The following is a 57,321-nucleotide window of genomic DNA, read 5'->3' as shown; positions in this document are numbered from 1 at the left end:
CGGCGGACGGCTGTGGGCCTCGATGCTGACCGGTGCCCCCGGCTTCGTACGGGCCACCGGGCCGGACCGGATCGCCGTCGCCGGAGGGGTGCCCGTCGGCGATCCGCTGGCCGAGGCGCTGGCCACCGGCGGCACCCGGGTCGGGACCATCTCCCTCGACCCGCGCACCCGGCGCCGGATGAGGCTCAACGGAACCCTGGAGGCGGCCCCGGGCGGGTTCGCGGTGGCGGCCGAGCAGGTCTTCGCCAATTGCCCCAAGTACCTCCAGAAGCGGCAGCCGGTATCGCTCGCCGCCGAAGGAGCCGGTGTCGTGCGGCGCAGGGACGCGCTCACCCCCGACCAGGAGCGGGCCGTCCGCGCCGCCGACACCTTCTTCGTCGCCACCACCGCCGAGGCGGACGGGGCGGACGCGAGCCACCGGGGCGGGATGCCGGGCTTCGTCGAGGTGCTGTCGCCGACCGAGCTGGTCTGGCCGGACTACGCGGGCAACACGATGTTCCTGACGCTGGGGAACCTGATGGCGGACCCGCGGGCCGGGCTGCTGTTCCCGGACTGGGAGAGCGGGGGGCTGCTGCAGCTCAGCGGGCGGGCCGAGCCCGAGTTCGGGGCCGACGGGGGGCGGTGGGTCCGCTTCCGGGTCGACGCGGTCGTCGAGAGCGCGCACCCGGGGCGGCTGCGGTGGAGCGCTCCGGAGTACTCGCCCGCCAATCCGTCGCATCCGGCGCTGTCGGCGCCGCCTTCGTCGTCGGGGCCTCACCTGGGCAGGACGACGAGGTAGGCGGCGGGCTCGCGGTCCCCGGAGGCCGTCAGGGCGGTCCGCACGACCGCCGCCTGCTGCTCGGGCCAGTCGCGGAGCTTGCGCGGGGTGACGTGCAGGACGGTCACCCCGCACCGCTCCAGCGTCTCGCGCTTGCGGACCGACTCCGACCACTCCTCGTCCTCGCCCTGGCGCGGGGCACGCGTGTCGATCTCCACGGCGACCGCGTGCTCGGGCCAGTACGCGTCGACCCCGCCCAGGTGCGGGCCGCCGGGCAGCCGCAGGTCCACGTTCCAGACCGGCTCGGGGAGCTCGAAGCCCCGTACGAGCTGGTACAGCCGGTCCTCGGCGATGGCCCGGCCCTCCGCGAGCAGCGACTCGACGGCGTCCACGACGTGCGGCCGGTTCAGCAGCCGGGCCACCGTCAGCTCCCGCACCACGGCGGCCGGTTCGCAGTGCCCGCCGCGGACGGCCTCGCTGAGCAGGCGGCGGACCGTGCCGGCGTCGGAGAGCTGGGCCACGGCGTCGGCGACGGCGCGGGCCACCGGCGCGACGGGGAGCCCGGTGACCTCCATCGGGCGGGGCGGGGTGTGCGTCCGGACGATGCGGACCTGCCCGGCGGACCGCAGCCGGCGGGTGTTCGGCACGAGGACGTCGATGTGGGGGAGACCGAGCAGGGCGGGGGCGGAGGAGAACCGGTACAGCGCGAGGGCGGCCAGCCCGGTGATCATGACTTCGTCGCCGCGCCGCCCCGCGTAGAGGAGCGCCGCGTGCAGCCGCTCCTCGCTGGTCGCGGGGCCGGAGTGGAGCAGGAACACCCCCGGCAGGATCTGCTGCCAGGGTCGCTCGGCGGCGTCGGAGGCGGAGACGCCGTGCTCGCGGAGCTGGGCCAGCGTGAGCACGCGGGGGCGGCTGCCGGTGAGGTGGGCGAGGGGGAGGGGCGCGTTGTGGTTCATGACGCCGTGATTCCCTCAGGCCACGGCCTCGCTAACCCCTGTTACACATCCGTCGGCAAATCGGGACAAGACAGGGCTAAAGTACGGGCGTTCGACTGCCGATGGGATGCGCCGGTGCGGGCTCCCGGAGCTCTGCCCCGGGAGCCCGCCCAGGACTACCTGGCTTCGCCCGCCGTCGCGTCACAGTGCTGGGCGCGCAGCGCGCGGGCCAGGTCGTCGCGGGACTCCAGGACCAGGCGGCGCAGGGCCGGCGGGGCCGACTCGTGCGCGGCCAGCCATGCGTCGGTGGCGTCCACCGTCGCCTGGGAGTCCTGGAGCGACGGGTACAGGCCCCGCACCACGTCCATGCCGATCTGGATCGACCGGTCCGCCCACAGCCCCTCGATGGCCGCGAAGTACGGCTGCGCGAACCCGGCCAGCAGGTCCCGCTGAGAGGGCTGCTGCATACCCGCGATCGTGGCCTCGACCAGCGCGTTCGACAGCGCGTCCGACTCCACCACCGCCGCCCACGCCTGGTCCTTGACCGCGGCCGACGGCCGCGCCGCCAGGCACCGCACCTGGTGCCGCTTGCCCGAGGCCGTGTCGTCGCGCGCCAGTTCGGCGGCGAGGACGTCGTCGCCGATCGCCCCGTGCGCGGCCAGCGGCAGCAGGAAGTCCCAGCGCAGCTCCTGGTCCACTTCCAGCCCGTCGATCCGGGCCGAGCCCTCGAGCAGCCCCAGCAGCAGCTGGAAGTCACCCTCGGTCGCGGCACCCGCCGCGAAGAAACGGGCCCACGTGAGCTGGTGCTCCGACCCCGGCTCGGCGAAGCGCAGTTCCTGGAGCGCGCACGCGGCGAGCACCTTGCCGCCCTGCTCCCGCCACTGGGGATCCGCGTAGTGGTCGACCGCCGTCAGCACCTGCGCGTGCAGCATCTGGAGCACGCCGACGTCCGTCTCCCGGCCCGCGTGGGCCAGTACGAGCGAGACGAAGTCCCGCGCCGGCATCAGCGCGTCGCGCGTCAGGTTCCACAGCGCCGACCAGCACAGCGCGCGGGTCAGCGGGTCCGCCACCGAGCCCAGGTGCGTGCGCAGCGTGGCCAGCGACACCGAGTCGAAGCGGATCTTGCAGTAGGTGAGGTCCTCGTCGTTGACGAGCACGAGGGCGGGCTTCTCCTGCCCGGCCAGCTCGCCGACGACCGTCCGCGCCCCGGCCACGTCCGCCTCGGCCCGCGCGTAGCGGACCAGGGAGCCGTCCGGGTCCAGCCGGTACAGGCCCACCGCGACCCGGTGCGGGCGCAGCTCGTCGCCGTCCTGGAGCACCGCCAGCTCGGTCACCCGGCCGCCCGCGTCGCAAGTGACGACCGGGGTCAGCGCGTTCACGCCGGCCGTCTGCAGCCACGCCCGCGACCATTCGGCCATATCGCGCCCGGAGACCTCCGCGAGCACGGACAGCAGGTCGTCCAGCGTGGTGTTCCCGTAGGCGTTGGCCTTGAAGTAGCGCCGCGCGCCGTCCAGGAAGGCGTCCCGGCCCACATACGCCACGAGCTGCTTCAGCACCGCCGCGCCCTTGGCGTAGGTGATGCCGTCGAAGTTGAGCTTGGCGTCCTCCAGGTCACGGATGTCGGCCGTGATCGGGTGGGTGGACGGCAGCTGGTCGGCCCGGTAGGCCCACGCCTTGCGGCTGTTGGCGAAGGTGACCCACGCCTGGTCGAAGCGGGTGGCCTCGACCAGTCCGAAGGAGCCCATGAAGTCCGCGAAGGACTCCTTCAGCCACAGGTCGTCCCACCACTTCATGGTGACCAGGTCGCCGAACCACATGTGCGCCATCTCGTGCAGGATGACGTTCGCGCGCCGCTCGTAGGAGGCCTGCGTGACCTTCCCGCGGAAGATGTACTCCTCGCGGAAGGTCACCATCCCCGGGTTCTCCATGGCGCCCAGGTTGTACTCCGGCACGAAGGCCTGGTCGTACTTCCCGAAGGGGTACGGGTAGTCGAAGATCTCGTGGAACAGGTCGAAGCCCTGCTTCGTGACGAGGAAGACGTCGTCCGCGTCGAAGTGCTTGGCCAGCCCCTTGCGGCACATCGCGCCGAGCGGGATCGTCAGGTCCCCGCGCGTGTAGGTGTCCGTCACGTAGTGGTACGGGCCCGCGACCACGCACGTGATGTACGTGGAGATCGGCGCGGTCTCGGCGAAGCGGCGGGTCAGGCCCTCGCGGGACTCCTCGGCGCCGTTGCTCCAGACCTGCCAGCCCTCGGGCGCGGTCACCTCGAAGCGGTACGGGGCCTTGAGGTCGGGCTGCTCGAAGTTCGCGTACACCCGCCGGGCGTCGGCCGGCTCGTACTGGGTGTAGAGGTAGACCTCGCCGTCCTCCGGGTCGACGAAGCGGTGCATGCCCTCGCCGGTCCGGCTGTACGCGCAGTTCGCGTCCACCACCAGGACGTTCTCCGGGGCGAGCCCGTCCAGGGCGATCCGCGAGCCGTCGAAGACGGCGGCCGGGTCCAGCTCGCGCCCGTTGAGGGTGACGGAGTTCACCGACGGGGCGATGAGGTCCGCGAAGGTGGCGGCCCCCGCGGCGGCGGCCCGGAAACGGACGGTGGTCACCGAGCGGAAGGTCCGGGGGCCCTCGGCCGGTTCGGCCTCGTTCACCGCGGACCTCAAGTCGAGGACCACCTCGTACCCGTCGACGGACAGCAGCTCGGCCCGCTCGCGGGCCTCGTCACGGGACAGATTCTCTCCGGGCACGTGCACTCCTTCGTGCGTGATCGCGATACCTGACCGAATCCTCCCATGGGGGAATGCGTGTGCGGTCAGGGCGGTTGGGCAGGGAGGAACGTTCCGATCTGAGGAGAGACATGGCTGATACCCAGGTGCGCGAGAAGACTCCTGTCGACTTCTGGTTCGATCCGCTCTGCCCCTGGGCCTGGATGACGTCCCGCTGGATGCTGGAGGTCGAGAAGGTCCGTGACGTCGAGGTCCGCTGGCACGTCATGAGCCTCGCCGTCCTGAACGAGAACAAGCTCGACCAGCTGCCCGACCACTACCGCGAGCTGCTCGGCCCCAAGGGCTGGGCCCCCGTGCGCGTGGTCGTCGCCGCCCAGCAGAAGTTCGGCGACGAGGTCACCGGCAAGCTCTACACCGCGCTCGGCACCCGCTTCCACAACGGGGGTACGGGGCCGACCCGCGAGGCGATCGCCGAGGCGCTGGCCGAGGCCGAACTGCCCGCCGAGCTGATCCACTACGCCGACTCCGACGAGTACGACGAGGTGCTGCGCGCCTCGCACAACGACGGCATCGACCGGGTCGGCCAGGAAGTCGGCACCCCGGTGATCTCGGTGCCCGGCGCCGACGGCGAGGACATCGCCTTCTTCGGCCCGGTCGTCACCCCCGCCCCGCGCGGCGAGGCCGCGGCCCGCCTCTGGGACGGCACCCTGATGGTCGCCTCCATCCCCGGCTTCTACGAGATCAAGCGCACCCGCACCCAGGGTCCGATCTTCGACTAGTCCGCAGGCTCTCCCCGTAGGCGGGGACAGCACAGAAGGCCCCCGCGAGTCATGTCCTCGCGGGGGCCTTCTGGTGGACACGCCCGCACGCGAAGGTTGAGAAGACGATCACGAGGCGGACGGGCTGGGGTGGCGCCGATCAGCCCTTGACGGGGATCAGCAGCGGGGTGTTCGCCTTGGCGTCGGCGTAGCGCTTGGCGACGTCCTGCCAGTTGACGACGTTCCACATCGCCTCGATGAAGTCCACCTTCTGGTTCTTGTACTGCAGGTAGAAGGCGTGCTCCCAGGCGTCGAACACGAGGACCGGTACGGAGGCCTGGCCGACGTTGCCCTGGTGGTCGTAGATCTGCTCGACGATCAGGCGGCCGCTGATGGGCTCGTACGCGAGCACGCCCCAGCCGGAGCCCTGCGTCGCGGAGGACGCGAAGGTCAGCTGCTTCCTGAACTTGGCGAAGGAGCCGAAGGACTCGGTGATCGCGTCCGCCAGGTCGCCCAGGCCGTCGGCCGCGGTGGGCTCGCCGCCGCCCTCGCCGGTCTTCGGGCTGGCCATGTTGTGCCAGTAGATGCTGTGCAGGATGTGGCCGGAGAGGTGGAAGGCCAGGTTCTTCTCCAGGCCGTTCAGCGCGCCCCAGTTCTCCTTCTCGCGCGCCTCCTCCAGCTGCTCCAGCGTGGTGTTGGCGCCCGCGACGTAGGCCGCGTGGTGCTTGTCGTGGTGCAGCTCGATGATCTGCGGGTTGATCACCGGCTCGAGAGCCGCGTAGTCGTAAGGAAGCTCAGGAAGCGTGTAGATGGCCATTGCGTGTGATCCGGTCCCCTCGGCGTGCCAACTGCTTATTGCAATCAATGCGCAACTGCACGCTAGCAGTATCTATTCCAGGAGTCGCATAAGGGTCACCTCTCCTGACCGGTACCTCCGCGACGCGGAAGGCCGGGCCCGCGCGATCGCGCGAGCCCGGCCTCCGGCCGGATTTCCGTGAGGTGCTACGCCGCTTCGCGCGCCGCCGCCCGGCGCTGCATCGCGTAGCCCGTGGCGGCCAGTGCGAGCGTCAGGCCGCCGGTGAAGACGACCTGGACCCGGGTGTCCTCGCCCATGGCCATCAGGACCAGGACGCCGGCCAGGCCGGCGATGGCGACCCACGTCAGGTACGGGAAGCCCCACATCTTCACGGCCAGCTTCTCGGGGGCCTCACGTTCCATCCGGCGCCGCAGCACGAACTGCGAGACGGCGATGAAGCCCCAGACGACGAGGATGACGCCGCCGACCATGTTCAGCAGCCAGGCGAAGAGGGTGTCCGGGTACCAGTACGACAGCAGCACGGTGACGAAGCCGAAGCCGCAGGAGGCGAGCACCGCGCGGCGCGGCACCCGGCCGGTGACCTTGCCCAGCGCCTTGGGGCCCTGGCCACGGGCCACCAGGGAGTAGGCCATGCGCGAAGAGCCGTAGATGTTCGCGTTCATCGCGGACAGTAGGGCGATCAGGATGACCACGTTCATGACCTGGCCGGCGTGCGGGATGCCCAGGTGGTCCAGGGTGGCCGCGTACGGGCCGTCGGCGGTGACCGCCGGGTCGTTCCACGGCAGCAGCGTGACGATGACCAGCATCGAGCCGACGTAGACGATCGCGATCCGCCACATGGTGGTCTTCACGGCCTTGGCAACGCCCTTGACCGGATTATCGGACTCGGCGGCGGCGATGGTCACCGTCTCCAGGCCGCCGTAGGCGACGACGGAGGCGAGCAGGCCGACCAGCAGTCCGTCCACGCCGTTGGGCAGGAAGCCGCCGTCGTGGAGCAGGTTGGCGGAGCCGGGGGAGTCGGCGCCGGGCAGCACACCCATGACGGCCAGCACGCCCAGGCCCAGGAAGAGCCCGATCGCGCCGATCTTGAGGGCGGCGAACCAGAACTCGAACTCGCCGAAGTTGGAGACGGCGGCCAGGTTGGAGCCGCAGAACAGCGCCATGAAGAGCAGCACCCACATCCACGAGGGGGTGCCCGGGAACCAGCCCGTCATGATGTGCGCCGCGCCGATGGCCTCGATGGCCACGCCCACGCACAGCAGCGTCCAGAACATCCATCCGGCGGTGAAGCCCGCCCACGGGCCGATGGCCCGGTCCGCGTGCACCGAGAAGGAGCCGGAGGCCGGGTTGGCCGCGGACATCTCGCCGAGCATCCGCATCACGAACATCACGAGCAGGCCGGACGCGGCGTACGCGAGCACGATCGAGGGGCCGGCGGCCGCGATGCCGGCGCCGGAGCCCACGAAGAGGCCCGCGCCGATGACGCCGCCGAGGGCGATCATCGAGAGGTGGCGCTGCTTGAGTCCGTTGCCGAGGGGGGACCCGGCGTCGCCGGCGGGCGGCGCGTCCTGTTCGCGGGGGGCGGCGGTCGTGTGGCTCATGCGTGGTGCCTGTCCGTTGTGCGGGGGGACGGGATGGAGTGCCCCAGTCTCACCCGTGTCCGATCAGCGGACGCTCTTCGTCCGTTATTCGGACGGTCGGATGACCGGCCGTGATCATCCCCGTACGCTGGTGAACCGGACTGGAGCGTGCGACGGAGGCTCGAATGGACCACGGCATACGGGAATTGACCGCGACGGGCCGGGGGGTGCTGGTCACCGGAGCCTCCCAGGGCATCGGACGGGCGATCGCCACCGCGTTCGCCGAGCAGGGCGACCGGGTCGCGGTGCACTGCACGGTCCGCGGGCCCGACGCCGAGCGGACCCTCGCGGACCTGCCGGGCGAGGGCCACGTCCTCGTCGCCGGCGACCTCACCGACCCGGCGCGCGTGGAAGCCCTCGCCGCCGAGGCCGAGGAGGCGCTCGGCGGGATCGACGTGCTCGTGAACAACGCCGCCGTGATGGTCGCGCACCCGCTGCCCACCACCTCCTACGCCGACTGGCAGGCCGCCTGGCAGCACACGGCCGCCGTCAACCTGTTCGGTACGGCCAACCTGGCCTACTGCGCGGCCCGCCGCATGATCGACGGCGGCCGCGAGGGGCGCATCGTGAACATCGGCTCGCGCGGCGCCTTCCGGGGCGAGCCCGACCACCCCGCCTACGGCGCCACCAAGGCGGCCCTGCACGCGCTCGGCCAGTCGCTCGCCGTCTCCCTGGCCCCGCACGGCATCGCGGTGGCCTCCGTCGCACCCGGCTTCGTGGCCACCGAACGGGTCGCCGGCCGGCTCGACGGGGAGGAGGGCGAGCGGATCCGGGCGCAGAGCCCCTTCGGCCGCGTGGGCACCCCGCAGGAGATCGCCGCCGCCGTGCTCCACCTGGCCTCGCCCGCGGCGCGCTGGAGCTCGGGCGCGGTCCTCGACGTCAACGGGGCCTCGTACCTGCGCACCTGACGCGCGAAGGCCCCCGAGGGCGCGGGGGCTTTCGCGGGGGCCGGGCGGGGTCAGGACTTCGGGGCGCGCAGCTCCCGGATCCACGCCACCACCAGCACGACCGCGGCCGCGCCCGAGGACCACAGCAGCTGCGGGCGCGCCGAATCGTCGAACAGCATCAGGACCAGCACCGCGGCCATCCCGATCAGCGCCGCCCACGTCGCGTACGGGAACAGCCACATCGGCAGCGTCAGCCGCTCCGGCATCTCCCTCTCGATCCTCGCGCGCAGCCTCAGCTGCGAGACCGCGATCAGCGCCCACACGAAGAGCAGCACCGCGCCCACCGCGTTGAGCATGTAGAGGAAGATCGTGTCCGGCCACAGCAGGTTCAGCACGACCGAGACGAACCCGAAGGTCACCGAGGCGAAGACCGCCCTGCGCGGCACCCCGCCGGGCGACACCTTCAGCAGGGCCTTCGGTGCCTCGCCCCGTTCGGCCAGGGAGAACACCATGCGCGAGGACCCGTACAGGTTCGCGTTCAGCGCCGACAGCAGCGCCACGAAGATCACGATGTCCATGATCTGGCCGGCCGCCGGGATGCCGATGGAGTCGAGCACCGCCACGTACGGGCTCTGACCGGGCTTCAGCGAGTCCCACGGCAGCAGGGTCACGATGACCAGCATCGAGCCGACGTAGAAGAAGAGGATGCGCCACACGGCGCTGCGCACCGCGCGGGCCACGGACTTGGCCGGGTCGTCCGACTCGGCGGCCGCGATGGTGACGACCTCCAGGCCGCCGAAGGCGAAGACGACGGCCAGCATGCCGGCGACCACGCCGCTCGCGCCGTTCGGGAGGAAACCGCCCTGGCCGGTCAGGTTGGCCATGCCGACCGCGTCCGTGTCGGGGAGGAAGCCGAAGACGGCCAGGGTGCCGAGGATCAGGAACAGCACGATCGCGCCGACCTTGAGGGCCGCGAACCAGAACTCGAACTCGCCGAAGTTCCGCACGGCGGCCAGGTTGCTCACGGTGAAGACCACCATGAAGAGGAGCACCCAGACCCACTGGTCCACCGAGGGCAGCCAGCCGTTCGCGATCTTCGCCGCGCCGGTCGCCTCCACGGCCAGCACCACGACCAGCAGGAACCAGTACAGCCAGCCCGCCGAGAAGCCGGCCCAGCGGCCGAGCGCCTTCTCCGCGTAGACGGAGAAGGAGCCGGAGGCGGGCATCGCCGCCGACATCTCGCCGAGCGCGCGCATCACCAGCATCGCGAGGACGCCCGCGAGCAGGTACGAGCAGATGATCGCGGGACCGGCGATGCCGATTCCGGCTCCGGAGCCGACGAAGAGCCCGGCGCCGATCACGCCGCCGAGACCCAGCATGGTCAGATGGCGCTGCTTGAGGCTGTGGCTCAGGGGTTCCGCAGGGAGCTCGGTCGTACTGGTGGGCGGGTCGGGCAGGAGGTCGCGCATGAGGGGTGCTCGTACTCTCTGTGGCCTGGCGGCGGTGGGGGCTCCGCGACAGTTGGAGGGAACCTACAGTCTCCCCGGAGAGCGTCCACTCGTGCAAAACGGACGTGTTGTCTGTTCTGGCTCGTGATGCGGATCACTTCAACTCGGGTGTGAAGCAGGGTCTTTGTCTACTCCCCACCAAGCCGGGGAGTGCGGCTTTGTCCCGGGCGACGCTGATGCGGCCCTGGACCCGGGACTAACGTCGGTGATCGTCCTGTCGACACCACCTCCCGCGGAGTCCCCGATGAGCACTGCTTCCGTCTCCCTCCGGCCCGGCGCCGTCCTCGCCGACCTGCTGCCCTCGAGCCGCGTCCGCGACATCACGCTCGTCACCGGCGGAGCCGCGCTCACCGGCCTGGCCGCGCAGATCGCCGTCCACGTCGACGGCCTGGCCGCCCCGATCACCGGGCAGACCTTCGCCGCGCTGCTCGTGGGCACCGCGCTGGGCGCCGGCCGCGGCTTCCTCTCCCTGGCCCTCTACACCCTGGTCGGCATGGCCGGCGTGCCGTGGTTCGCGGGCGGCTCCTCCGGCGCGGGCGGCGCGACCTTCGGGTACGTCCTCGGCATGCTCCTGGCCTCCACCGTCGTCGGCGCCCTCGCGCGGCGCGGCGCCGACCGCTCCGTCCCGCGTACGGCGGGCGCCATGGTGCTGGGCTCCGCGATCGTCTACGCCGTCGGCGTCCCCTACCTCGCGCTGGCCACCGGGATGTCCTTCGGCGCGGCCGTCGCGGGCGGCCTGACCCCGTTCCTGATCGGCGACGCGCTCAAGGCCGCGCTGGCGATGGGCCTGCTGCCGGCCGCCTGGAAGCTGGTGGGCCGCCGCGGCTGACCGCGCGCCGCGGCCGGCCCTCACACGCACGGCAGCCCCGGACCGCGAGCGGCGGTCCGGGGCTGCTGTCTTCGTGCTCAGGTCTTCGCGATCAGGTCGTCGCGCTCACCTCGTCGTGCTTACGCGGAGAGGCGCGCGGCGGCCTTGCGGCGTACGTCGCGGACCACGCCGATCACCAGCACCACGGCCGCGACCAGAAGCGACAGCAGGACGGTCTCGCGGTTGTCCTTGTCGTAGACCATGTAGCCCAGGACGAAGGTGATCATCGCGGCGGTGGCCCAGGTCAGGTACGGGAAGCACCACATCTTCACCGTCAGCTTCTCCGGAGCCTCGGCGACCAGGATCTTCCGCATCCGCAGCTGGGTGAGGCAGATGACCAGCCACACGAACAGCGCGATCGCACCCGAGGCGTTCAGCAGGAAGCTGAAGACGGTGTCCTTGAAGGCGTAGTTGAAGTAGACGGCGACGAAGCCGAACACCACCGAGCCCAGGATCGCGGCCGTCGGAACGCCCCGCTTGCTCACCTTGGCGAAGGCCTTCGGGGCATCGCCGCGCTCGCCCAGCGAGAACGCCATGCGGGAAGCGGTGTACAGGCCCGAGTTCAGGCAGGACAGCACGGCGGTCAGCACGATCACGTTCATGATCTGACCGGCGTGCGCGATGCCGATCGAGTCCAGGGCGGCGACGTACGAGCCCTTCTCGGTGATCGACTTGTCGTTCCACGGCAGCAGGGTGAGCACGATGAAGATCGAGCCCAAGTAGAAGACGCCGATGCGCCAGATCACCGAGTTGGTGGCCTTGGTGACCGCGCGGCGCGGGTCCTCGGACTCGCCCGCGGCCAGCGTGACGATCTCGCTGCCCATGAAGGAGAAGACGACCATCAGCACACCGGTGAGGACCGAGCCCCATCCGTTCGGCATGAAGCCGCCGGTGTCGGTGAGGTGCGCGAAGCCCGCGCCCGGGTTGTCCGAGCCCGGCAGCACGCCGAAGACGGCCAGCATGCCGATGATCACGAAGCCGCCGATGGCGACCACCTTGATGCCGGCGAACCAGAACTCGAACTCGCCGTAGGAGGCGACCGAGCCGAGGTTGGTGACCGTCAGCACGGCCATCACGATCAGTGCCCAGGCCCACTGCGGGACGGCCGGCACCCAGCCTTCGAGGATCACGGCGCCGGCGGTTGCCTCGACGGCCAGCACGACGACCCAGAAGAACCAGTACAGCCAGCCGATGGAGAAGCCGGCCCAGCGGCCGAGCGCCCGGTCGGCGTACGCGGAGAAGGAGCCGGAGTTCGGGCTGGCGGCGGCCATCTCGCCCAGCATCCGCATGACGAAGACGACCAGCGCGCCGACCAGCGCGTAGGAGAGCAGGATGGCGGGGCCGGTCTTGGCGATGCCTCCGCCGGAGCCGACGAAGAGGCCGGCGCCGATCACGCCACCGATGGCGATCATGGACAGGTGGCGGTTCTTGAGACCGGCCTTCAGGCCGTCGGAGGGCTGGCCGTCGCCGGGGGTGCCGGTGGGGTCGCCTGCCTTCTGAAGGGTCGTCGTGGAACTCATGAACGATTCCTTAGGTTCTCGGGGCGCTCGGGTTACGAGCCCCGGCATTCAAACCCGACACGCGGACAAGACGGAAGACCCTGTTCCGGATGGTTGCCCAGGGCTCAAAGTCCCGGACCCTGGTCCCGGCGTGTCTCATCTGGGTTGTTTGGGTTTACTTGAGCTTTAGAAGTGACTTACGCGACACCCGCTGCGGGGTGGCGGGCGGGCTCGTGCCACACTCGAGACATGCGCGTGTACCTCGGATCCGACCATGCCGGCTTTGAGCTCAAGAACCACCTGGTGGACTGGCTCAAGAACAACGGCCACGAGCCCGTCGACTGCGGGCCCCACATCTACGACGCGGTGGACGACTACCCGCCGTTCTGCCTGCGTGCCGCGCAGCAGACCGCCGCGGACGCCGACGGCCTCGGCATCGTGATCGGCGGCTCCGGCAACGGCGAGCAGATCGCCGCCAACAAGGTCAAGGGCGTCCGCGCCATCCTGGCCTGGAGCGTCGAGACCGCGAAGCTCGGCCGCGAGCACAACAATGCCAACGTCATCTCCGTCGGCGGCCGGATGCACACGCAGGACGAGGCCGTCTCCTTCATCGAGGCCTTCCTGGCGACCCCGTACTCCGGCGAGGAGCGCCACACCCGCCGCATCGACATGCTCTCGGCCTACGAGACCACCGGCGAGCTCCCCCCGATCCCGGCCCACCACCCGCAGGGCTGATTCCCCTTCCGGCCGTGCCGCCCCCCGGGGGCGGCACGGCTGTTTTCTTTCCACGAGGAGCTTCACCGTGCCCGAGGGGCATACGATCCACCGCCTCGCCGAGGACCACCTCATGCGGTTCGCCGGGTGGGAGGTCGCCGTCAGCAGCCCCCAGGGGCGCTTCGCCGAGAGCGCGGCCCTGCTCGACGGACGGATCCTGGACGGCGTCGACGCCCACGGCAAGCACCTCTTCCTGGGATTCAAGGAGAGCGGCTGGATCCACATCCACCTCGGACTCTTCGGCAAGTACGCGCTCGGCCCCGCACCGGCCCCGCCGGCCACCGACACGGTCAGGCTGCGCCTCGCCAGCGACGATTACTTCTCCGACCTGCGCGGCCCGACCACCTGCGCGTGGATCACGGACGGGGAGAAGCTGGCGATAAGCGACCGGCTCGGCCCGGACCCCTTGCGCAACAGAGACGACCCCGACCGCGCCTGGGCCCGGATCTCCCGCTCCCGCACCACTGTCGCCGCGCTGCTCATGGACCAGAAGGTCGTCGCGGGCGTCGGCAACGTCTACCGCGCCGAGGTCCTCTTCCGGCACGCCATCGACCCGTACCGCCTCGGCAAGGACCTCACGCGGGCCGAGTGGGACGCGATCTGGGCCGACTTGGCGCTGCTCATGCGCGAGGGCGTGCGCAACAACCGCATCGACACCGTCCGCGACGAGCACCTGCCCGAAGCCATGGGCCGCCCGCCGAGGGTGGACGACCACGGCGGAGAGGTGTACGTCTACCGGAGGGCGAACATGCCCTGCCACATCTGCGGGCGCGAGATCCGCACCGCCGCTCTCGCCGCCCGCAACCTCTTCTGGTGCCCGGGGTGCCAGGTCCGCTAGGCCGGGCGATCCACGCGGATCGGCCCGCGGCCCGGAACGCCCCGGCCAAGCGCCACTTCGACGACAGGGCCTAGCTAGAACCCGTGCGACAACCACGGGGCCACGTCGCCCGCGAGGGCCCGCGAGACCTCCGCCAAGGCCCCCGCGCGCAGCTCGCGCACCCGGCCGGCCGCGGCGAGCGAGGTCAGGGCGACCCCGCCCAGGTACGCCGAGCCGAGCTCGCCGACCGACAGCTCCAGCTCCGCCGGCGCGTCGGTGCGCGTGCAGGAGGCCCCGCCCCCGGCAGTTGCCGTGAGCCGCCACCGGCCCGCGTTCCACGGGCAGAACCGGTCCTCGACCTCGAAGACCACGTCCAGCGGGGCCCCGTAGCCGCGGGCCTCCAGCGCCGCCGGCAGGTCCACCAGCCGCAGGTGCAGCGCGTCGCGCTGGCGCACCTGGGTCCGGCGTACGTCGCTCACCAGGTGCAGCACCGGATCGTCCACGGGCCGCCCGTACGCCCGCACCCGCCAGGCCAGGTCGATGCCGAAGACGTAGCGCCACAGCGCCGCGTACGCCGCCGGATCCAGCGCGTCCAGATCGCGCACCTGGACCTTGCCGTCCGAACCGGTCTGCTCCCAGTCGGGCTTGACGTGATAGCGGACGTACCCGACGACCTCGCCGTCCGCCCCCTCGGCGACCACGCACTTCAGCGCGGAGGCTCCCTCCCGGCGCGACGGCGGGTCCAGCAGCGCATGCAGCTCCCAGCCCGGCTGCCGGGCCGGCATGCCGGGCCGGCCCGCGACCAGCGCCGCGTAGACCCGCTCGCAGTCGCCCAGCGCCTTCTGCGGATCGACGAGCCGAAGCCGTACGCCGTCGGTCCCCGGCGGCACGGAGAGGCGTACGCGGGTGGTGTCGATGTCGACGGACACGGAGTACGCCGCGGTGCCGTAGCCGAAGCGCCCGTAGATCGCCGGATCCGAGGCCGTCAGCACGGCGAGCGGTTCACCACCCGCCCGGATGTCGTCCAATTGCCGGCGCATCAGCGAGGTGAGCACGCCCTGCCTGCGGTGGGTCGGGGAGACGCCCACCATCGTGACGCCGCCGGCGGGGACGAGCGCGCCGCCCGGCACGGACAGCCGGAAGGAGAAGGCGCCCGCCGATCCGACGCACGTCTCACCGTCCCAGACGCCGAGGGAGCGCTCCGTCTCGGTCAGGGACTTGTAGAGCTCCCGTTCCTCGGGGGATTCGGGCACTCCACCGAACGCCAGTTCCAGGTGGTCGAACCAGACATCCCACTCATCAGCCTGCAATACGCGCGTCTCAAGAGCCATACGGCCATCCCTATCAGGGCAATCCGTCCCGGTCGATCTCTTTTCGGTCTACCTGCGGGCCCATCTCCGGGGGTACCCCTGCGCGCGCACAGCCAGGATGGATAGGGTCCCGAAGCAATGGCCGGAGCACGTGTGGAGACCCTCCTGGCCCGGACGCGCATGATGTCGCACCGGGCACGCACCGCCCTGCGCAAATCCGCCGTCGACTACTTCCGCGGCGATGCCTCCGACTGGCTCGCCTTCGGCGTCCTGCTGCTCACCGTCCCGGCCATCGCCTGCGGCACGCTGATGCTGCCGGTGTGGTTCTCCCCGTCCGCGCTCGTCCTGCCCATCGTGGCCGGCGGCCTGCTCCTGCGCCCCGCCAGCCTGCTCGCGCTGTACGCGGCCTCGGCGGCCGCGCTCATCGTCGAGGCCCTCGTCCTCGGGCCGTACAACCAGGGCCCCGCCCGGGTCACGCCCGGCACCGTGCTGGTCGTCGCCGCCTGCGGATTCTTCGGACTGGTCATCGCCCAGTTCCGCAGCCGCGTCGGCGTGCCCTGGCGGCGCGGCGGCACCATGCTCTTCGACCTGCGCGAACGCATCCGGGTCCAGAGCAAGCTGCCCTCCCTGCCGCGCGGCTGGCACCGCGAGATGGCCCTGCGCCCGGCCGGCGGCCAGTCCTTCTCCGGCGACTTCGTCGTCGCCGCCCGCACCAACGGCGGCCGCACCCTGGAGATCGTCCTCACCGACGTCTCCGGCAAGGGCATGGAAGCCGGCTCCCGCGCCCTGCTGCTCTCCGGCGCCTTCGGCGGACTCCTCGGGGCCCTGCCCCCGCACGGCTTCCTGCCCGCCGCCAACGGCTACCTCCTGCGCCAGGACTGGGACGAGGGCTTCGCCACCTCCATCCACCTCGTCCTGGACCTGGAGACCGGCGACTACGAGCTGCTGTCCGCCGGCCACCTGCCCGCCCTCCAGCGCTGCGCCGGCACCGGCCGCTGGCAGGAGGTCTCCGGCGAGGGCCCGCTGCTGGGCGTCTACGACGGCGCCGAGTTCGAACCGGCCCGGGGCAACCTGCGCTCCGGCGACGTCCTGATGCTCTTCACCGACGGCCTCGTCGAGACGTCCGACCGCGACATCAGCGAAGGCATGGACCGCCTCACCGGCGAGGCCGACCGCTACGTCGCCGCCGGCTGGGACGGCGCGGCCTGGCACCTGATCGAGAAGGTCGCCAAGGACGTCAACGACGATCGCGCCCTGCTGCTCATCCGCCGGTCGGGCTGACCGCCGAGCCGACCCGCCGGGCAGCCCCGCCGGACGACACCGCAGGTCCGCCGGGGTAGGGCAAACCCCACCATCCATCCGCCGGGTCCCGTCATGGTCCCGGACACCCCGTCCTCCGTAGCGTCGAGACCGTCACCACACAGGCAACGGCGCACAACGGAAGGCAACACACCATGGGGTTCCGGCGGACCACACGACAGGCCGAGCAGCAGCCCGAGCGGCGGGCCGACCAGGCCGGGCGGTCCTACGACTCCACCCCCGCCGTCGAACTGCGCGGTGTCCGCCGGCAGTACGGGCGCGGCTCCGCCGCCGTCCACGCCCTGCGCGGCATCGACCTCAGCCTCCCGCGCGGCAGCTTCACCGCCGTGATGGGCCCCTCCGGCTCCGGCAAGTCCACCTTCCTGCAGTGCGCCGCCGGACTCGACCTCCCCACCGAGGGCTCCGTCCGCCTCGGCGGCACCGAGATCACCGGCATGAACGAGAACGAGCTCACCGAGCTCCGCCGCAACCGCCTGGGCTTCGTCTTCCAGGCCTTCAACCTGCTGCCCTCCCTCACCGTCGAGCAGAACGTCCTGCTCCCCATGCGCCTCGCCGGCGGCCGCGCATCCGCCCAAGGCCAGGACCGCGCCGCCGACCTCCTCGCCCGCGTCGGCCTGGAGGGCAAGGGCCGGCGCCGCCCCGCCGAGCTCTCCGGCGGCCAGCAGCAGCGGGTCGCCATCGCCAGGGCGCTGGTAACCCGGCCCGACGTGGTCTTCGCCGACGAGCCCACCGGCGCCCTCGACACCACCGCCGCCGCCGAAGTCCTCGGCCTGCTCCGCAGCGCCGTCGACTCCCTCGGCGCCACCGTCGTCATGGTCACCCACGACCCGGGCGCCGCCGCCCACGCCGACCAGGTGCTCTTCCTCGCCGACGGCCTCATCGCCGACCGGCTCCCGCGCAGCTCCACCGCCACCATCGCCGCCCGGATGACGGCCCTCACCGCCCCCGCCCCGGCCTACGCGGGAGCGGCCGCCTGATGCGCGCCCGCACCAACGGCCTGGCCCGCGCCGCACTGCGCTTCCGCCCCGCCGCCTTCGCCGGCACCTTCATCGCCGTCCTGATGACCGTCGCCATCGTCTCCGCCTGCGGGATCCTGCTGGAGACCGGGCTGCGGGCGAGCGCCCCGCCGACCCGGTACGCCGAAGCCCCCGTCGTCGTCGCCGCCGACCAGCAGGTCACCCTGCGGACGGGCAGCGGCGAGGGGGCCTACGACGTCTCCACGCAGGTCCCCGAGCACGCCCGGGTGGACGCCGCGCTCCTGGCCCGGCTGGCCCCGCTGGGCCGGGCCGTGCCCGACGTGACGTTCCCGGTACGGGACGCGGCCGGAGCCGGAGCCGGAGCCGGAGCCGCAACCGCCGCCGCGGCCGGCGGTGCCTTCGACGCGTACGGCTGGGGCTCCACCGCCTTCAGCCCCACCGAGCTGCGCACGGGCCGCGCCCCGGCCGCCCCGGGCGAAGTCGTTCTCGGCGGCGCCGACGGGCCCGGCCGGATCACGCTCGACACCCCCGCCGGCAAGCGGGAGTTCCGGGTCGTCGGGCGCACCGACCGGCCCGGAGCCTGGTTCGCCGACGCCGAAGCGCGCACCCTGTCCGGACACCCCGACGCGCTCGACGCCATCGCCGTCTTCGGGGCCGACGCCGAACGGGTCCGGGCGGCCGTGGACGGCCGCGCCCAGGTGCTGACCGGCGCCGACCGCGCCATGGACCCGCAGCTCGCGGGCGCCAAGGAGCTGCTGGCCGGCCTCGGCGGCTCCTTCGGCGGCATCGCCACCCTCGTCTCCGTCTTCACCGCCGCGGGCACCATCGCGCTCTCCGTCGGCCAGCGCTCCCGCGAATTCGCCCTGCTGCGCGCCGTCGGAGCCACCCCGCGCCAGATCCGCCGCACGGTCGCCGCCGAAGCCCTCCTCATCGCACCGGCCGCCGGCGCACTGGGCCTCGTACCCGGCATCGCACTCGCCTCCTGGTGGTTCGGACAGCTCAAGGCGAAGGGCGCGACCCCGGCCCCCGTCGACCTGGCCGTCTCCGGGATCCCGCTGGTCTGCGCCGTCGGCATCGGGCTCGTCACCGCCCTGTTCGCCGGCTGGGCCGCCTCCCGCCGCCCCGCCCGCATCCGCCCCGGCCAGGCCCTCGCCGCGGCCGCCATGGAACGCCTGCGGCCCGGGTGGATCCGTACCCCGTTGGGCATCGCCGCCCTGGCCGGCGGCGCCGCCTGTGCGGGCCTGGCCGCCACCAGCAGCGGTCCGGACGCGGCCAACGCCGCGCTCGGCGTCGTCATGCTCTTCATGCTCGCCGTCGCCCTGCTCGGCCCGCTGATCGCCCGCGCCTGCGCCGCCCTCTTCGGGCTCCCGATGCGCGCCGCCGGCGCCTCGGGCTCGCTGGCCGCCGCCAACTCCCGTACCAACGCCCGCCGTCTGGCCTCCGCGATCACGCCGATCGTGCTCGCCATGGCCTTCTCCTCCACCCTGGTCTTCCTCCACACCAGCCAGGACCGGGCCGTAGTCCAGCAGCAGGAAGCCGGGCTGCTCGCCGACCACGTCATCACCGACCCGCACGACCCGGACCGGGCGGTCGCGGCCGGTGCGGTCGCCCTCACCCGCACCTCCGTCCTCGCCATCGTCGGCTCCGGCCCGGAGCGCATGATCCACAGCGCCTCCGCCCAGGGGGTCGCCGGGGACATCACCACCGTCGAGGACCTGGGCGTGCTCTCGGGGGACCTCGCCCGGCTGGCCCCCGGCAAGGTCGCCGTCGACCGGACCCTGGCCGAGGCCGACCACGCCGCCGTCGGCGACCGCATCGAGCTGCGCCTGCCCGACGGCACCCGGACCGACCCCGAGATCGTCGCCGTCTACTCCCGCGGCCTCGGCCTCGGCGAAGTCACCCTCCCCGCCGCCGACCTGGCCGGCCACACCACCGCCGGCCGCCCCACGGAACTCCTGGTCCGCGGCCCGCTCCCCGCGGACCTCGGCCCGGCGCAGTCCGCATCCGCCTGGACCACGACCCAGAGCCTGGCGCGCGAGGTCAACGCCTGGGCCAACACCACCATGGCGGCCGTACTCGGCGGCTTCGCGGCCGTCGCCGCCGCCAACACCCTGGTGATGACCGTCCTCGACCGCCGCCGCGAACTGGGCATGCTGCGCCTCGTCGGCTCCACCCGCCGCCAGGTGCTGCGGATGCTGCGCTGGGAAGCCCTCCTGGTCAGCGGCGCCGGCATCGCCATCGGCTCGGCGATAGCGCTGGCCACGCTGATCCCGCTGGCCAAGACCCTGACGGGCACCGGCCCCTACGTCCCGCCCGTCGTCTACGGCTCCTTCGTGGCCGCCGCCGTGGCCTTGACCCTGGCGGCCACGTCCCTTCCGGCCCGCCGCGCGCTCCGCCTCAGCCGAACCTGACGTGCCGTACGCCGACCAGCGCGCGCCGGAGCCGACCCCGGAGCGCGCTGTCGGTGTTCTCCCTGGTCTCCTTCGTCTCCTTCGTCTCCTTCGTCTCCTTCGTCTCCTTCGTCTCCTTCGTCTCCTTCGTCTCCTTCGTCTCCTTCGGATTCCCGCCGCCGAAGGGCCCGTCGAGCCCTGCGGTCAGTGCCCGGCCGCAGTCCACGGGCCGATCCCGAGCTTCCCGGTGTTCCCGAGGTCCACCGGCCGGGTCAGGCGCAGCTCCAGCCGGGGCGCGCCGGGCCGGGGCGTGACCGCGAGCACCCACCCCTCCACCGCCGGGGCGCTCGACTCCGTGACCAGGTTGCGCCACACCAGCCCCACCTCGGCCGCCTGCCCCGGCAGGACCGTCACTTTCCCCGGCGGGGAGTCCAGCCCCGTGGGGCTCGCGGTGATCCCGGCCGCGCCGTGGCCGACGGCCACCTCCACCGGAGCGTTCGCCGCGTCCAGCAGCGCGATCTCCGGATACCCCTCCAACTCGTACGGCCGCGACCCGCAGTTGAGCAGCTGCACCGACTCCACGCGCAACCCCATCGCGGCGTTCCCGAGCCCCTCCAGGAGCCGCACCCCGCCCTCGGGACACCCGCCGGCGCGCGGGTCCTGCGTCGTCCGCACCCCGGCGGACGAGGTCGGCCCCGGCGCCGAGGCCGGCGCGGGCGGCGCATCGCACCCCGCGACCATCACCGCCGTCCCCACCAGCGCGCCCACCCCGGCCACCGCCCGCCCCCACCGCTTCACGCTCATGCCCCGACCTTAAGACCCGCCCAGGCCCCGCCGGGGGAGGTGCGGAACGGGGCCGGGGAGGCCACCCGGGCCCGATTGGCCCGTCCGCCGGGGCCCGGCGGCGCCTACCGTGCCCCCATGGACCGCACGCTCGCCGCCGACCTCGCCCGCCTCCCCGACCTCCTCGACGCCACCCGCGACGCAGCCGCCGAGGCCCTCGCGACCCTGGACGCGCGTCCCGTCGTACCGCCGCCCCCGGACAAGCCGCAGGAGCGCGAAGCCCTGCCCGAACGCGGCACCGGTACGGAGGCGGCGCTGGCCGCCTTCGCCGACCGCTGGGCCCCGCGCCTGTCCGCCTCCGCCGGCCCCCGCTACCTCGGCTTCGTCACCGGCGGCGCCACCCCCGCCGCCCTGGCCGGCGACTGGCTCACCGCGGCCCACGACCAGAACTCCAACTCCGCCCTGGACGGCGCCGGCCAGGACCTCGAACGCGAGACCGTCGGCTGGCTCCGCGACCTCTTCCACCTCTCCGACGCCCACACCGGCACGTTCGTCAGCGGCGCCACCATGTCCAATACCACGGGCCTCGCCATCGCCCGCGAATGGCTCGGCGAGCGCCTCGACGTCTCCCCGGCCGAGGACGGCGCGGCCGCGCTCGGCCCCGTCCGGGTCCTCTCCGGCGCCCCGCACTCCTCCATCGCCAAGGCCCTCTCGGTCCTCGGCCTCGGCCGCGGCGCCCTGGTCCCCGTACCGACACTCCCCGGCCGCGAGGCCGTCGACCCCGCCGCCCTGGAACGCGCGCTCGCCGACGCGCCCGGGCTCCCCGCCGTCGTCGTCGCCAACGCCGGCACCGTGAACACCGTGGACTTCGACGACCTCCGGGCCATCGCGGCCCTGCGCGAACGCCACGACTTCTGGCTGCACACCGACGCCGCTTTCGGCGCGTTCGCCGCACTGTCCCCGGAACACGCCCACCTCACCGCCGGCCTCGACGCGGCCGACTCCGTCTGCGTCGACCTGCACAAGTGGCTCAACGTCCCCTACGACAGCGCCGTCCTGTTCACCCGCCGCCGCGACCTGCAGGCCCGCGTCTTCCAGAACGCCGCCGCCTACCTCGGCCCCCTGGGCGACCACCCCGACCTGGTCCACCTCACCCCGGAGAACTCCCACCGGCTGCGGGCCCTGGCCGCCTGGTTCACGCTCCGGGCCTACGGCCGCGAGGGCCATCGGGAGATCGTCGAACGGGACATCGCCTGCGCCCGCGCGCTGGGCGCGTCGCTCGCCGAGGACCCGTCCTTCACGGTCCTCGCCCCGGTCCGCCTGAACGTCGTCTGCTTCACCCTCGCCGCCGAGCCCACCCCCGCCCGCCTCACGGCCCTGCGCGAAGCGGCCGCCCCCGAGGTCTTCGTCACCCCCACGACGTACGCGGGAACCCCCGCCCTGCGCGCCGCGTTCTCCAACTGGCGTACCACGCACGCGGATGTGCGCCGGATCGCGCAGGCCCTCCACACGGCGGCAAGGGAGCTCGGATGACCGACCACCACCCCCTGACCCTCATCGAGGTCGAGGCCCTCGCCCGCGCCGCGCACGAGGGCCAGACCGACAAGGCCGGCCGGCCGTACGCGGAGCACCTCGCGGCGGTGGCCGAAGGCGTCCGCGCCCGCGGCGGCACCGCCGAACAGCAGGCGGCGGCCTGGCTCCACGACGCGATCGAGGACGACGCCCTCAGCCCCGCCTGGCTGGCGGCCGCCGCACTCCCCCCGCCGGTCAAGGCCATGGTCCTGGCGCTCACCAAACGCCCCGGGGAACCGGTCGAGGACTACACGGCCCGGATCCTCTCCACACCCGGCGCCCGCCTCGTCAAGGAAGCCGACCTCGCGCACAACGCGGACCCGGCCCGCCTCGCGGTCCTCGACGCCCCCACCCGCGACCGGCTGTCCGCGAAGTACGCCTATGTCCGTTCACTGCTCGGCCTCCCCGAGCCCTGACGCAAACGCGCCACTGCCGATTCGTCACGGGGCGGATAGCGGGGGCCTGTTGGTGGGAGGATGGTCCATGTGGGGGTGCGCACGGCCGACCCCCGGGCCGACCAGGGGACGACCGAAGGTGTGATCAGAAGTGGCCATTTCGCTGTCAGTAGTGGTTCTGTTGGCGATCATCCTCGTGGTGCTCGTTCGCGGGAACCACCTCAAGGCCGGCCCCGCGGTCGTCGCGGTCCTCTTCGGCTTCTTCCTCGCGTCCAGCTCCATCGCCCCGGACGTCAACCGCTTTCTGAACTCCCTCGCGGACACGATCGCCGGCATCAAACTCTGAGCACGGAAGCCGGGCCGGCGGTCAGCCGGCCACGGCGCCGCAGATCCCGTGGATCCCGGGAACGCAACAGGGCCAGTCGGAGGAAAACATCCTCTGACCTGGCCCTGAGCCGTCTGGAGCGGGTGACGGGAATCGAACCCGCCTAGCTGGTTTGGAAGATCACGTACGCGCACCGTGCCCCACCCGCAGCTGCTCCCACTGGGCGAGATCGTGGATAGCGTATCGGTGGAGGTATTGGAGGAACAGCTCCACCTCGTCGTCTGACAGCGGCTCGTCGTGCCTCTCGTTGCGGCAGACGGCTGGGCGCGGGCTCGGCGATGGATTCGGCCTTCACGGCAGTTCCCTACTGTTCCCCGTCGCTTGATCTGGTCCGCTTTTGGGGTGGGGCTCAAGTTCAGCCTGCCTGGAGCAATGACGCTCGCGGGCCCCCGGCGCTGTCCTCCTACCGAGCCGCGGAGGTGTGTGCATGATCAATACAGTATGAGTGGCAATGTGCAGAACGGCGCCGCAACAGTTCATCGGACTCCAAGGTGCCGTCGAGCGTGAGCAGCATTCCGATCCCACCTGCCGATCTCAAGAGAGATGGCCTGTGAAGGACTTCATCCATCGCGCGAGCAACCTTGACAACATCGGACGTATCTTCGGCTGACTCCATTTTCCAGATCGCAAGCTGCATTAATGTCGCCGCCCCTGATTTCAGCCACCCGCAGTTATGCAAGAAGAATAGGGCGCATGAGGCGATTGATGCCGGCTGATCAGGAGAAACTTTTCTGATGTCTCTCAGTAGGAACCTAAACACCGTGTTGGATATTAGTTGCACGGCGGCCTGCGCAAAAGAGTCGCCTGGATCTGCCAGGGCTGCATCGCGTACGCCCGCCACTAGCATCGACATGGCGCCGCCGATGGCGCGAGCGCGATTTATTTCGCAGAAACACGCGGATTCGAGGATCTCACGCTGACCGACAAGAGAGCCAGCCATATGCTTCGTGCGTGACGTGCATACCCGGCATTCACTGCGGAAGATGCTTGCGTCAAGTGGGACCAAGCCGGTGTCCCAGATTTCGGCGAAGCTCCTTTCATCTTCGTTGCGATCCCACAGCGGTGGCCGCAACTGCGCGGCGCTCAGATAAGCTTGCTCCTCTGCGGTTTTAATTTCCTCTCTGGTTCTGGCGGTGGTGCCGCTCAATTCGGCCCCGATCCGGTCAAAAGTGATCTTCGCTTTGGAGGTCCTGCGTTTGGAGACCTTTTCCGCTTCCGCGTAAGCTCCGTCCAGTGCTGCCTCGGAATGATCGCCGTCATCCGTGAAGCGCGAAATGCGATCTCTGTCTCTTTCGCCCGAATCGATCCATTTATTGAGGACTCGACGAACTGACGCGATATGCGTTGTCGTTAGTTCATTCACGCATGGAACATTTCGTGGCTGCACTAGCCCCGCCATGAAAAGCGTGAGAACTGCCTCATCGGTCGATCGGCCTTGGCCTGTCCGCAGTGCCAGGCTCTCGGCATAGTCGTGAAGCCCAGCCACAGGTTCGGAGCGAGAGCCGGCACCCCGGCCAAGCCCCTGGCGCATGTGTCGCGGCAGGTAGCTCTTGGACCGCCACCGTTCCAGCTGTGTTGCCGTGATCGAGACCCCTCGCGATGCCAGCGCTCTGATGAGTTCCTGGTCGGTACGACTTGGCTGCGTCCTAGGCATGGAGACAGCGTAAGAACCCCGCGAGGTTTCGGGAAGTTGGCGAGTCCCAACTGAGGATCCTGGACTCGTACTTCGCACAACCGGGCGAGTCTGCGCAATCGAGGGGAAGACATGGGACGTTCTATCGAAGTGAGGGTCTTGCTGATTGGGCTTGCGGTGATGCTTGGCGTGATCGTCGGCATGGCGGCTGGTCTGCTGGCTTGGCTCAGCGGTTCATCCGCACCGGTTGCCATCCGCCATGGAGGGGTGGCCTTCGGGGGTGCTGTGACGTTGTCAATCTTGATCATGACTGCCCTGGGCCTTCTTTAGAGGCCCACGTTTGCAGGGCGTACGCCTACTTCTTCTCGGCCTGGTTCTTGCCCCGGCCTGGGCGTTTACCGGGTAAGGACGCTCTGACCCGCGGTCGGCCAGTGAGCGGTTGTCACCCTTGGCCAGCCCCGGCCAGCCGCTCACGGCCCACAGACGGCCCGGCGTCGCGCGTGCTGTTCCTGATCATCCCGGTCGGCCACACGCTCGAAGTCTTCAGAGAGCGGACCGCGGAGGCAACCCGGAGATCTGGCGGGCCAGTTCGTCGACGACCTGCGGTGCGGACGCATGAGCAAGAAGGATGTGAAGGACTCGAAGGGTACGAAAGAAGATCCACAGCGGAAGAGGTACGCAGGGGGCGCGGGGAGCTGATCGCAGACCCGGGAACGACGAAGGGCCAAGTCGAGGAAACATCCTCTGACCTGGCCCTTAGTGCTTCTGAGCGGGTGACGGGAATCGAACCCGCGTAGCTAGTTTGGAAGACTAGTGCTCTACCATTGAGCTACACCCGCACTACGTGCGACGCAGGTCCGAGGACCGCGGCACGGACAGCATCCTAGCGGGTCGGGGCGGCGGATCGCACACCGCATTTCGGGCCCGGGTGCGCGAGCGGTGGCGCTTTCCCCGAAACTCCGCACGGCGGAGGGTCTTCGGGCATGTACCCTACGTGTCGCACCGACGGGGTGTGGCGCAGCTTGGTAGCGCGTCCGCTTTGGGAGCGGAAGGTCGTCGGTTCGAATCCGGCCACCCCGACCAGCAGGAAGCGCTCGGAGGCTGATCCTTCTCCGATCGGCGTCATTCCACGCGACCGCGCGAGAAGCTTCGCGGAGACCGCGTCGATGATCGCGTTGTGGGCTGATTGCCGCTTGCGGCTACTATGCAAGCTGCGTGCCCGTGTGTCTGATGTACCGGGCCCGATCCGCTGAGAACCGCTGAGTCGCGGCGACAGCAGAGACCCCCAGCAGTCAGCCACAAGGAGACCGAACCGTGAAGAGCGCCGTGGAGACCCTGAACCCGACTCGGGTTCGGCTCACTGTTGAGGTGCCCTTCGAGGAGCTCAAGGACAGCCTCGACGCGGCCTACAAGAAGATCAACCAGCAGGTCACGGTGAAGGGCTTCCGCAAGGGCAAGATCCCGGCCCGCGTCATCGACCAGCGCTTCGGCCGCGGTGCGGTGCTGGAGGAGGCCGTCAACGACGCCCTCCCGAAGTTCTACACCGAGGCGGTCAACGAGGCCGACCTGAACCCGCTGGGCCAGCCCGACGTCGACATCACGGAGCTGAAGGACGGCGAACTGCTGGCCTTCACCGCCGAGGTCGACATCCGTCCCGCGATCGAGATCCCGGACTACTCCGGCATCGAGGTCACCGTGGACGCCATCGAGGTCTCCGACGAGGACGTCGAGAAGTCGGTCGAGCAGCTGCGCGGCCGTTTCGCGTCCACCAAGGACGTCGAGCGCGCCGCCCAGGACGGCGACGTCGTCACGATCGACCTCGAGGCCAAGGTCGACGGGGAGGTGCTGGAGGACGGTGTCGCCCAGGACGTCTCCTACACCATCGGCTCGGGTGAGCTGCTCGAAGGCATCGACGAGGCCGTCAAGGGCCTGGAGGCCGGTGGCGAGGCCACCTTCACCTCCCAGCTGAAGGGCGGCTCCGCCGAGGGCAAGGACGCCGAGGTCACCGTCAAGGTCGCCAAGGTCTCCGCCCGTGAGCTGCCGGAGCTGGACGACGAGTTCGCCGGCATGGCGAGCGAGTTCGACACGCTGGAGGAGCTGAAGGCCGACAGCCGCAAGCGCCTCGAGAACATGAAGCAGTACGACCAGGCCACCCAGGCCCAGGAGCGCGTGCTGGAGAAGCTGCTCGAGCTCGTCGAGGTCCCGATCCCCGAGAAGCTCCTCGCGGACGAGGTCCAGACCCGCAAGCACAACCTCGAGCACCACCAGCTCGGCCAGATGGGTCTTTCCATCGAGAAGTACCTCGAGATCCAGGGCAAGACGGTCGAGGAGTTCGACGCCGAGACCGCCGAGCAGGCGATCAAGGGCATCAAGACCCAGTTCGTCCTCGACGAGCTGGTCAACAAGGAGAAGCTGAACGTCAACCAGGAGGAGCTCACCGAGCACCTCATGCGGCGCGCTGCCTCCTCCGGCATGTCCCCCGACCAGTTCGCCCAGGCCGTCGTCGAGGGCGGCCAGGTTCCGATGCTCGTCGGCGAGGTCGCCCGCGGCAAGGCCCTCGCGGCCGTCGTCGAGGTCGCCAAGGTCACCGACACCAACGGTGAGGTCGTCGACCTGTCCGACGACGAGGACGAGGTCGAGCAGGCCGCCGAGACCGTCGAGAACGTGGTCGAGGCCGACGGCGAGACCGCGGCCGACGAGGCCAAGTAACACCTGGGGTCACCCCCGCCGAGCAGTACCCGAGCATGGCCCGAAGGGCCCGTACGCAGCCGCGTCCGGGCCCTTCGGCTTGCCCGCGCGAAGCCCTCCGGGACCGGTCCCGGACCTTGCGCTCCGAGCGAACAGTTCGGGAAGCGGGATGGCGTTGTCCTACCTGCGCGTTAGGGTCCATGAATACGAGGGCACGGGAGTACCCGACGCCGGCGGACGTCGTCCGCACCGGTTGGTCCGAGCCCCAGAACGAGACGCTGAGACGGCACATGGCCGTCGGAGACGAGCAGGTGGATACGTGACGAATCTGAAGCCTTACGCCGCGGGTGAGCCGTCCATCGGTGGCGGCCTCGGCGACCATGTCTACAACCGGCTGCTCGGCGAGCGCATCATCTTCCTCGGCCAGCAGGTCGACGACGACATCGCCAACAAGATCACCGCGCAGCTCCTCCTCCTGGCCGCCGAGCCGGACAAGGACATCTACCTGTACATCAACAGCCCCGGTGGCTCGGTGACGGCCGGCATGGCGGTCTACGACACCATGCAGTACATCCCGAACGACGTCGTCACCATCGGTATGGGCATGGCGGCCTCGATGGGCCAGTTCCTGCTCACCGGCGGCACCGCGGGCAAGCGGTTCTCGCTCCCGAACACCGACATCCTGATGCACCAGGGCTCCGCCGGCATCGGCGGCACCGCCTCGGACATCAAGATCCAGGCCCAGTACCTGCTGCGCACGAAGCAGCGCATGGCTGAGATCACCGCCCACCACTCCGGCCAGACGGTGGAGACGATCATCCGCGACGGCGACCGCGACCGCTGGTACACGGCGGAAGAGGCCAAGGCTTACGGCCTCATCGACGAGATCATCTCCGCCGCGTCGCTGGTCCCGGGCGGCGGCGGCACCGGGGCCTGATCCCGGCCCCGGCGCGCGAGAACCCGCAGGGGAGCTCGTACGCCAGCCCGCACCAGGCAAGCCTCAGCCCGCAGAACGCCACCAGGATGGTGAACACCCAGATGCACATGAACAACCTTTCTCCCGCGAGCGGCCTCTACACCGGCGCGCCGGTGGACAACCGTTACGTCGTGCCGCGCTTCGTGGAGCGCACCTCGCAGGGCGTGCGCGAGTACGACCCGTACGCGAAGCTCTTCGAGGAGCGCATCATCTTCCTCGGCGTGCAGATCGATGACGCCTCCGCCAACGACGTCATGGCGCAGCTGCTGTGCCTGGAGTCGATGGACCCGGACCGCGACATCTACCTGTACATCAACAGCCCCGGCGGCTCCTTCACCGCGCTGACGGCCATCTACGACACGATGCAGTTCGTGAAGCCGGACATCTCGACGGTCTGCATGGGCCAGGCGGCCTCCGCCGCCGCCGTCCTGCTCGCCGCGGGCGCCCCCGGCAAGCGCATGGCGCTGCCGAACGCCCGTGTGCTGATCCACCAGCCCTCCGGTGGCACCGGTCGCGAGCAGCTCTCCGACCTGGAGATCGCGGCCAACGAGATCCTGCGCATGCGCGACCAGCTGGAGACCATGCTGGCCAAGCACTCGACGACGCCGCTCGAGAAGATCCGCGACGACATCGAGCGCGACAAGATCCTCACTGCCGAGGGTGCGCTGGCCTACGGCCTGATCGACCAGGTCGTCGCCACCCGCAAGACCTCGCACTGAATCCTTGCCGCCAGTTGGCGTGGGCACGTCGCCGGATTGGGCGATGTGAACCACGTCAAGGGGGCCCCGCACGGGGCCCCCGGCAAGGTACCGTCGGATATGAGGCACCAGGAGCGCTGAACCAGGCGTCTCCCAGGCGAAGGGGAAGTACCTCGTGGCACGCATCGGTGACGGCGGCGACCTGCTCAAGTGCTCGTTCTGCGGAAAGAGCCAGAAGCAGGTGAAGAAGCTCATCGCGGGACCCGGTGTGTACATCTGCGACGAGTGCATCGACCTCTGCAACGAGATCATCGAAGAGGAACTCGCGGAGACCTCCGAGGTCCGGTGGGAGGAACTCCCGAAGCCCCGCGAGATCTATGAGTTCCTGGAGAGCTACGTCGTCGGCCAGGAGCCGGCGAAGAAGGCGCTCTCGGTCGCGGTGTACAACCACTACAAGCGCGTCCAGGCCGGCGAGAACGGCGGCGCGCAGGGCAAGGACGACGCGATCGAGCTCGCGAAGTCCAACATCCTGCTGCTGGGCCCCACGGGCTCGGGCAAGACGCTGCTGGCCCAGACGCTCGCCCGCATGCTCAACGTCCCGTTCGCCATCGCCGACGCGACGGCGCTGACGGAGGCCGGGTACGTCGGCGAGGACGTCGAGAACATCCTGCTCAAGCTGATCCAGGCGGCCGACTACGACGTCAAGAAGGCCGAGACCGGGATCATCTACATCGACGAGATCGACAAGGTCGCCCGCAAGAGCGAGAACCCGTCGATCACGCGCGACGTGAGCGGCGAGGGCGTGCAGCAGGCCCTCCTGAAGATCCTGGAAGGCACGACCGCTTCCGTACCGCCGCAGGGCGGCCGCAAGCACCCGCACCAGGAATTCATCCAGATCGACACGACGAACGTGCTGTTCATCGTGGGCGGTGCCTTCTCCGGCCTGGAGCGGATCATCGAATCGCGCGCCGGCGCCAAGGGCATCGGCTTCGGGGCGACGATCCGCTCGAAGCGCGAGATCGAGGCGAGCAACCAGTTCCAGGAGGTCATGCCGGAGGACCTGGTGAAGTTCGGGATGATCCCCGAGTTCATCGGACGCCTGCCCGTCATCACCTCCGTGCACAACCTGGACCGCGAGGCCCTGCTCCAGATCCTCATCGAGCCGCGCAACGCCCTGGTGAAGCAGTACCAGCGGCTGTTCGAACTCGACGGTGTGGAGCTGGACTTCGAGCGCGAGGCGCTGGAAGCCATCGCGGACCAGGCGATCCTCCGCCAGACCGGCGCGCGCGGCCTGCGCGCCATCATGGAAGAGGTCCTGATGTCGGTGATGTACGAGGTCCCGTCCCGCAAGGACGTGGCCCGCGTGGTCATCACCTCGGACGTGGTCCGCTCCAACGTCAACCCGACGCTGGTCCCGCGGATCGTCCCGAAGGAGCAGGGGCCGCACGAGAAGTCGGCATAGTCGTACCGGACATGAGGAAGGGCGCCCCCCGGACGGGGGGGGCGCCCTTCCTCATGCCGTGCGGGCGGTCGCGGTTACTTCTTCGCGCGCGCGGTGTTGTAGAGCGCCGCGTTCAGCTCGGCGCTCTGGGCCAGGGTGTAGCCCTTGCCCCCGGTCATCATCTTGCCGATGTCGATGTTGATCGTCATGCCCATGGTGCTGTAGTCGGTCCAGATGCACATCGGCATCGTGATCTCCTTGGGCTGCAGCGGGTTGGTGGAGGGCTTCTTGGAGGTGAGCTTCACCTCCTGGCACTTCATCAGCGCACCGCTGAACCCGGCCGGCTTGAAGGTCTCGGGGGAGCCGATGAACTGGATGTCGGCGTCCTTGTCGTCCTTGGCCAGGCTGGAGGTCTTCATCAGCTGGAACGAGGCGTCGAGGGTCTTCGCGGGGTCCGCGATCTCGCCGTAGAAGCCGGAGAAGTTGAGGGACTTGCCCTCCAGGGGCTTGGCCGTGTTCTTGATCTCGTAGCCTGCCCCGACCTTGGTCGGGTTCTTGATCCCGATCGCCTCGGTCTCCTTCTTCTCCTGGGCGTCCATGGTGCTGTCGCCCTCTTTGGCGCTCTTCTTGAAGTCGTTCACCGTCGCCGGCGGGACGATCTTGTAGCCCTTGGTGGAGGCGGAGACGTCGCTGTTGCCGGCGCCCTTGGTCATGAACCAGTACCCGCCGCCCGCGATCACGGCGACCGCCAGGACCACGGCGATGACCACGCCGGCCTTCGACTTCTTCGGGGGCATCCCGCCGCCGTACGGAGGCTGCTGGTAGCCGCCGCCGTACGGGGGCTGCTGCGGCTGCGGCTGCTGCTGCGGGTATCCGGGCTGCTGGGGGTAACCCTGCTGCGGTACTCCCTGGGGGGCCTGCTGCGGGTATCCGTATCCGGGCTGCGCGCCGGGCTGCTGCCCGTAGGGCCCGGGCTGTCCGTAGGGCCCCGGCTGCTGCGGCGGCTGCTGCTGCCCGTAAGGCCCGGGCTGCTGCGGCTGCTGGTCTCCGTACGGTCCCGGCTGGTTGTAGCTCATCCCGCGTCCCCCCATGAGGTTGCTTATGCGTCCCACACATCCTCGCGGAAGCCGGACCCGCACAGACCCCCGGGCCCCGCTAAAGCCGGTTTCATGACCGGACCGTTACGGCCCTAAACTGTGGTCCGTGACCGAGAACACGCAGACACCCAGCAGCCCCAACTCCGAACTGCCGACCCAGTACGCGCCGGCCGATGTAGAGGGGAAGCTCTACGAGCGCTGGGTAGAGCGTGGGTACTTCGAGGCGGACGAGAAGAGCGAGAAGCCTCCGTACGCCATCGTCATTCCGCCGCCGAACGTCACCGGAAGCCTCCACCTGGGGCATGCCTTCGAGCACACGCTGATCGACGCACTCACCCGCCGCAAGCGCATGCAGGGCTACGAGACCCTGTGGCAGCCCGGCATGGACCACGCCGGTATCGCGACCCAGAACGTCGTCGAGCGCGAGCTCGCCAAGGAGGGCAAGTCCCGCCACGACCTGGGCCGTGAGGCGTTCGTCGAGCGCGTCTGGCAGTGGAAGGGCGAGTCCGGCGGTCAGATCTCCGGCCAGATGCGTCGCCTCGGCGACGGCGTCGACTGGTCGCGCGAGCGCTTCACCATGGACGAGGGCCTCTCCGAAGCCGTCCAGACCATCTTCAAGAAGCTGTACGACGACGAACTGATCTACCGCGCCGAGCGCATCATCAACTGGTGCCCGCGCTGCCTCACCGCGATCTCCGACATCGAGGTCGAGTACCAGGACGACGACGGCGAGCTCGTCTCCATCCGGTACGGCGACGGGGAGAACTCCATCGTCGTCGCGACGACCCGCGCCGAGACGATGCTGGGCGACACCGCCGTGGCCGTCCACCCCGAGGACGAGCGCTACAAGCACATGGTCGGCACCGAGATCGAGCTGCCGCTGACCGGCCGCCGCATCAAGATCGTCGCCGACGAGCACGTCGACCCCGAGTTCGGGACCGGCGCCGTCAAGGTGACCCCGGCGCACGACCCGAACGACTTCGAGATCGGCCAGCGCCACGGCCTGCCCAACCTCGCCGTCATGGACGAGCACGCCATCATCACCGCCCACGGCCCCTTCCAGGGCCTGGACCGGCTGGAGGCCCGCTCCGCCATCGTCGCCGCGCTGCGCGCCGACGGCCGGATCGTCGCCGAGAAGCGCCCGTACGCCCACTCCGTCGGCCACTGCTCGCGCTGCAAGACCACCATCGAGCCCCGCCTGTCGCTCCAGTGGTGGGTCAAGGTGGGCCCGCTCGCCAAGGCCGCCGGTGACGCGGTCCGCGACGGCAAGGTCAAGATCCACCCGCAGGAGATGGAGAAGCGCTACTTCGACTGGGTCGACAACCTCCACGACTGGTGCATCTCGCGCCAGCTGTGGTGGGGCCACCGGATCCCGGTCTGGTACGGCCCGAACGGCGAGATCGTCTGTGTCGGCCCCGACGAGCAGCCGCCGACCGGCGAAGGCTGGACCCAGGACACGGACGTCCTGGACACCTGGTTCTCCTCCGGCCTGTGGCCGTTCTCCACGCTCGGCTGGCCGCGGCAGACCGACAGCCTGGCGAAGTTCTACCCGAACGCCGTGCTGGTCACCGGCTACGACATCCTCTTCTTCTGGGTCGCCCGGATGATGATGTTCGGCCTGTACGCGATGGACGGCACCCCGCCGTTCCACACCATCGCCCTGCACGGCATGGTCCGCGACGAGCGCGGCAAGAAGATGTCGAAGTCCTTCGGCAACGCCGTCAACCCGCTGGACTGGATGGACAAGTACGGCTCGGATGCCGTCCGCTTCACCCTGGCCCGCGGCGCCAACCCGGGTGTCGACGTCCCGATCGGTGAGGACTGGGTCCAGGCCTCCAGCAAGTTCGCCAACAAGATCTGGAACGCCACGCGCTTCGCGATGATGAACGGCGCCACGATCGAGGGCGAGCTGCCGGCCGCCGAGCAGATGTCGGCGACCGACCGCTGGATCCTGTCGCGCCTCAACACGACCGTGGCCGAGGTCGACGCGTTCTACGAGGACTACCAGTTCTCGAAGCTGTCGGACGCCCTCTACCACTTCGCGTGGGACGAGGTCTTCGACTGGTACGTCGAGCTGTCGAAGACGACGTTCTTCGCGGGCGGCGAGCAGGCCAAGGTCTCCGCCCGGGTCCTCGGCGAGGTCCTCGACGTCACGCTGCGCCTGCTGCACCCGGTGGTCCCCTTCGTCACCGAGACCCTCTGGACCACGCTGACCGGCGGTGAGTCCCTTGTGATCGCCGAGTGGCCGAAGGACAGCGGTTTCCGCGACGCGGCCGCCCAGGCCGAGATCGAAGGTGTCCAGACCCTGGTCAGGGAGGTCCGCCGGTTCCGCAAGGAGCAGGGCCTCGACGACAAGCAGAAGGTCCCGGCCCGCCTGGCTCTGGCGGGTACGCCGCTGGCCTCCCACGAGGCGGCCATCCGCCAGCTCCTGCGCCTTCAGCCGGAGGGCGAGGAGTTCCACGCCACCGCGACCCTGCCGGTGGCCGGTGCCAGCGTCGCGCTCGACCTGTCGGGCACCATCGACATCCCGGCGGAGCGCAAGCGGCTGAGCAAGGACCTTGCCGCCGCCGAGAAGGAGAAGCAGCAGGCCCAGGCGAAGCTCGGCAACGAGGCGTTCATCGCCAAGGCCCCCGACAACGTCGTGGACAAGATCAAGGGCCGCCTCGCCAAGGCCGACGCGGACATCGCGCGGCTCCAGGCCCAGCTGGCCGCGCTGCCCGCCGAGTAGCGGTCCGGCAGCCCGCAGAGCACAGGTGAAGGCCCCCACGCCGTCGACGTGGGGGCCTTCGCTGCCAGAGTCGGCGGGGGAGCACCGCCCCGGCCACCAGGGCCGTACCCAGCCCGGAGAGCGCCGCGAAGCCGGCGATGCCGAGCAGCATGTTGGGGAAGCCGAGCAGGTTGCCCTGCCAGGTGGTCATCACGTCGCCGCAGCTCAGGACCGCGTTGACGTTGCAGCCCGGGGTGAAGAGCGGGTCTTCCAGGGTGCGGACGCGGTCGTAGGTGAGGACGCCGGAGGCCAGCGTGCCGATCAGGCCGCCGATGAGCAGGAGCAGCGGGACGCCCCGGGAGCGGTGGCCGGGGCCGTGTTCCTCGGTGGTCGTTCGGGGGGTCGTTCGGGTGGTCATTCCTTCGACGCTACGAAACGGGGTCCGGCGGCGGCAGGGCCATCCGGCCATGTCCTGACACATCCGAAGTGCCGTATATCACTTGTCGTGGGGCGGCGGCGGATCGGATGCGGGTGGGCGACCACGGATGATGGAGGGCATGCACGTCAAGCCCGTCGCCTCGGCGCTCCACTGGGTCGCGGCCTCCGGCCGCAGGCTCACCGAGAGCTGGGCCGGGTCACCGCGGGCGATCGACGTGCTGACGGCGCTCGGCTGCTTCGCCCTGATGGCGCTGGACCTGCCGGGCCTGGCCGCCGCCGACAACTCCCTGAGCGGGCCGCTCGCCGCCGTCGTGCTCGCGGCGGGCTGCCTGGGCCTGCTGGTGCGGCGCCGCGTGCCCTGGGTCTCGTACCTGACCGCCCTGCTCTTCATCGGCTGGCTCCACGAGCTCACGCTGATCCAGTTCGCCCTGTACTCCGTGGGCCGCTACCGGGGGCGCCGCGCCGGGATCCTGGCCACCGTCGGGTACGTGGGCTTCGCGCTGGTGGTGTTCGCCGTGCCCGGATGGCCCGAGCCGCGGATCGAGACCCTCAGCTCCTTCCTCAGCCTCGTCGTGCCCATCGGCGTCCTCGCCTCGGCCGTCGGCATCGCCGCCTACCGCCACGACCTCGTGCGCGAGCTCGACACCCGGCGCGCCGAGTCCGCCGTCCTGCAGGCCGTCCAGCAGGAGCGGACCTCCGTCGCCCGCGACGTCCACGACTTCGTCGGGCGCGAGCTGACCCTGCTCACGGTCCGCTCCGAGGTGCTGTCGATGCGCTCGCGCGAGACGGCGTACGCGAAGGACTTCGAAGAGCTGGCCGACACCGCCCGCCGGGCCCACCTGGTGCTCAACGAGATCATCGTGCAGCGCGGGGAGCGGGCCGCGACCCCGGGCGTGGAGGGGCTGGCGGCCCTCGCGGAGGAGAGCGGGCGGGCGGGTTCCCCCGTACGGCTCGCCCTGGATCCGGACGTGCACGGGCTGTCGCCGCTGCGGCAGGCGGCGGTCTACCGGGTGGTGCAGGAGTGCCTGACCAACGCCGCCAAGCACGCCCGCGGCGAGACCATCGAGGTGTCCATCGCGGCGGACGGCCCGCAGCTGCGGATCGCCGTCAGCAACGGGCTGGCGGAGCGCAACGGGACCCGGGCCCCGGTCTCGGCGGGCTCGGGCACGGCGAGCATGTCCGAGCGCGTGCGCAGCCTGGGCGGAAGCCTGACGGCGACGCGCACGGAGGGCTCGTACGAGGTCGTGGCCACCCTCCCGAAGGGATAGGCGCGTGACAGCCCTTAGGCCTTCGCCGGTGCCAGCAGGCTGCTGAGCGTGTCCATGTCCTCCACGCAGCGGCCCGATCCCAGGGCCACGCAGTCCAGCGGATCGTCCGCGACGAAGACCGGGATCCCGGTCGAGGAGGCCATCCGCAGGTCCAGGCCGGGCAGCAGCGCGCCGCCGCCGGTCAGGACGATGCCGTGCTCCATGACGTCGCCGGACAGTTCGGGCGGGCATTCCTCCAGGGTGGTGCGCACCGCGGTGATGATCGCCTCGATGGGCTCGTCGAGGGCGGCCCGCACGTCGCCCGCGCCGAGCTGGAGCGTCTGGGGCATGCCGCCGACCCTCTCGCCGCCCCGCACGGTGAAGGTGCGGGTCTCCAGCTCCGGCCGGTCGGGCACGGGCCAGGCCGAGCCGATGGCGATCTTGACGTCCTCGGCGGTGCGCTCGCCGATGAGCAGGGCGTGCTCCTTGCGGACGTAGTCCATGATCGCGGAGTCCAGCTTGTCGCCGCCGACCCGCAGCGACTGGGAGGTGACGATGCCGCCCAGCGAGATGACCGCGACCTCCGAGGTGCCGCCACCGATGTCGACGACCATCGAGCCGCGCGGTTCGGACACCGGCAGCCCGGCTCCCATCGCGGCGGCCATCGGTTCCTCGATGAGGTGCACGGTCTTGGCGCCGGCCCGGGTGGAGGCGTGGATGATGGCCCGCCGCTCCACCTGGGTGATCCCGGTCGGTACGCAGATCACCATGCGGGTGCGCACCCGGCGGCCGGGGACGGCCTTGCGGACGAAGTGCCGGATCATCTCCTCGGCGGCCTCGTAGTCGCAGATCACGCCGTCCTTGAGCGGTCGGATGGCGGTGATGGAGCCGGGGGTGCGGCCGATGGTCTCCTTGGCCTCGGTTCCGACGGCCAGGGCGGTGGTCGTGCCGGCCTTGACCGCCACCACGGACGGCTCATTGAGGACGATGCCGTGTCCGCGTGCGTAGACGAGGGTGTTGGCGGTTCCCAGGTCTATCCCTATGTCGCGGCTGGAAGCTGTCTTGTTGGTGCTGGCCTGCGGCATCTATTCCCCTATCTCCTGCCCGCAAGGCTTGCATAACGATCCGGTCGCCTTCGCCGTCGAAGGTCCCGAAGCGACCAGGCCGAAAGTCCCCCCGGCCCTCGTCCGTAGACTGGTCCCGTGAGTGAGCAGCAGCCCGAGAGCCACGATGACAGCTTCGACGAGTTCGACCAGATCGTGGCGGAAGAGTCCGACCGCGACCCCGACCTGGCGGTGATCGCTGCGGGCAGCCGCACCCTGCGCGCGCAGGCCGGTCCACCTCAGGGCGAGCCGGTACCCGACGTGCCCGCCGACCCCGAGGTGGCCAAGGCGCTGCGGGAGGTGGAGCAGGAGCTGGCCGGCCGCTGGGGCGAGACCAAACTGGAGCCGTCCATCACGCGGATCGCCGCGCTGATGGACGTCCTGGGCGAGCCGCAGCGCGCGTACCCCTCCATCCACGTCACCGGCACCAACGGCAAGACGAGCACCGCCCGCATGATCGAGGCGCTGCTGAACGCCTTCGAGCTGCGCACCGGGCGCTACACCAGCCCGCACGTGCAGTCGGTCACCGAGCGGATCAGCCTGGACGGGGCGCCGATCACGGCCGAGCGGTTCGTCGAGACGTACCACGACATCAAGCCGTACGTGGAGATGGTGGACGCGGCCGAGGAGTTCCGGCTGTCGTTCTTCGAGGTCCTCACCGGCATGGCCTACGCGGCGTTCGCGGACGCTCCCATCGACGCGGCCGTGATCGAGGTCGGCATGGGCGGCACCTGGGACGCGACCAACGTGATCGACGCCGCGGTCGCCGTGGTCACCCCGATCAGCCTGGACCACACGGACCGGCTCGGCTCCACGCCCGGCGAGATCGCCGTGGAGAAGGGCGGGGTCATCAAGCAGGGCGCCACCGTGATCCTGGCGCAGCAGCCGGTGGACGCGGCGCAGGTGCTGCTGAAGAAGGCCGTCGAGGTCGACGCGACGGTGGCCCGCGAGGGCATGGAGTTCGGCGTCGTCACCCGCGAGGTCGCCGTGGGCGGGCAGCAGCTGACGCTGCGCGGCCTGGGCGGCGAGTACGACGGGATCTTCCTGCCGCTGTACGGCGCCCACATGGCGCACAACGCGGCGGTGGCACTGGCGGCGGTCGAGGCCTTCTTCGGGATCGGCGCGGACCACGCGCGGGCGCTGGACGTGGATACGGTGCGCAAGGCCTTCGCCTCGGTGACCTCGCCCGGCCGCATGGAGGTCGTGCGGCGCAGCCCGACGGTGGTCCTGGACGCGGCGCACAACCCGGCCGGGGCGCTGGTCACGGCGGAGGCGGTGACCGAGGCCTTCGGCTTCAGCCGGCTCATCGGGGTCGTGGGCGCGAGCGAGGGCAAGGACGTGCGGGGGTTCTTCGAGGCCTTCGAGCCGATCTTCGCGGAGGTCGTGATCACGGAGAACACCAGTCATCGGGCGATGTCCGCGGACGCCCTGGCGGCCGTGGCGGTCGAGGTCTTCGGGCCGGACCGGGTGCAGGTGGAGCCTCGGCTGGACGACGCCCTGGAGGCGGCGATCACGCTGGCGGAGGAAGAGGCGGAGTACGGAGGGGCCGGGGTCCTGGTGACCGGGTCCGTGATCACGGTGGGCGAGGCCCGCCTGCTGCTGAAGAGGGGCTGAGGGAATGCGCACGCTGTGTGCTTCGACGCTGATCGGCGAGTTCTTCGTGGTCGGGTTCGCGGGCCTGGTGGCCATGAAGAACCCGGACCTGACCCAGGCCGCGGTCTGGTCGGTGTGCGGGGTCGTGATGCTGCTGTCGGTCCTGCTGTGCGGGATGCTGTCGCGGCCCGGCGCCGTGCAGATCGGCTGGGCCCTGCAGATCGGCCTGATCCTGAGCGGCTTCGTGGTCCCGACGATGTTCTTCCTGGGCGCGGTCTTCGCCGGCCTTTGGTGGTGCTCGGTCCACTACGGCCGCAAGATCGACACGATCAAGGCGGGCTGGGCGGCCCAGGCGGCGGCCCAGCCCGAGGCGTAGGCCGGCCGCGCGCGCGGGGGATCAGCCCGGGAAGGCCCCGCACGGCCGGGCACCGGGCCCCTGTAGCCTCGTCGGACCGCACCCGTTTGCCGCAAGGAGTTACCCACATGACCCAGCGCACGCTCGTCCTCCTCAAGCCCGACGCCGTCCGTCGCGGCCTGATCGGCGAGATCGTCGGCCGCATCGAGCGGAAGGCCGGCTGGACCATTCCCGCGCTGGAGCTGCGCACGCTGGACCAGGAGACCCTGGAGGCGCACTACGGCGAGCACAAGGGCAAGGTGTTCTACGAGCCGCTCATGGGCTTCATGGCGAGCGGCCCGGTCGTCGCCCTGGTCGTCGAAGGGGAACGCGTGATCGAGGGTGTCCGCCAGCTGGCCGGACCCACCGACCCGATCGCCGCGGCGCCCGGTTCCATCCGGGGCGATTTCGGCACCGTCACCCGCGAGAACCTGATCCACGCCTCGGATTCCGAGGAGTCGGCCGAACGCGAGCTGAAGCTGTTCTTCCCCGCGCTCTGATCACTCCTCGCTGAGGCAACATCAGCCAAATAGCGCTCATGACCTGGGGCGACCGAAGTAATTTCGGTCGCCCTTTGGTATTACCGGAGACTTCCGGGAACGCATGGACAGGACACGACGTCACCACTATGGGGGCGGGTATCCATTCCGGCGGGATTGCCGGAGTCCCGTCGCGCGGTGTCCGTACTCGCGGCACTACGATGGGGCCTCCACCCACACACCCACCTCGCCGACCTGACAGCAGCCGCTATCAACTGGAAGGCCAGACGCTCCTCATGGGGAACAAGGGGAACAACATGTCGTTCATCGGCCGTGACATGGCGATCGACCTCGGGACCGCCAACACGCTGGTGTACGTGAGGGGCCGGGGAATCGTTCTGAACGAGCCGTCCGTGGTCGCCATCAACACGAACACCGGCGGCATCCTGGCGGTCGGCTCCGAGGCGAAGAAGATGATCGGGCGCACGCCCGGCAACATCGTGGCCGTTCGGCCCCTCAAGGACGGCGTGATCGCCGACTTCGAGATCACCGAGCGAATGCTCCGGTACTTCATCCTCAAGATCCACAAGCGCCGCTACCTGGCCCGCCCGCGCGTCGTGGTCTGCGTACCCTCCGGCATCACGGGAGTGGAGCGCCGCGCCGTCATCGAGGCGTCCACGCAGGCCGGCGCCCGCCAGGTGCACATCATCGAAGAGCCCATGGCCGCCGCCATCGGCGCGGGCCTGCCCGTCCACGAGGCCACCGGCAACATGGTCGTGGACATCGGCGGCGGCACCACCGAGGTGGCCGTCATCTCCCTCGGCGGAATCGTCACGGCACAGTCCATCCGGGTGGCCGGCGACGAGCTGGACAACGCGATCATCCAGCACATCAAGAAGGAGTACTCGCTCCTCCTCGGTGAGCGCACCGCCGAACAGATCAAGATCACCATCGGGTCCGCCTACGACCTCGACAAGGACGAGCACACCGAGATCCGCGGCCGCGACCTGGTCTCCGGCCTGCCCAAGACCGTGGTCATCTCGGCCGCCGAGGTCCGCAAGGCGATCGAGGAGCCGGTCAACGCCATCGTCGACGCGGTCAAGACCACCCTCGACAAGTGCCCGCCGGAGCTCTCCGGCGACATCATGGACCGCGGCATCGTCCTCACGGGCGGCGGCGCCCTGCTGCGCGGCCTCGACGAGCGGCTGCGCCGCGAGACGGGCATGCCCATCCACATCGCCGAGGACCCGCTCGACTCCGTCGCGCTCGGATCCGGCAAGTGCGTCGAGGAGTTCGAGGCGCTCCAGCAGGTCCTGGACGCCCAGCCCCGCCGCTAGCCGGCCCGCCGCCGGCCGGTGGAACACAAATGATCCGCCGTACGGGTGCTACCGGGCCCGTGCGGCGGATCGTTGATATACAGGCAAGGTCCGGTGTGAGCCCCGGCTCCACCGGAGCGGCTTCGCCGCACGGGTATCTATGAGGAAGGCACGGCCGCCGCACGTGAGGGACACACGAGAAAGCCGGCTGCTCCTGGTGCTTCTGATCGCCATCGCGTTCGCGTTGATCACGGTGGACATCAGGACGGGCGAGGAGTCGCCGGTCGACGGTGCCCGACAGGCCGCCGCAGCGGTCTTCGGGCCGGTCGAGAAGGGCGTGGCGAAGGGGGTCGACCCGGTCGCCAACGCCATAGGGGCGGTAAGGGACTCCGGTGAGCGGCACAACCGGATCGCCACTCTGGAGCGCGAGAACGCGGCATTGAAGGCCAAGCTGGGCAGCGACGAGCAGACCCGCAGCCGGATCCGCGAGCTCGACGAGATGCTCAAGCGGGCGGGCGCCGGACAGTACGGCATCAAGGGCGCCGAAGTCATCGCCATAGGAGCGGCCCAGGGCTTCTCCTGGACCGTCACCATCGACGCCGGCAGCAAGGACGGCATCGAGCGCGACATGACCGTCCTCAACGGGGACGGGCTCGTCGGCCGCGTCGCCACCGTCGGCCCCGACACCGCCACCGTCGTCCTCGCCAACGACCCCGACTTCACCGTCGGGACCCGGCTGGAGAAGACCGGCGAACTCGGCTTCGCCACCGGCCAGGGCGACCGCGCGCTCTCGGTGCAGATGCTCAACGGCAAGGCCAAGATCAACCCCGGTGACCGGCTCGTCACGTTCGGCTCGCGCGGCAACAAGCCCTTCGTCCCCGGTGTCCCGATCGGCGAGGTGGTCAAGGTGGACCCCTCGCGCGGCGACCTGACCCGTACCGTCTGGGTCCAGCCCTTCGTCGGCTTCTCGCGCCTGGACATCGTCGGCGTCGTGGTGATGCCCCCGCGCGAGGACCCGCGCGACGCCGTACTGCCGCCCAAGCCCGAGGCGCCCAAGCCCACCCCGACGGTCACCGTTACGGTCACCCCGTCGGCCAGCGCGCCCGGCAAGCCGGCCGACGAGTAGGAGCCGACCACCATGCGCTTCAACCGGATCCTGCTCGCGGGCACGCTCGTCGTGGTCGCCCTCGTCGTCCAGGTCTCCATCCTGGGACGGCTCCAACTCCCCGGAGCCGTCCCCGACCTGGTCCTCCTCACCGTCGTCGCCCTCGCACTCGTGTACGGGTGCGTCAGCGGCGCCCTCATCGGCTTCGCCGCCGGCCTCCTCGCCGACCTGGCCCCGCCCGCCGACCACGCCGCCGGACGCTACGCGCTCGTGCTGTGCGTCATCGGCTACGTCGCCGGCCTGGTCCGCCCCGACAGCGGACGGTTCCGCTCCGCCTGGGGCCCGATGCTCACCGTCGTCGGCGCCGCCTTCGCCTCCACCCTGCTCTCCGCGGGAGTCGGCGCCCTGGTCGGCGACACCGCCGCCCGCCACGTGGGCCTGACCGGACTGCTCTTCACCGCGGTCCTCTACGACCTGCTGCTCGCGCCCTTCACCGTGCCGTTCATCATGGCCCTGGCCCGCCGCGCCGAGAGCGACCCGATGGCCGTGGACGCCAACGGCGGCGCTCCGGCGGGCAAGGACATCGCCTCCGGCTGGCTGGCCGGCGGCACCGGCCTGCGGATCGGCAGCCAGCGCGGCGGCCTTCGGATGAAGACCGCCCGCAGCCGCGCCAACCGGGCCGGCCGGATAAAGGGCGTCAAGGGAATCAAGGGTGTGAAGAGCGTCAAGAAGCTGTGAGGGAGGAGCAGGCGTGACCAATGTTCCGGAGACCGGCCGCACCTCACGGGTGCAGATCAGGCTCGTCATCATCCAGGTGCTCGTCTTCTCGATGTTCCTCACCCTCGGCGGGCGCCTTTGGTACCTCCAGATCCGCAACGGCGACGAGTACTACCACGAGGCGAGGAGCAACCACGTCCAGCGGGTCGTCCAGCCCGCTGTGCGCGGAGCGGTCCTCGACGCCCGCGGGGTTCCGCTCGCCGACAACGAGACCCGCCTGGTCGTCTCCGCCAGCCGCACGGCGCTGATGAAGATGAAGGACCGCGGCAAGGCCGTCATGACCCGCCTCGCCGACGTCCTGGACATGACCCCCAAGGAGGTCATGGAGAAGGTCCGCCTCTGCGACTCCGAGACCCCGGCGCCCTGCTGGAACGGCTCCCCGTACCAGCCGATCCCGATCACCCTCGAAGCCACCACGCAGCAGGCGCTGCAGCTGCGCGAACGGCCGGAGGACTTCCCCGGCGTCACCGCGGAGCCCACCGCCGTCCGCCGCTACCCGGCACCCGGCGGGGCCCGCACGTCACAGGTGCTCGGCTATCTCTCGCCGGTCACCGACGAGGAGATCCAGAAGGCCAAGGACACCGACTCGCCGCACCTGCGGTCCGATCAGGTAGGCCGCTCCGGGATCGAACGCACGTATGACAGGCAGTTGCGCGGCAAGGCGCGGGTCACCTCGTACGAGGTCGACAACCTCGGCCGGGTCATGCACCAGACCCAGTCCGACCCCGGCGTCCCCGGATCCACCCTCGTCACCAGCATCGATGCCCGGGTCCAGTCCGTCGCCGAATTCGAGCTCCAGCAGGCGATGAAGACCGTCCGCCAGGAGACCGACAAGATCACAGGCCGCAAGTACGAGGCCGACTCGGGCGCCGTCGTCGTCATGGAGGCCAAGACCGGCCGCGTCGTCGCGATGGCCTCCCAGCCCGACTACGACCCCAACGCCTGGGTCGGCGGCATTTCCGCCAAGGACTACGCCAACCTCACCAGCAAGAACTCCAACTACCCGCTGCTCAACCGGTCCATCCAGGGCCAGGCCCCCGCGGGCTCCATCTTCAAGGTGGTGTCGGCGAGCGCGGCCGTGCGGGCCGGCTACGGCTTCGACGACAAGTACAACTGCAGCGCTTCCTACAGCATGGGCAACCGGAGCTTCGCGAACTTCGAGTCCAAGGGGCACGGCCCCATCACCCTCGGCGAGGCCCTCAAGTTCTCCTGCAACACCGTCTTCTACGCCCTCGGGCACAAGGAGTGGCAGCGCGACGGCGGCCTCAAGCCCAAGAACGCACACGACTGGTTCTACCGGACCGCCCGCGAATTCGGCCTCGGCTCCGAGACCGGGATCGACCTGCCGAACGAGGTCACCGGCCGCATCCCCGACCGCCGGTGGAAGCAGAGCTTCTGGAAGGCCAACAAGGACTCCTGGTGCAAGCAGGGCAAGAAGGGCGGCACCTACGTAGAGCAGATCGCCTACGAGAGCTGCCTCGAAGGCAACCAGCTGAAGGCCTACGACAGCATCAACTTCGCCATCGGCCAGGGAGACGTTCTCGTCACCCCCATCCAGATGGCCACCGCGTACTCCGCCATCAGCAACGGGGGCACCCTCTTCGACCCCACGGTCGGCAAGGCCGTGATCAGCCCTGACGGCAAGCACGTCGAGATGATCAAGCCCAGGCCCCACGGAAGGCTGCCGATCGACGCCAAGACCGTCAGCGACCTCGACAGGGGCCTGCGCATGGTGGTCGAGCCCGGCGGTACCGCCGCCTGGCGGTTCGGCGGCTGGCCGCTGGACAAGATCCCGATGCGGGCCAAGACCGGCACCGCCCAGGTCTACGACAAGCAGACCACCTCGTGGCTGGCGACGTACACCGACGACTTCACGATCGTCATGACGATCTCCCAGGGCGGCACCGGCTCCGGGGCCTCCGGCCCCGCCGTCCGCAACATCTACAACGCCATCTACGGCCTCGACATGGCCGGCAAGCAGGACGTGACGAAGGCCCTGCTGCTGGGACCCGAGGCGAAACTGCCCAGGATCCGCCCCGACGGCTCCATCGACTCCCCCGAGATCCGGCCGTACGTGCCGCCGTCCCCGGAGGAGCTGGCGCCGCCCGCGCTCGCCGGCCCGCCCGCCGCGCGCCCCGCGCAGCACGACTGAGGACCGAAACAGACATGCAGACCGCCAACAAGTTCTCCGTCTCCCGGTACGCGCCCGAGCGCGGGGCGATGGCCAAGCTGACCGCCCGCGACTCCGTGGTGCGCCGGCTCGACTGGCCGATACTCCTCTCCGCGCTAGCCCTCTCCCTCCTCGGCTCCCTGCTGGTGTGGTCGGCGACCCGCAACAGGACCTCACTGAACAACGGGGACCCGTACTACTTCCTCTTCCGGCACGCCATGAACACCGGCATCGGCCTCGTGCTGATGATCGCCACCGTCTGGCTCGGGCACCGCACCCTGCGCGGCGCGGTCCCGGTCCTCTACGGGCTCTCGTTGGTGCTGATCCTCGCCGTGCTCACCCCGCTCGGCGCCACCATCAACGGCGCCCACGCCTGGATCGTGATCGGCGGCGGCTTCTCGCTGCAGCCCTCCGAATTCGTGAAGATCACGATCATCCTGGGCATGGCGATGCTGCTCGCCACCCGGGTGGACGCGGGCGACCTCGCCCACCCCGACCACCGCACGGTCGTCAAGGCGCTGTGCCTGGCGGCCGCCCCGATGGGCATCGTCATGCTGATGCCCGACCTCGGCTCCGTCATGGTCATGGTCGTCATCGTGCTCGGCGTCCTGCTGGCCTCCGGCGCCTCCAACCGCTGGGTGCTGGGCCTGCTCGGCTCGGGCGCCGCCGGCGCCATCCTGATCTGGCAGCTCGGCATCCTCGACGAGTACCAGATCAACCGCTTCGCGGCCTTCGCCAACCCCGAGCTCGACCCCGCCGGCGTCGGCTACAACACCAACCAGGCGCGGATCGCGATCGGCTCCGGTGGACTGACCGGATCCGGGCTCTTCCACGGATCGCAGACCACCGGCCAGTTCGTCCCGGAGCAGCAGACCGACTTCGTCTTCACGGTCGCGGGGGAGGAGCTGGGCTTCGTCGGCGCCGGGCTGATCCTGGTGCTGCTGGGCGTCATCCTGTGGCGGGCCTGCGTCATCGCCCGCGAGACCACCGAGCTGTACGGGACGATCGTGTGCGCCGGGATCATCGCCTGGTTCGCCTTCCAGTCCTTCGAGAACATCGGCATGACCCTGGGGATCATGCCGGTGGCCGGGCTCCCGCTGCCGTTCGTCTCGTACGGAGGATCGTCGATGTTCGCCGTATGGGTGGCCATCGGGCTGCTGCAGTCGATCAGGGTGCAGCGGCCGATGTCGGCTTAGGCCTGGCTTAGGCCCCTGTCGGCGGCACGTCCTGTATTCACCTTCACGTCGTGCGCCGTTCAGGACTAGGTTCGGTCTATGGCGGACACGAAGCGCGAGATCGAGCGCAAATTCGAGTTCAGGAGCGACAAGGCCGGACGGCGCGGGGTGCCGGATCTGACGGGCACGGCCGCCATCGCGGCCGTCACCGACCAGGGCACCGTCGACCTCGACGCCGTCTACTACGACACCCCCGACCAGCGGCTCGCCTCCGACGGACTCACCCTGCGCCGCCGCATTGGCGGCAAGGACGCCGGCTGGCACCTCAAACTCCCCGTCGCCCCCGGGGTCCGCGACGAGATCGCCACCCCCCTCAGCGACACCGTGCCGCCCGCGCTCACCTCGCTGCTCCGCTCCCGCCTCCGCGACGCCCCGCTGGAACCGCAGGTCAGGCTCCTGTCCTCGCGCAAGGTCAGTCACCTCCTCGACGCCGACGGCGCCCTCCTCGCGGAGCTGTCCACCGACGCCGTACGGGCCGAGCGCCTCGATGCCACCGCCGCCTGGACCGAGGTCGAGGTGGAACTCGCCGACGGCATCGACCCGGAGCTGCTCGACGCCGTCGAGAAGACCTTCCGCAAGGCCGGCCTGCGCGTCTCGGACGCGCCCTCGAAGCTCGCCCGCGCGCTGACCGAGACCGGCGCCGAACCGCCGGCCCGGCCCGACCCCGCCCCCGCCGACGGGACAACGGGCGCGTACGTCCTGTCGTACCTGCGCGAACAGCGCGACACCCTGATCGCCCAGGACCCCGCCGTACGCCGGGACCTGCCCGACTCCGTCCACCAGATGCGGGTCGCCACCCGACGGCTGCGCAGCGCCTTCAAGACCTACCGCCGGGTCCTGGACCCCGCCGAGACCGGGCCCGTCGGCGAGGAACTGCGATGGCTCGCCGCGGAGCTCGGCGTCGACCGCGACCAGGAGGTCCTGATGGAGCGGATCCGCACCCGCCTCGGAGAACTCCCTCGCACCCTGCGGCTCGGCCCGGTCGGCGGCCGCCTGAAGATCTGGAACACCACCCGCCGCACCGGTTCGCGGCGGGCGGCCCTGGCCGCCCTCGACGGCAGGCGCTACGTGGCCCTGCTGAACGACCTCGACGCCCTGCTCGCCGACCCGCCCCTGCTGGAGGCCGCCGGCCGGCCTGCCGAGGCCGCCCTGCCCGCGGCGGTCCTCCACGACTACGGCCGCCTCGCCGACCGGGTGGAAGGCGCACTGGCCGTGGACCCCGGACCGGAGCGCGACCTGGCCCTGCACGAAGCCCGCAAGGCGGCCAAGCGCGCCCGGTACGCGGCGGAGGCCGCGGTTCCGGCCCTCGGCAAGCCCGCGCGGCGCCTGGCCAAGGCGGTGAAGGAGGTCCAGAGCCTGCTCGGCGACCACCAGGACGGCGTGGTCGCCCGCGAGGCCCTGCGCGGCCTCGCGGTCCAGGCGGCGGGCGCGGGGGAGTCGGCCTTCACGTGGGGGGTGCTCTACGCCCACGAGGAGGAGATCTCGGCGCGCCGGGAGCGGGAGCTCCCGCAGGTCTGGGCGGCCACAACGGCGCGGGCGGCGGCGCTGCGGGGGTGACGGCCCGGGGCCGGGCCGGGCGTCGAGCGGGCGGGAGGCTGCCGGGCATCGGGGTACGCTTGAGAGTCGCTCCCTGCCCGCTTCACGAAAGTCGCGTGATGTCCGAGTCGGTCTTCCCACAGCTCGAAGCTCTGCTCCCGCATGTGCAGAAGCCCATCCAGTACGTCGGTGGTGAGCTGAACTCCACCGTCAAGGAGTGGGACTCCGCCGACGTCCGCTGGGCGCTGATGTACCCGGACGCGTACGAGGTCGGGCTGCCCAACCAGGGCGTCATGATCCTTTACGAGGTGCTGAACGAGCGCGAGGGCGTGCTCGCGGAGCGCACGTACAGCGTGTGGCCGGACCTCGAAGAGCTGATGCGCGAGCACAAGGTGCCGCAGTTCACCGTCGACTCCCACCGCCCGGTCGGGGACTTCGACGTCTTCGGGCTCTCCTTCTCCACCGAGCTCGGCTACACCAACATGCTGACGGCGCTGGACCTCGCGGGCATCCCGCTGGAGGCCAAGAACCGTACGGTCGACCACCCCATCGTCCTCGCGGGCGGTCACGCGGCCTTCAACCCCGAGCCGATCGCCGAGTTCATCGACTGCGCGATCATCGGCGACGGCGAGCAGGCCGTCCTCGACATGACCGAGATCATCCGTGCGTGGAAGGCCGAGGGCCGTCCGGGCGGGCGCGAGGAGGTCCTGCTGCGCCTCGCCAAGACCGGCGGCGTCTACGTCCCGGGCTTCTACGACGTCGAGTACCTGCCGGACGGCCGCATCGGCCGCGTCGTCCCGAACCGGTCGGGCGTGCCGTGGCGGGTGTCCAAGCACACCGTCATGGACCTCGACGAATGGCCCTACCCCAAGCAGCCCCTGGTCCCGCTCGCCGAGACCGTCCACGAGCGCATGTCCGTGGAGATCTTCCGCGGCTGCACCCGCGGCTGCCGTTTCTGCCAGGCCGGCATGATCACGCGCCCCGTGCGGGAGCGAAGCATCACCGGCATCGGCGAAATGGTGGAGCGCGGCCTCAAGGCGACGGGCTTCGAAGAGGTCGGTCTCCTCTCCCTCTCCTCCGCGGACCACACCGAGATCGCGGACATCGCCAAGGGCCTGGCCGACCGCTACACGGACGACAAGGTGGGCCTGTCCCTCCCGTCGACCCGCGTGGACGCCTTCAACGTCGACCTGGCCAACGAGCTGACCCGCAACGGCCGCCGCTCCGGTCTGACCTTCGCCCCCGAGGGCGGCTCCGAGCGCATGCGCAAGGTCATCAACAAGATGGTCTCGGAAGAGGACCTGATCCGGACGGTCTCCACGGCGTACGGCAACGGCTGGCGCCAGGTGAAGCTGTACTTCATGGTCGGCCTGCCGACCGAGACCGACGAGGACGTGCTCCAGATCGGCGACATGGCGGTCAACGTCATCGCCAAGGGCCGCGAGGTCTCCGGCCAGAACGACATCCGCTGCACGGTGTCGATCGGCGGGTTCGTGCCGAAGCCGCACACCCCGTTCCAGTGGGCGCCGCAGCTGTCGGCGGAGGAGACGGACGCCCGTCTGGCCAAGCTCCGGGACAAGCTCCGCGGGGACAAGAAGTACGGTCGCTCCATCGGCTTCCGCTACCACGACGGCAAGCCGGGCGTCGTCGAGGGCCTGCTCTCCCGCGGTGACCGCCGCATCGGCGACGTCATCCGCGCCGTGTACGAGTCGGGCGGCCGCTTCGACGGCTGGCGCGAGCACTTCAGCTACGAGCGCTGGATGCAGGCGGCCGGGAAGACCCTGCCCGCGTACGGCGTGGACGTGGCCTGGTACACGACCCGCGAGCGCACCTACGAAGAAGTGCTGCCCTGGGACCACCTGGACTCCGGTCTGGACAAGGACTGGCTCTGGGAGGACTGGCAGGACGCCCTCGACGAGACCGAGGTCGAAGACTGCCGCTGGACTCCGTGCTTCGACTGCGGCGTGTGTCCTCAGCTCCAGACCAGTATTCAAATCGGACCGACCGGGCAGAAGCTGCTCCCGCTGAGCGTGGTGGGCGAATCCCCGAAGTAGTACGGTCGTGTGAAATGTCCCCTTGTCGAGAGACAGGGGGACATTCGCATTCCTCCTCCGGTTTCCGTGAGCACCGACAGCCGTACGGACGGGAGCGCCCGCGGAGCGTCGGTCGGCAACGAGCGGCGCGTGTCCCGCCCAAGGGGTCCATCGACTGAAGGCGGTCCCTGTGCAACGGAGCGGGCCCGTGGTGTGTCCTTAGCGGCATGGAACTGGAGAAGTCGCTGCCGCCACCGCAGGGCGAAGGCTGCCTGGTGGGCGTCGTCCGGATACCCGTGAAGATCGTGGCGATGCTGGTCGTGCTGCCCGTACGGGTGGTGTGGGACGTGCTCGTCGCCTTCGCGCGGATGCTGAACCGGACCGTCTTCGGACCGCTGGGACAGGGACTGGCCCGGTTGTACGAGCTGGCCGTGCTGCCGGTGCTGCGCGGACTCGGGTGGCTGGTCGGGGCCCTGCTCAAGCTGTTCCTCTACTGGCCGTGGGTCGGTCTCTGGCGGTACGTCATGCTCCCGGCGGGGCACGCGATCGGCCTGCTGGGGCGGGCCGTTCACACCTATCTGCTGAGCCCGTTGGGCAAGGGGCTGCGGTGGGCGGTCCGGACGCTGGGCATGGTGCTCCTCGTCTGGCCGGCGGTCGGGCTGTGGCGGTACGTGCTGGTCCCCGCCTGGGAGTACGTACTGGCGCCGGTCGGGCGGGGCTTCGCGTGGCTGGTCGCGGGCGGGGTGCGGTACCTGCTGGTCCTGCCGGCGCTGGCGCTGTACCGGTACGTCCTCGCCCCCGTCGGGCACGGACTGCTCTGGCTGGCCCGGGGGTTCGGGCTCTGCGTGGCCTGGCTGGCCATGGCGCTGTTCGTCTGGCCCTGGGTCGGGCTGTGGCGGTACGTGCTCGCGCCCGTCGGCCGTGGGCTGTACGCGTACCTGCTCGCCCCCCTCGGCCGGCTGCTGGTCGGTGCCTGGCATCTCGCGGGGCGCGTGAGCCGGTCGCTGTGGCGGGGGTTCGTGCGGGTGTGGCGTTGGCTCGTCGTGCGGCCCGTCGCCTGGGCGTACCGGCGGATCGCCACACCCGTCGGGCACGCCGTCCGCGCGGTGTGGACCTCCGTCCGGCGCGCCGCCCGCTCGGTGCACCGGCAGGCGATCGCTCCGGTCGGCCGCGCCGTCCGCGAGGTGTGGAACACCTCCCGCCTCGCGGTGCGCGAGGCGCGGGCCGAGGTACGGCGGGCACTGTTCGGGGGGCCGCCCCGGGAACCGGCGAGGTCACAGGCGCGTACTCTGTGTAGTAACAGAGCCGTAGACGACGCGCCCGCCACGCCGATCCCGACGAGCCCCCTGCACAAGCCGCAGGGGTGAGCCGGGCGGGCGACGGCGTGGCCCGCAGGCTCCACAGACCTCAGGGCGACGCGCGAGCCGCGGAGCCCCGCACAAGGAGAAGAACCACTGGGCAAGCGACAGCCCGAAGGCCCGCCTCCCGCACCGGTGGTGCAGCGCATTCGACTGCGCTACACCAAGCGCGGCCGCCTCCGGTTCACCAGTCACCGGGACTTCCAGCGCGCCTTCGAGCGGGCCCTGCGCCGCTCCGAGGTGCCCATGGCGTACTCGGCGGGCTTCACCCCGCACCCGCGCGTCTCGTACGCGAACGCCGCCCCGACCGGGACCGGCAGCGAGGCCGAGTACCTGGAGATCGCCCTCGCGGAGCGCCGCGACCCCGCGAAGCTCCGCGAACTGCTCGACGAGTCGATGCCGCTCGGCCTCGACATCATCGACGCCGTGGAGGCCCACACCTCCGGTCTCGCCGACCGGCTGACGGCCTCCGTCTGGGAGCTGCGCCTGGACGGCGTGGAGCCCGCGGACACCGAGCGGGCCGTCGAGGCCTTCCTCGCCGCCGAGACCGTGGAGGTCCAGCGCCGCACCAAGAACGGAATGCGGACCTTCGACACGCGCGGCGCCGTGGTCAGTCTGGAAGTGGTTCCCGTTTCGGTTGCCGCAGCGGCTGATAGGCCCCTGGACAATGCTTGTGCGATACTGCGGCTGGTTGTTCGGCATTTGACACCTGCCGTGCGACCCGACGACGTCCTGTCCGGTCTCCGAACCGTGGCCGACCTAACGCCGCCGGTCCCCGCAGCGGTGACCAGGCTGGCGCAGGGGCTCTTCGACGAGGAGTCCGGCACGGTGACCGACCCGCTCGCGCCCGACCGCGAAGCTGTCACGACCGCCCCATCCACGGCGGCCGTAACCGCCGACGCGAAGGCGCCGGAAGGTCCCGCCGCGTAGGGATCGTCGTCGTCGCGCAGCCCTGGGACTCGGGAGCCACCTGGGTCGGGCCGCGCACAGACCTGAAGACTTCCGCCAGGCCGTACGGACTACCACGTACGGAACCGGCGGCCATTGAACTGAGCTCCCGTGTGGCGAACGCGCCCCGGAGGCCGGCTCCCCGCTCATCGTGCGGAGCCGTGCCGGACCGGAAGTCAGCCGCGGCGCCCGGGAGCGTGACGGGAGAAACCCCGCATGCTCAACAACGAAAACGACAACAACACCGCCGCGGACACTGGCAGCCCCAGTGACAACCTGCCTCCGCGCAGGCGTCGGCGTGCCGCGTCCCGGCCCGCCGGTCCGCCCGGCGGGGCCGTGACGCCCGCCGCCGAGGCCGCCGCCCCCGTGGTCGCGGCCGCTCCCGCCGAGGAGGCCGCCCCGGCCGCCGCCCCGGCTCGTACCCGCCGTCGCGCCACCCGTGCCGTCGCCGCTCCCGAGGCGCCCGCCGCCGAGGCCGCGCCGGTCGTGGTCGAGGCTCCGGCCGCCGTGTCCGTTCCCGCCACCGAGGAGTCCGCCGCCCCGGCGCCGCGTGCCCGTCGCCGTGCCACCCGCGCCGTCGCCGCTCCCGAGGCGCCCGCCGCCGAGGCCGCGCCGGTCGTGGTCGAGGCTCCGGCCGCCGTGGCCGCTCCGGTCGTCGAGGAGTCCGCCGCCCCCGCGCCGCGTGCCCGCCGCCGTGCCACCCGCGCCGTGACGGCCCCCGAGGCGCCCGCCGCCGAAGCCGTCGTGGAGGAGGCCGCCGCCCCGGCGCCGGCCACCGCGAGCAAGGCCACCGTCACCGTCGCCGACGCCGTGGACTCCCCGAAGCGCGGCGGCCGCCGCCGCGCCACCCGTACCACCACGGCCCCGGCCGCCGCCGCGCCGCAGGCCGCGCCCGCCGCCGCCGAGGCCGAGGCGCCGGCACGTGGCCGCCGCGCCGCGCGTCCCGCCGTCGCCGTGTTCCAGGCCCCGGTCTTCGCCGAGCCGATGTTCCAGACCCCGGAGACCGCGGCCATGGCCGCGGCCGCCGCTGCCGCCGCCCCGGTCGAGGAGACCGAGGAGGAGGAGCTCGAGTTCGAGGCAGAGGTCGAGGCCCCCGCGGCTCCCGTCGCGCAGCCCGCCGGCCGTCGCCGTCGCCGCGGCCGCGCCGCCGCCGAGGCCGCCGCCCCGGAGGCCCCGGCCCCCGCCCAGGCCCCGGCCGCGCCGTCCGGCCCGGTCACGCTGGCCGACGTAGAGCTGGTGGAGGAAGAGGCCGAGGCCGCCGAGCTCGACGAGGACGACGAGTCGGGCGACCGCCCGTCGCGCCGCCGCCGTCGCGGTGGCCGTCGCCGCCGTCGCGGTGAGGCCGCCGACCTCGACGAGTCCGCCGAGGAAGAGGCCGAGACCGAGTCCGCCGAAGAGGCCGGTGAGGAAGAGGACTCCGCCGAGGAGGACGACGAGGAGAACGGGGCCCTCGGCTCCAGCTCCAGCCGTCGTCGCCGTCGTCGTCGCCGCCGTAGCGGTGACGGCGGTACGGACGCCGAGGCGGGCGAGGACGACGGTGTCCGCACGGTCGTCAAGGTCCGCGAGCCGCGCCCGGCGCGCGAGCGCTCCGAGGCCCTGTCCACCTCCTCCGACGAGGTCCAGTCCATCAAGGGCTCGACCCGCCTGGAGGCGAAGAAGCAGCGCCGCCGCGAAGGCCGCGAGCAGGGCCGCCGCCGCGTCCCGATCATCACCGAGGCCGAGTTCCTGGCCCGCCGCGAGGCCGTCGAGCGCGTCATGGTCGTCCGCCAGTCCGGCGAGCGCACCCAGATCGGCGTCCTCGAGGACAACGTGCTCGTCGAGCACTACGTCAACAAGGAAGAAGCCACCTCGTACGTCGGCAACGTCTACCTGGGCAAGGTCCAGAACGTGCTGCCGTCGATGGAGGCCGCCTTCATCGACATCGGCAAGGGCCGCAACGCGGTCCTGTACGCCGGTGAGGTCAACTTCGAGGCGCTCGGCATGGCCAACGGGCCGCGCCGCATCGAGTCCGCCCTCAAGTCCGGCCAGTCGGTCCTGGTGCAGGTCACCAAGGACCCGATCGGCCACAAGGGCGCCCGCCTGACCAGCCAGGTCTCGCTGCCCGGCCGCTACCTGGTCTACGTGCCCGAGGGCTCGATGACCGGCATCAGCCGCAAGCTGCCCGACACCGAGCGCGCGCGCCTGAAGACCATCCTCAAGAAGATCGTCCCCGAGGACGCGGGCGTCATCGTGCGCACCGCCGCCGAGGGCGCGAGCGAGGACGAGCTGCGCCGCGACGTCGAGCGTCTGCAGGCCCAGTGGGAGGACATCCAGAAGAAGTCGAAGCAGATCTCGACCTCTTCGCCGAGCCTCCTGTACGGCGAGCCGGACATGACCGTCCGCGTCGTCCGCGACATCTTCAACGAGGACTTCTCGAAGGTCATCGTCAGCGGTGACAGCGCCTGGGAGACCATCCACGGCTACGTGAACCACGTGGCCCCGGACCTGTCCGACCGGCTGTCGCGCTGGACCTCCGAGGTCGACGTCTTCGCGACGTACCGGATCGACGAGCAGCTCGCCAAGGCGCTCGACCGCAAGGTGTGGCTGCCCTCGGGCGGCTCGCTTGTGATCGACAAGACCGAGGCGATGATCGTCATCGACGTCAACACCGGCAAGTTCACCGGTCAGGGCGGCAACCTCGAGGAGACCGTCACCAGGAACAACCTGGAGGCGGCCGAGGAGATCGTGCGCCAGCTGCGGCTGCGCGACCTCGGCGGCATCGTGGTCATCGACTTCATCGACATGGTCCTGGAGTCCAACCGCGACCTGGTCCTGCGGCGCATGCTGGAGTGCCTGGGCCGCGACCGCACCAAGCACCAGGTCGCCGAGGTCACCTCGCTGGGCCTGGTCCAGATGACCCGCAAGCGGGTGGGCCAGGGTCTGCTGGAGTCCTTCTCCGAGACCTGCGTCCACTGCAACGGCCGCGGTGTGATCGTGCACATGGAGACCCCGACCGTGGTCGGCGGCGGTGGCAACGGCAAGCGCTCCAAGCGCCGCGGTGGCCGCGCCGACGAGCACGACCACGAGATCGAGGCCGTGGAGACCGTCGAGGGCGACGTCTACGAGGTCGAGACCGAGGAGGAGGTGGCTGCCGAGGCCGCCGCTCCCGTGGCCCTGCCCGAGCCGTCCTTCGTCGCCGACGAGGAGCTCTACAGCAGCCCGGCCGAGGCCGAGGCCGCGGCGGGCCTGAGCGGCCGCCGCAACCGCCGCCGCGCCACCCGCAAGGCGACCGCTCCGGCGGGTGCCCCGCGCGGTGCGGCCGTCCCGGCCCCGGCCTCCGTGGCGGAGCCGGTGGCCGAGCCCGAGCCCGAGATCGAGGTCGCCGAGGTACTCGACGTCGTCGAGCCCGTGGCGGAGCCGGTCGTGGAGGAGGCCCCCAAGGGCCGCACCCGCCGCCGTGCCACCCGCAAGGCGACCGCCGCGGCGGTCACCCCGGCGGAGGCCCCGGAGCCGGTCGTCCAGGCCGCCCCGGCCGAGGTCGTCGAGCCCGAGGTCGAGCCCGAGCCGGTCGTCGTGGAGGCCCCGGCCGAGCCCGTGGCCGAGGCCGCGCCGGTCCGTACGCGTCGCCGTGCCACCCGTAAGGCCACCGCACCCGCCGGGTCCCCGGCAGGCGCGGAGGCGGCCGTGGTGGTCGTGGAGACGCCCGTCGAGGCGCCGGTGGAGGCCGTGGCCGAGACCGTCGTGGAGGAGGCCGCCCCGGCGGCCCCCGCCAAGAAGGCGGTCCGCAAGACGGCCGCCAAGAAGGCGACGACGACCGCGGCGAAGAAGGCCCCGGTCAAGAAGGCGGCGACCGCCAAGAAGACCGTCGCCAAGAAGGCGGCGACGGCCAAGACGGCCGCGAAGAAGACTGTTGCGAAGCGGGCGACGAAGAAGACCGCAGCGGCCGAGCAGCAGACGCTGCCCTCCGTCTCGGCTCCGACCGAAGCCTGATCCGCCTGGTCCGTGGGCCCCGCCGAGTGGCGGGGCCCACGGCCGTGCGGGACCCGGTTTGACCCCCTGGAACCGGCCCCGTAACCTAGACCGTCGGCATGTCTTAGACGATTACGTTTAAAACGTGCCGCGTTCCTGAGCACCTTCCTCCCGCTGAGCACCATGCGCGGGAGAGGCCGCTCGTCCAATCCGGATCGGTCTGGTCCCGTCCTCGTGTCGGGTCCTGCCTGAGTGGCTGGCTTCAGGAGCATCCGTCCCGAGTGAGAGAGAGATCCGCGTGTACGCCATCGTGCGCAGCGGTGGTCGCCAGCACAAGGTTGCTGTCGGCGACATCGTTGAAGTTGACAAGATTCCCACTGCCAAGGTTGGCGACACGGTCGAGCTCTCGACCCTGCTCGTTGTCGACGGCGAAGCCGTGACCAGCGACCCGTGGGTCCTGGCCGGCATCAAGGTCCAGGCCGAGATCGTGGACCACCACAAGGGTGCCAAGATCGACATCCTTCGGTACAAGAACAAGACCGGCTACCGCCGTCGCCAGGGTCACCGCCAGCAGTACACGGCGATCAAGGTCACCGGTATCCCCGCGGCTGCGAAGTAAGAGGGACTGAGACATGGCACACAAGAAGGGCGCATCGTCCACCCGGAACGGGCGCGATTCCAATGCTCAGCGGCTCGGCGTGAAGCGCTTCGGCGGTCAGGTCGTTTCCGCTGGTGAGATCCTCGTCCGCCAGCGCGGCACCCACTTCCACCCGGGTTCGGGTGTCGGTCGTGGTGGCGATGACACGCTGTTCGCGCTGCAGGCCGGTTCGGTCCAGTTCGGCACGCACCGTGGCCGCAAGGTCGTCAACATCGTTCCGGCCGCCTGATCTCAGCTTCTGCTGAAATCGGTCGTTCGTAACATCCCGAGGGCGGATCTCAACTCTTCCCGGCGAAAGCCGGGAAGAGAGGTCCGCCCTCGGCGCGTTGTCACATAGACACGTTTAATGGGCAGCAAGGCCTGCTCGGGACATTCCCGTATGTATCTGGAGGAACACCCATGACCACCTTCGTGGACCGCGTCGAGCTGCATGTCGCCGCGGGTAACGGGGGCCACGGCTGCGCCTCCGTTCACCGGGAGAAGTTCAAGCCGCTCGGCGGCCCCGATGGCGGCAACGGCGGCCGTGGCGGCGACGTCATCCTGGTGGTGGAGCAGGCGATCACCACCCTGCTGGACTACCACCACAGCCCCCACCGCAAGGCCACCAACGGCAAGCCCGGCGAGGGCGGCA

48 protein-coding genes and 3 tRNA genes (2 of these 51 only partly in view) are annotated in these 57,321 nt (G+C 70.8%); 36 read left to right on the top strand and 15 right to left on the bottom strand.

Annotated features, from left to right (window positions below):
• On the top strand, nucleotides 1–778 hold the 3' portion of the coding sequence (locus tag J7F03_RS19295; RefSeq protein ID WP_214950991.1) for a pyridoxamine 5'-phosphate oxidase family protein. 158 nt of this gene lie to the left of the window's left edge; the window shows 778 of its 936 coding nt (coding positions 159–936); its start codon lies beyond the left edge, outside the window; the stop codon is at nucleotides 776–778.
• Here the strand turns inward: J7F03_RS19295 and J7F03_RS19290 are convergent.
• A complete protein-coding gene (locus tag J7F03_RS19290) occupies nucleotides 754–1,713 on the bottom strand; it encodes a hypothetical protein (RefSeq protein WP_214950989.1) in 960 nt (319 codons plus the stop codon). The two genes, J7F03_RS19295 and J7F03_RS19290, sit on opposite strands and share 25 nt — an antisense overlap.
• Nucleotides 1,714–1,868: 155 nt before the next feature.
• The gene (gene pepN / locus J7F03_RS19285; RefSeq protein WP_214950986.1) at nucleotides 1,869–4,433 is read right to left on the bottom strand and encodes an aminopeptidase N; all 2,565 of its coding nucleotides are present in this window, start codon (nucleotides 4,431–4,433) and stop codon (nucleotides 1,869–1,871) included.
• A gap of 110 nt (nucleotides 4,434–4,543) precedes the next feature.
• Between pepN and J7F03_RS19280 the strand changes: the two genes are divergently transcribed.
• Nucleotides 4,544–5,191, top strand: coding sequence for a DsbA family protein (locus J7F03_RS19280; protein WP_214950984.1), 648 nt, complete (start codon nucleotides 4,544–4,546; stop codon nucleotides 5,189–5,191).
• 139 nt (nucleotides 5,192–5,330) lie between these two features.
• On the opposite strand, the gene J7F03_RS19275 is transcribed toward J7F03_RS19280, so the two are convergent.
• Complete coding sequence (locus J7F03_RS19275; RefSeq protein WP_214950982.1) at nucleotides 5,331–5,987, bottom strand: superoxide dismutase; 657 nt, start codon at nucleotides 5,985–5,987, stop codon at nucleotides 5,331–5,333.
• A gap of 185 nt (nucleotides 5,988–6,172) precedes the next feature.
• Complete coding sequence (locus J7F03_RS19270; RefSeq protein WP_214950980.1) at nucleotides 6,173–7,588, bottom strand: amino acid permease; 1,416 nt, start codon at nucleotides 7,586–7,588, stop codon at nucleotides 6,173–6,175.
• A gap of 164 nt (nucleotides 7,589–7,752) precedes the next feature.
• On the opposite strand from J7F03_RS19270, the gene J7F03_RS19265 reads away from it, so the two are divergent.
• Nucleotides 7,753–8,535 carry an SDR family NAD(P)-dependent oxidoreductase gene (locus tag J7F03_RS19265; protein WP_214950978.1) on the top strand — a complete coding sequence of 261 codons (783 nt, stop codon included), beginning with the start codon at nucleotides 7,753–7,755 and terminating at the stop codon, nucleotides 8,533–8,535.
• A gap of 50 nt (nucleotides 8,536–8,585) precedes the next feature.
• On the opposite strand, the gene J7F03_RS19260 is transcribed toward J7F03_RS19265, so the two are convergent.
• On the bottom strand, nucleotides 8,586–9,983 hold the full coding sequence (locus J7F03_RS19260) for an amino acid permease (RefSeq protein WP_214950976.1): 1,398 nt from the start codon (nucleotides 9,981–9,983) through the stop codon (nucleotides 8,586–8,588).
• Between the two features lie 283 nt (nucleotides 9,984–10,266).
• Here J7F03_RS19260 and J7F03_RS19255 point away from each other — a divergent pair, with 283 nt between their 5' ends.
• Nucleotides 10,267–10,851, top strand: a complete 585-nt coding sequence (locus J7F03_RS19255) for a biotin transporter BioY (RefSeq protein ID WP_214950974.1) — start codon at nucleotides 10,267–10,269, stop codon at nucleotides 10,849–10,851.
• 119 nt (nucleotides 10,852–10,970) lie between these two features.
• On the opposite strand, the gene J7F03_RS19250 is transcribed toward J7F03_RS19255, so the two are convergent.
• Nucleotides 10,971–12,410, bottom strand: a complete 1,440-nt coding sequence (locus J7F03_RS19250) for an amino acid permease (RefSeq protein WP_214950973.1) — start codon at nucleotides 12,408–12,410, stop codon at nucleotides 10,971–10,973.
• A gap of 228 nt (nucleotides 12,411–12,638) precedes the next feature.
• Here J7F03_RS19250 and J7F03_RS19245 point away from each other — a divergent pair, with 228 nt between their 5' ends.
• Together J7F03_RS19245 and J7F03_RS19240 are read left to right on the top strand one after the other, a co-directional pair.
• A complete protein-coding gene (locus J7F03_RS19245; protein ID WP_214950971.1) occupies nucleotides 12,639–13,124 on the top strand; it encodes a ribose-5-phosphate isomerase in 486 nt (161 codons plus the stop codon).
• 67 nt (nucleotides 13,125–13,191) lie between these two features.
• A complete protein-coding gene (locus tag J7F03_RS19240; protein ID WP_214950969.1) occupies nucleotides 13,192–14,001 on the top strand; it encodes an Fpg/Nei family DNA glycosylase in 810 nt (269 codons plus the stop codon).
• Between the two features lie 74 nt (nucleotides 14,002–14,075).
• On the opposite strand, the gene J7F03_RS19235 is transcribed toward J7F03_RS19240, so the two are convergent.
• Nucleotides 14,076–15,311 carry a GNAT family N-acetyltransferase gene (locus J7F03_RS19235; RefSeq protein ID WP_214950967.1) on the bottom strand — a complete coding sequence of 412 codons (1,236 nt, stop codon included), beginning with the start codon at nucleotides 15,309–15,311 and terminating at the stop codon, nucleotides 14,076–14,078.
• 117 nt (nucleotides 15,312–15,428) lie between these two features.
• On the opposite strand from J7F03_RS19235, the gene J7F03_RS19230 reads away from it, so the two are divergent.
• The 3 genes from J7F03_RS19230 to J7F03_RS19220 all read left to right on the top strand — a co-directional run bounded on the left by J7F03_RS19230 (nucleotide 15,429) and on the right by J7F03_RS19220 (nucleotide 19,998).
• Complete coding sequence (locus tag J7F03_RS19230) at nucleotides 15,429–16,571, top strand: PP2C family protein-serine/threonine phosphatase (RefSeq protein ID WP_214950965.1); 1,143 nt, start codon at nucleotides 15,429–15,431, stop codon at nucleotides 16,569–16,571.
• Between the two features lie 173 nt (nucleotides 16,572–16,744).
• Entirely contained in the window at nucleotides 16,745–17,587 is an 843-nt protein-coding gene (locus J7F03_RS19225) for an ABC transporter ATP-binding protein (protein WP_214950963.1), read from the top strand.
• Entirely contained in the window at nucleotides 17,587–19,998 is a 2,412-nt protein-coding gene (locus J7F03_RS19220; protein ID WP_214950961.1) for an FtsX-like permease family protein, read from the top strand. The genes J7F03_RS19225 and J7F03_RS19220 overlap by 1 nt, the downstream gene beginning before the upstream one ends.
• Here the strand turns inward: J7F03_RS19220 and J7F03_RS19215 are convergent.
• Together J7F03_RS19215 and J7F03_RS19210 are read right to left on the bottom strand one after the other, a co-directional pair.
• A complete protein-coding gene (locus tag J7F03_RS19215; protein ID WP_214950959.1) occupies nucleotides 19,985–20,203 on the bottom strand; it encodes a hypothetical protein in 219 nt (72 codons plus the stop codon). The two genes, J7F03_RS19220 and J7F03_RS19215, sit on opposite strands and share 14 nt — an antisense overlap.
• Nucleotides 20,182–20,781 (bottom strand): DUF4232 domain-containing protein, encoded by a 600-nt coding sequence (locus J7F03_RS19210; RefSeq protein ID WP_214950957.1) that lies wholly within the window; start codon nucleotides 20,779–20,781, stop codon nucleotides 20,182–20,184. The genes J7F03_RS19215 and J7F03_RS19210 overlap by 22 nt, the downstream gene beginning before the upstream one ends.
• Nucleotides 20,782–20,898: 117 nt before the next feature.
• Here J7F03_RS19210 and J7F03_RS19205 point away from each other — a divergent pair, with 117 nt between their 5' ends.
• From J7F03_RS19205 to J7F03_RS19195, 3 genes are all read left to right on the top strand, one after another.
• The gene (locus J7F03_RS19205; protein ID WP_214950955.1) at nucleotides 20,899–22,293 is read left to right on the top strand and encodes a pyridoxal-dependent decarboxylase; all 1,395 of its coding nucleotides are present in this window, start codon (nucleotides 20,899–20,901) and stop codon (nucleotides 22,291–22,293) included.
• On the top strand, nucleotides 22,290–22,748 hold the full coding sequence (locus tag J7F03_RS19200; RefSeq protein WP_214950953.1) for an HD domain-containing protein: 459 nt from the start codon (nucleotides 22,290–22,292) through the stop codon (nucleotides 22,746–22,748). Before J7F03_RS19205 ends, J7F03_RS19200 begins: the two co-directional genes overlap by 4 nt.
• A 130-nt stretch (nucleotides 22,749–22,878) precedes the next feature.
• Nucleotides 22,879–23,073 carry a hypothetical protein gene (locus tag J7F03_RS19195; RefSeq protein WP_112446551.1) on the top strand — a complete coding sequence of 65 codons (195 nt, stop codon included), beginning with the start codon at nucleotides 22,879–22,881 and terminating at the stop codon, nucleotides 23,071–23,073.
• 114 nt (nucleotides 23,074–23,187) lie between these two features.
• On the opposite strand, the gene J7F03_RS19190 is transcribed toward J7F03_RS19195, so the two are convergent.
• Nucleotides 23,188–23,260 (bottom strand) — tRNA-Gly (locus J7F03_RS19190).
• Nucleotides 23,261–23,515: 255 nt separating this feature from the next.
• On the bottom strand, nucleotides 23,516–24,475 hold the full coding sequence (locus J7F03_RS19185; RefSeq protein ID WP_214950951.1) for a hypothetical protein: 960 nt from the start codon (nucleotides 24,473–24,475) through the stop codon (nucleotides 23,516–23,518).
• Nucleotides 24,476–24,877: 402 nt separating this feature from the next.
• Between J7F03_RS19185 and J7F03_RS19180 the strand changes: the two genes are divergently transcribed.
• Nucleotides 24,878–25,075, top strand: a complete 198-nt coding sequence (locus J7F03_RS19180; protein ID WP_214950949.1) for a hypothetical protein — start codon at nucleotides 24,878–24,880, stop codon at nucleotides 25,073–25,075.
• Nucleotides 25,076–25,513: 438 nt separating this feature from the next.
• Here J7F03_RS19180 and J7F03_RS19175 read toward each other — a convergent pair.
• A tRNA-Gly gene (locus J7F03_RS19175) sits at nucleotides 25,514–25,584 on the bottom strand.
• Between the two features lie 167 nt (nucleotides 25,585–25,751).
• On the opposite strand from J7F03_RS19175, the gene J7F03_RS19170 reads away from it, so the two are divergent.
• The 5 genes from J7F03_RS19170 (at nucleotide 25,752) to clpX (ending at nucleotide 30,569) form a co-directional block, all read left to right on the top strand.
• Nucleotides 25,752–25,828, top strand: a tRNA-Pro gene (locus tag J7F03_RS19170).
• 231 nt (nucleotides 25,829–26,059) lie between these two features.
• On the top strand, nucleotides 26,060–27,454 hold the full coding sequence (tig, locus tag J7F03_RS19165) for a trigger factor (protein WP_214950947.1): 1,395 nt from the start codon (nucleotides 26,060–26,062) through the stop codon (nucleotides 27,452–27,454).
• Between the two features lie 298 nt (nucleotides 27,455–27,752).
• Nucleotides 27,753–28,370, top strand: coding sequence for an ATP-dependent Clp protease proteolytic subunit (locus tag J7F03_RS19160; RefSeq protein WP_214950945.1), 618 nt, complete (start codon nucleotides 27,753–27,755; stop codon nucleotides 28,368–28,370).
• A gap of 86 nt (nucleotides 28,371–28,456) precedes the next feature.
• Nucleotides 28,457–29,128, top strand: a complete 672-nt coding sequence (locus J7F03_RS19155) for an ATP-dependent Clp protease proteolytic subunit (protein ID WP_285427762.1) — start codon at nucleotides 28,457–28,459, stop codon at nucleotides 29,126–29,128.
• A gap of 154 nt (nucleotides 29,129–29,282) precedes the next feature.
• Nucleotides 29,283–30,569 carry an ATP-dependent Clp protease ATP-binding subunit ClpX gene (clpX, locus tag J7F03_RS19150; RefSeq protein WP_214950941.1) on the top strand — a complete coding sequence of 429 codons (1,287 nt, stop codon included), beginning with the start codon at nucleotides 29,283–29,285 and terminating at the stop codon, nucleotides 30,567–30,569.
• Between the two features lie 74 nt (nucleotides 30,570–30,643).
• Here the strand turns inward: clpX and J7F03_RS19145 are convergent, their stop codons facing one another.
• The gene (locus J7F03_RS19145) at nucleotides 30,644–31,624 is read right to left on the bottom strand and encodes a hypothetical protein (protein WP_214950939.1); all 981 of its coding nucleotides are present in this window, start codon (nucleotides 31,622–31,624) and stop codon (nucleotides 30,644–30,646) included.
• Nucleotides 31,625–31,751: 127 nt separating this feature from the next.
• Here J7F03_RS19145 and J7F03_RS19140 point away from each other — a divergent pair, with 127 nt between their 5' ends.
• Complete coding sequence (locus J7F03_RS19140; protein ID WP_214950937.1) at nucleotides 31,752–34,373, top strand: valine--tRNA ligase; 2,622 nt, start codon at nucleotides 31,752–31,754, stop codon at nucleotides 34,371–34,373.
• Here J7F03_RS19140 and J7F03_RS19135 read toward each other — a convergent pair.
• Nucleotides 34,297–34,770, bottom strand: coding sequence for a vitamin K epoxide reductase family protein (locus tag J7F03_RS19135; RefSeq protein WP_214950935.1), 474 nt, complete (start codon nucleotides 34,768–34,770; stop codon nucleotides 34,297–34,299). The two genes, J7F03_RS19140 and J7F03_RS19135, sit on opposite strands and share 77 nt — an antisense overlap.
• A gap of 139 nt (nucleotides 34,771–34,909) precedes the next feature.
• Between J7F03_RS19135 and J7F03_RS19130 the strand changes: the two genes are divergently transcribed.
• Nucleotides 34,910–36,058, top strand: a complete 1,149-nt coding sequence (locus tag J7F03_RS19130; protein ID WP_214950933.1) for a sensor histidine kinase — start codon at nucleotides 34,910–34,912, stop codon at nucleotides 36,056–36,058.
• A 14-nt stretch (nucleotides 36,059–36,072) separates the two neighbouring features.
• On the opposite strand, the gene J7F03_RS19125 is transcribed toward J7F03_RS19130, so the two are convergent.
• Nucleotides 36,073–37,122, bottom strand: coding sequence for a rod shape-determining protein (locus J7F03_RS19125; RefSeq protein WP_214950916.1), 1,050 nt, complete (start codon nucleotides 37,120–37,122; stop codon nucleotides 36,073–36,075).
• Nucleotides 37,123–37,239: 117 nt separating this feature from the next.
• Here J7F03_RS19125 and J7F03_RS19120 point away from each other — a divergent pair, with 117 nt between their 5' ends.
• From J7F03_RS19120 to obgE, 16 genes are all read left to right on the top strand, one after another.
• Nucleotides 37,240–38,754, top strand: a complete 1,515-nt coding sequence (locus J7F03_RS19120; protein WP_214950914.1) for a folylpolyglutamate synthase/dihydrofolate synthase family protein — start codon at nucleotides 37,240–37,242, stop codon at nucleotides 38,752–38,754.
• A gap of 4 nt (nucleotides 38,755–38,758) precedes the next feature.
• The gene (locus J7F03_RS19115; protein ID WP_214950912.1) at nucleotides 38,759–39,109 is read left to right on the top strand and encodes a DUF4233 domain-containing protein; all 351 of its coding nucleotides are present in this window, start codon (nucleotides 38,759–38,761) and stop codon (nucleotides 39,107–39,109) included.
• Nucleotides 39,110–39,216: 107 nt separating this feature from the next.
• On the top strand, nucleotides 39,217–39,627 hold the full coding sequence (gene ndk / locus J7F03_RS19110) for a nucleoside-diphosphate kinase (RefSeq protein WP_214950910.1): 411 nt from the start codon (nucleotides 39,217–39,219) through the stop codon (nucleotides 39,625–39,627).
• Nucleotides 39,628–39,923: 296 nt separating this feature from the next.
• Nucleotides 39,924–40,943, top strand: coding sequence for a rod shape-determining protein (locus J7F03_RS19105; protein WP_069923827.1), 1,020 nt, complete (start codon nucleotides 39,924–39,926; stop codon nucleotides 40,941–40,943).
• Between the two features lie 163 nt (nucleotides 40,944–41,106).
• Nucleotides 41,107–42,048 (top strand): rod shape-determining protein MreC, encoded by a 942-nt coding sequence (gene mreC / locus J7F03_RS19100; protein WP_214950908.1) that lies wholly within the window; start codon nucleotides 41,107–41,109, stop codon nucleotides 42,046–42,048.
• Nucleotides 42,049–42,060: 12 nt separating this feature from the next.
• Nucleotides 42,061–42,765 (top strand): rod shape-determining protein MreD, encoded by a 705-nt coding sequence (mreD, locus tag J7F03_RS19095; RefSeq protein ID WP_214950906.1) that lies wholly within the window; start codon nucleotides 42,061–42,063, stop codon nucleotides 42,763–42,765.
• A gap of 13 nt (nucleotides 42,766–42,778) precedes the next feature.
• Nucleotides 42,779–44,956, top strand: a complete 2,178-nt coding sequence (gene mrdA, locus J7F03_RS19090; RefSeq protein WP_214950904.1) for a penicillin-binding protein 2 — start codon at nucleotides 42,779–42,781, stop codon at nucleotides 44,954–44,956.
• Between the two features lie 14 nt (nucleotides 44,957–44,970).
• Complete coding sequence (gene rodA / locus J7F03_RS19085; RefSeq protein WP_214950902.1) at nucleotides 44,971–46,170, top strand: rod shape-determining protein RodA; 1,200 nt, start codon at nucleotides 44,971–44,973, stop codon at nucleotides 46,168–46,170.
• 78 nt (nucleotides 46,171–46,248) lie between these two features.
• Nucleotides 46,249–47,766 (top strand): CYTH and CHAD domain-containing protein, encoded by a 1,518-nt coding sequence (locus J7F03_RS19080; RefSeq protein WP_214950900.1) that lies wholly within the window; start codon nucleotides 46,249–46,251, stop codon nucleotides 47,764–47,766.
• A 95-nt stretch (nucleotides 47,767–47,861) separates the two neighbouring features.
• Complete coding sequence (locus J7F03_RS19075; RefSeq protein WP_214950898.1) at nucleotides 47,862–49,799, top strand: TIGR03960 family B12-binding radical SAM protein; 1,938 nt, start codon at nucleotides 47,862–47,864, stop codon at nucleotides 49,797–49,799.
• A 206-nt stretch (nucleotides 49,800–50,005) separates the two neighbouring features.
• A complete protein-coding gene (locus J7F03_RS19070) occupies nucleotides 50,006–51,145 on the top strand; it encodes a hypothetical protein (protein ID WP_214950895.1) in 1,140 nt (379 codons plus the stop codon).
• Between the two features lie 129 nt (nucleotides 51,146–51,274).
• A complete protein-coding gene (locus J7F03_RS19065; protein WP_214950893.1) occupies nucleotides 51,275–52,066 on the top strand; it encodes a TIGR03936 family radical SAM-associated protein in 792 nt (263 codons plus the stop codon).
• Nucleotides 52,067–52,300: 234 nt separating this feature from the next.
• Nucleotides 52,301–56,053: an Rne/Rng family ribonuclease gene (locus J7F03_RS19060; protein WP_214950891.1), complete on the top strand. Its 3,753-nt coding sequence runs from the start codon at nucleotides 52,301–52,303 to the stop codon at nucleotides 56,051–56,053.
• Nucleotides 56,054–56,330: 277 nt separating this feature from the next.
• Complete coding sequence (gene rplU, locus J7F03_RS19055; RefSeq protein ID WP_214950890.1) at nucleotides 56,331–56,651, top strand: 50S ribosomal protein L21; 321 nt, start codon at nucleotides 56,331–56,333, stop codon at nucleotides 56,649–56,651.
• A gap of 13 nt (nucleotides 56,652–56,664) precedes the next feature.
• Nucleotides 56,665–56,919 (top strand): 50S ribosomal protein L27, encoded by a 255-nt coding sequence (gene rpmA, locus J7F03_RS19050; protein WP_030840805.1) that lies wholly within the window; start codon nucleotides 56,665–56,667, stop codon nucleotides 56,917–56,919.
• A 170-nt stretch (nucleotides 56,920–57,089) separates the two neighbouring features.
• A protein-coding gene (obgE, locus tag J7F03_RS19045) for a GTPase ObgE (protein WP_214950888.1) crosses the window boundary here: on the top strand, nucleotides 57,090–57,321 show its 5' portion. 1,214 nt of this gene lie beyond the right edge of the window; the window shows 232 of its 1,446 coding nt (coding positions 1–232); its start codon is at nucleotides 57,090–57,092; its stop codon lies off the right edge, out of view.

The sequence above is a fragment of the Streptomyces sp. ISL-43 genome (assembly GCF_018614195.1).
Classification (GTDB): Bacteria; Actinomycetota; Actinomycetes; order Streptomycetales; family Streptomycetaceae; genus Streptomyces.
The sequence above is the reverse complement of the archived record's forward strand: the minus strand, read 5'-3'. Positions and strand labels throughout refer to the sequence as shown.

Coding starts and splice junctions, on each gene's coding strand:
- J7F03_RS19290 (WP_214950989.1), bottom strand. CDS start 1,713: ATGAACCACAACGCGCCCCTCCCCCTCGCCCACCTCACCGGCAGCCGC.
- J7F03_RS19280 (WP_214950984.1), top strand. CDS start 4,544: ATGGCTGATACCCAGGTGCGCGAGAAGACTCCTGTCGACTTCTGGTTC.
- J7F03_RS19275 (WP_214950982.1), bottom strand. CDS start 5,987: ATGGCCATCTACACGCTTCCTGAGCTTCCTTACGACTACGCGGCTCTC.
- J7F03_RS19270 (WP_214950980.1), bottom strand. CDS start 7,588: ATGAGCCACACGACCGCCGCCCCCCGCGAACAGGACGCGCCGCCCGCC.
- J7F03_RS19265 (WP_214950978.1), top strand. CDS start 7,753: ATGGACCACGGCATACGGGAATTGACCGCGACGGGCCGGGGGGTGCTG.
- J7F03_RS19260 (WP_214950976.1), bottom strand. CDS start 9,983: ATGCGCGACCTCCTGCCCGACCCGCCCACCAGTACGACCGAGCTCCCT.
- J7F03_RS19255 (WP_214950974.1), top strand. CDS start 10,267: ATGAGCACTGCTTCCGTCTCCCTCCGGCCCGGCGCCGTCCTCGCCGAC.
- J7F03_RS19250 (WP_214950973.1), bottom strand. CDS start 12,410: ATGAGTTCCACGACGACCCTTCAGAAGGCAGGCGACCCCACCGGCACC.
- J7F03_RS19245 (WP_214950971.1), top strand. CDS start 12,639: ATGCGCGTGTACCTCGGATCCGACCATGCCGGCTTTGAGCTCAAGAAC.
- J7F03_RS19235 (WP_214950967.1), bottom strand. CDS start 15,311: ATGGCTCTTGAGACGCGCGTATTGCAGGCTGATGAGTGGGATGTCTGG.
- J7F03_RS19230 (WP_214950965.1), top strand. CDS start 15,429: ATGGCCGGAGCACGTGTGGAGACCCTCCTGGCCCGGACGCGCATGATG.
- J7F03_RS19225 (WP_214950963.1), top strand. CDS start 16,745: ATGGGGTTCCGGCGGACCACACGACAGGCCGAGCAGCAGCCCGAGCGG.
- J7F03_RS19220 (WP_214950961.1), top strand. CDS start 17,587: ATGCGCGCCCGCACCAACGGCCTGGCCCGCGCCGCACTGCGCTTCCGC.
- J7F03_RS19210 (WP_214950957.1), bottom strand. CDS start 20,781: ATGAGCGTGAAGCGGTGGGGGCGGGCGGTGGCCGGGGTGGGCGCGCTG.
- J7F03_RS19205 (WP_214950955.1), top strand. CDS start 20,899: ATGGACCGCACGCTCGCCGCCGACCTCGCCCGCCTCCCCGACCTCCTC.
- J7F03_RS19200 (WP_214950953.1), top strand. CDS start 22,290: ATGACCGACCACCACCCCCTGACCCTCATCGAGGTCGAGGCCCTCGCC.
- J7F03_RS19180 (WP_214950949.1), top strand. CDS start 24,878: ATGGGACGTTCTATCGAAGTGAGGGTCTTGCTGATTGGGCTTGCGGTG.
- J7F03_RS19155 (WP_285427762.1), top strand. CDS start 28,457: ATGGTGAACACCCAGATGCACATGAACAACCTTTCTCCCGCGAGCGGC.
- J7F03_RS19145 (WP_214950939.1), bottom strand. CDS start 31,624: ATGAGCTACAACCAGCCGGGACCGTACGGAGACCAGCAGCCGCAGCAG.
- J7F03_RS19135 (WP_214950935.1), bottom strand. CDS start 34,770: ATGACCACCCGAACGACCCCCCGAACGACCACCGAGGAACACGGCCCC.
- J7F03_RS19130 (WP_214950933.1), top strand. CDS start 34,910: ATGCACGTCAAGCCCGTCGCCTCGGCGCTCCACTGGGTCGCGGCCTCC.
- J7F03_RS19125 (WP_214950916.1), bottom strand. CDS start 37,122: ATGCCGCAGGCCAGCACCAACAAGACAGCTTCCAGCCGCGACATAGGG.
- J7F03_RS19115 (WP_214950912.1), top strand. CDS start 38,759: ATGCGCACGCTGTGTGCTTCGACGCTGATCGGCGAGTTCTTCGTGGTC.
- ndk (WP_214950910.1), top strand. CDS start 39,217: ATGACCCAGCGCACGCTCGTCCTCCTCAAGCCCGACGCCGTCCGTCGC.
- J7F03_RS19105 (WP_069923827.1), top strand. CDS start 39,924: ATGTCGTTCATCGGCCGTGACATGGCGATCGACCTCGGGACCGCCAAC.
- mreD (WP_214950906.1), top strand. CDS start 42,061: ATGCGCTTCAACCGGATCCTGCTCGCGGGCACGCTCGTCGTGGTCGCC.
- rodA (WP_214950902.1), top strand. CDS start 44,971: ATGCAGACCGCCAACAAGTTCTCCGTCTCCCGGTACGCGCCCGAGCGC.
- J7F03_RS19080 (WP_214950900.1), top strand. CDS start 46,249: ATGGCGGACACGAAGCGCGAGATCGAGCGCAAATTCGAGTTCAGGAGC.
- J7F03_RS19070 (WP_214950895.1), top strand. CDS start 50,006: ATGGAACTGGAGAAGTCGCTGCCGCCACCGCAGGGCGAAGGCTGCCTG.
- J7F03_RS19060 (WP_214950891.1), top strand. CDS start 52,301: ATGCTCAACAACGAAAACGACAACAACACCGCCGCGGACACTGGCAGC.
- rpmA (WP_030840805.1), top strand. CDS start 56,665: ATGGCACACAAGAAGGGCGCATCGTCCACCCGGAACGGGCGCGATTCC.